A 57,671-nucleotide genomic window follows, 5' to 3' on the forward strand; every position below is an offset into this window, starting at 1 on the left:
CCGAAGCAATGCACCCATTGTATACATTTGAGCATGGCAAGCTCCCGCATTTCCGCCTGAGCGATTTATCTCCTCTAAAATAATGCCTGCTTCCTTCATCCCTAGACCAGCTCCGCCATATTCTTCAGGAATGAGCACTGACAGCCAGCCTTCCTCAGTCAAGGCTTTGACAAATGCTGTAGGATAGGCATCTCTCTCATCTGTATCTCTCCAATACTCTTCAGGAAAGCGCTCACATAACGTTCGCACACTTTTCCGTATCATTTCATGTTCAGTATTTTCCATTGTATGCGTATTATTTCCCATCTCGATTACCTCCAATTATTTGAAAATATTAATTTATTACTTCCCTTTCCATTGCGGCGGACGCTTTTCATTAAAAGCATAGATGCCCTCCAAACGATCTTCAGAATTTGCACATCTATAATAGGCCTCCAGTTCAAGTGCTAGCCCTGTTGCTAAATCTGTTTCTGCGCCTTTATTGACAGCTTTCTTTAAAGCCTTTAAAGATAAAGGCGCATTGGCAGCAATAGTTTCAGCCAGTTTAACGGTTTCTTCTGTGAGTGTTTCGCTTGAGAAAATATGATTGATGATTCCAAGCTGCATTCCTACTTCAGCGCCAATTCGTTTCCCTGTGAAAAGCATTTCCTTAGCCAAACCTAAAGGAATGATACGGGGGAGAAGCTGTGTTCCACCAATACCCGGAATAAGGCCTAATTTAGATTCTGGAAGTCCCATTCCTGCATGCGGAGCTGCAGTTCTAATATCGCAGCTTAGAGCAATTTCCATTCCGCCTCCTAATGCATACCCATTTACTGCTCCTATTACCGGATAGGGAAATTCTCGGATTTTCAAAGTTACTTGTTCAAAGCTATCATGCTGTTTTTTCCATTCTTTCTCTGACATGCCATTCCGTTCTTTAAGATCGGCACCTACGCAAAAACTCTTCTTGCCAGAACCTGTTATAATGAGAACCCTTACATTTTCGTCATATTTTAATTCATCCAATACTTCAATTATTTCCAATGCCATTTTTGTATTCATGGCATTCATTGAATTGGGCCGATTTAAAGTTATTTGCACAACCCCTTCCTGATCTGGATAACTTTCGAGTTTAATCGTTTCATAGGTTTGCACCTGCATCTAACTCATCCCTTCAAATAATTAATGTATATTTCAGTTCGGTACCGGAAACTTTCGGGAGCTTTTCCCTGCTTTTGCTACTTGCCCAGGCAAATCATGGCCAAGTATTTCTTTTAATTTATGAGAAGCAGCAATTAGAGCATCAAGGTCAATGGAGGTTTTTACTCCCATTTCCTCAAGCATGTGAACAACATCTTCTGTACATACATTACCTGTTGCACCAGGGGCAAAAGGACAGCCTCCAATTCCACCTATTGAAGAATCATAAATCCTGATTCCCGCCTCCATACCAGCAAGAACATTAGCCATACCCATACCTCTTGTATTGTGAAAATGGCAGCCAAATTCAAAATTTCTCCATTCATCTCCAACTGCTTTTGTTAAGTCATATATCTGTTTGGGATTGGCCATGCCAGTTGTATCTGCAAGTGTAATTCTGTTGATGTTATGTAAAAGGAGAGTATCTAATATCTTCATGATTTGATTCTGGGGGACTGTTCCTTCAAATGGACAGCCAAATGAAGTTGCAACCGTTACATTTAATCCAATATTATTTTCAGATGCAAATTGAGACAAAACCTTAAAGCTATTCAGGGATTCTTCGGTTGTCTGGCGGACATTCTGCTGATTATGCGTATTACTCGCTGAAAGTACATAATTAACAGTACGGACTCCATTTTCTTGGGCAATTTCTAGCCCTTTTAAATTCGGAACAAGGGCAACAAGCTCCATTTTTGCTTCATGCTCCTGAATTTGAGAATAGAAATCGGACGTGTTCGCCATTTGGGGCACCAACCTGGGATTGACAAATGAACCAAATTCAACCTCAGATACCTTTGCCTCATGCAATAAATTAAAAACATCAAGCTTCTCTTCTGGTGTCAGTACTTTCGATTCAAGCTGAAGACCATCCCGAAGACCGACTTCATTAATCGTTACTTCCTTTACTAGCTTCATAGCATTATTCCCCCATTGGTTTGTAGGAAAAATTCTTAGCTTTATATAAATAGGATACTGTATCCAATCTACAATTTCAATTATTATTATGAATATTCAAAAGATTTTTTATACCAATACATTTTTTAATAAAAAAAAGAGTCCTCTGACTCTTTTTAAATGATTTATTAATTAAAGAAACATCCATCCATACTTACATACAGTTTTTTAGAATTCTTAACTCTTTTTCAAAATAATAACCTATTCAAACACTTAACCTGCATTATGATTGGATTATCCCATACCTCTGACATTTTCTGGTCAATGTAGAAGCATCTACCCCGAGTTTCTTAGCTGCCTCTCTTAAACTTGCACTTTGCTTTAGCATATCCTCAATAATGTCCCTCTCTATGATTTGCATCTTCTCTTTTAATGTATATGTATCCTTGCTGACTTTATCTGCAGCTATGTTTGAAGGGAGATCCTTAACGGTAATCGAATGATCGTCTGTCATGATGAAAATTCGTTCAATCACGTTCTCGAGTTCGCGGATATTTCCTGGCCAATGGTAAGCTTCAAGTATTTTGAATACGTCTGGAGAAATCGTGTAGAGTGTCCCATATCTGGAGGATAATTTTTCAGTTGTTTTTAAAATTAATGGTATAATATCTTCTTTTCTTTCCCGTAATGGAGGAATGGTAATGGGAAGAACATTGATCCTGTAAAACAAATCCTCTCTGAAATCACCTTTTTCCATCATTTCTTTTAAAGGGCGGTTAGTGGCGCAAATAAGGCGGAAGCTTACCTTTTTAGATTTCGTGCTTCCAAGCCTTGTGACTTCAAAATCCTGAAGGACTCTTAATAATTTTACCTGCAGCTTTAATGGCAGTTCTCCGACTTCATCTAAAAACAAGCTTCCATTTTCAGCAATTTCAATTAGGCCAGGCTTTCCTTTTTCATTGGCGCCTGTAAAGGCCCCTTTTACATAGCCAAAAAGTTCTGATTCCAATAAATCCCCTGGGATAGCACCACAGTTGACTTTAATAAACGGACTTTCTTCACTATAGCTTGTCTCGTGTATAAGCCTGGCGAGAACTTCTTTACCTGTTCCTGATTCTCCCAGCAACAATACAGGGGAATCTGCTTTTGAGATTTTTGGAATAAAATTGATAATTGTCTTCATCTGTTGGCTATTTGCAACAATCTTTTCGCTTTTTACATGTTCTTTATATAGACTAAGTTCCCTTAGATAACGCGCTGATCTTTCCTCCGCAGCATTTAGCTGATTTTCCAGCTGACTTAATTCTGATAAATCTCTTGCAGTAATGACGATTCTGAATAGCTTTCTATCCTTAAAGACAGGTGTTCCGGTAACTAACACATTTTTTCCGCTTCTAAACTTCTGGATTAAGGAGACTACCTTTCTATCTTTCTTAACAATTACAGCTACCGCTTTTGATATCGTTCCGTTTTGCTCAAGTTCAGTGCTAGTCTTACCGATTAATTCATTTTCTGTAAGTCCAGTAATTCTTGTGTAAGCAGAATTAATCCTGACACACTTTAGGTCTGCATCACATATGTAGATCCCTTCCTGGCATGCATTGATAGCCGCTTCAAGTTCCAGACAATCCTCATAATGATTATGATGTTTAATCCGTTCCGTTTCAATTATCACTAAATAAAACCCCTTTCTGTTGCAAAACAGCAAGATGTGTTGCAATTTCACAACATTTTGGATAGATGATCAATGTTCAGATTTGTTCAAATAAAATTTATATTCAGAAAAATGCGCCGTCTTTATTATATCAAAGAGAAATCTTTGAGTCAGCGCTTATTTTTTGGCATGGTTTTTGCATTAATAAAAATGACAGCGCTTTCGGAGGGATGAAATGAAAATAATCTATAGCCTTAAAGTTATGGAGAAGACGGAAATACAAAAAGCTTCTCAAAATATAAAAGGCAGACAGCTAAAAATAGTAGACACATATTTTTTTCCGGTCCTTTTTTCAGTTTGGGAAGTTGTACATAAAAGTTTTTTTCGGAAAGAGGTAAAAAGCCGCTCCATTACCGCGGCAGATCTTACCAGAGGCAATACAGGACTTGCAGACTTATTTCCGGATTTTGCTGAGTATGATACGGCAGAATATACCATTATTGAGCCATCTCTATCACCTGTAAAGCAGGCAGCTGAATGCAGGGAATTCATAAGAAAATACTATATACACTATAAGAGAATTTGGACTCCTCCCGTTATTGAATTAGTTAAAGAAGAAGTTGTTCATCAGCCATACACAATATTAGTTGATCCTAACGCGAGTTCCGCGAGAAAAAAATACTACCTATTAGAGCATTCTTCCAATAATCTGGATCTTTTATCAAACTATCCTCACATTAAAGAAATTTGCTCAAATGTGCTGAAAGGAGGTGACGATCTATGATTCTGATTTGGTACCTTGGGCTAGTTTTAGCATCCTGGGCCATAATGGGATTTATTCTTTTTAAAACAGATGTAATTAATGAAGACTAAATTGGTAATTTTGGGGGTGTATGAATGGTTAATAGCACTACAGTGATGTATTCCTGGATTTTTATGGGTCTTTTTGTAATTGGGATGATTTATTTGGGCTGGGTTGGAATGAAAAGAACAAAGAATTCAGATGACTTCGCCACAGCACGCTCCTCCTATGGGTTCCTGACACTTGGCTTGGCCATTACAGCAACCATTGCAAGCGGATCAACATTTATGGGAATGCCGGGCTTAGCCTATAGCATGGGGGCTCCGAGCCTTTGGTACCCTATTTTATATCCTATCGCAACAGTGTTTGGAATGCTGCTAATTGCATCCTACGTGAAGAAATTTGGAGATAAATTTGGTACAAGGACCATTCCTGAATTTATGGGTGAACGCTTTAATAGTGATTTTTTAAGAATAGTATTAGCCCTTGTTTCCATTCTGCTTATTTTTTATGTAGTTTCCCAATTTGTTGCTGCTGCAACAATGTTCCAGACCATGATGGGACTTGATTATAACCTAGGACTATTTCTAACAGGCATTGTACTAGCTATCTATGTGTTTATGGGAGGTACACATTCAGATATTTTGACTGATGCTGTACAGGGATTTTTAATGCTTGTGATAGCCATTGTCGTAATAGTCACCTTCCTGACGGGAGGCGGAGTTGAAGGCGGTTTTTCTGGAATGATGGAACTCATAAAGGAAAGACGTCCTGAAGGATCTTTAGACGTATTATTCAAGGCAGGCGATATAACATATGGCAGTGCATGGCTCGTATTCCTGCTCTTTATCGCTCATATCCCGTTCAGCATCCTTCCGCACATCGGCAATAAATTCATGGCCATTAAATCAGGCAAAGAACTTAAAAGACTAGTAATGTTCTGCACAATTGTTGCAACTACTTTGCCGGCTATGACACTAGGAGGTTTGCTGGGTATTGCCCTAATTGACCCCAGTGCCAATATTGCAGCTGACCAGGTAATCCCAGTTCTGTTCAATGAACTGTTTCCGCCAATCATTGCCGGACTTTTTGCAGTAGCAGTGCTTTCAGCCATTATGTCCACATCTGATGGTCTGATAGTATCTCTAACCCAGATTCTGGCAAACGATATCTACCGAAAAACCATTGTGCCGAGGAAAGGAATTGCTCCTGAAAAAGCGGAGAAAGTCGAAATGATGATTAGCCGTTATGGCACATTTGTTGTATTAGGGGCAGCAATTTTGATGGCGTGGAATCCGCCTCAATCACTTTCCGTCTTCCTTTGGATTGGGATTGGAGGAATCGTTTCGGCAACAGCTGGGCCTTTATGTGTAGGTACTTTATGGAAAAGATCCACAAAGACAGCTGCCATTACATCGATGCTTGCGGGTTCCATATCTTACTGGGTTATCTACCTTCCAATCGGATTTGGCTTTACAAATCCGTTTGGTGCAGCAGGTATCTCCGTGTTAATTGGGATGGCAACTATGTATATAGTTACCTTAGCAACAGCAAAACCAACTGAGAAAGAAATTGAAAGAGTATTTGGAAGCAATGATATCTCAGCATAGATATTAAAAATAATAGGAGAGTGATTAAGAATGGCAGAAAAAACAGCCGTTAAAACAGGCAAGGTGGCCGTAATGACCGAACCTTTAAATCTCAAGTACCAGGAATACAGCATCCCTTCTCCTCAGCCAGGCTCACTTGTAGTTAAGGTTACCAGGACAAATGTGTGCGGATCAGAATTGCACATTTGGAGAGGCCATCATCCTAGTATTAAACGGGGAGTTCTGGGACATGAAATGATTGGAACCATTCATGAGCTTGGTGAAGGGGTAACAAAGGATTACGCTGGAAATCCAGTAAAAGTCGGAGATCGGATTGTTTCTACTTATTTCCTGACTTGCAGAAAATGCAGCCCTTGCCAGGAAGGCACATTCCATCTTTGTGAAAATGCCTATGAATTTTGGACAAAACAGCCGGAAATTGAACCGCATTTTCATGGATCATTTGCTACTCACTATTACATTCATGAAAATCAATACTTTTATAAAGTACCAGAAAATGTATCAGATGTTGCTGCAGCAAGTGCCAACTGTGCCCTTTCCCAGGTATACTTTGGCATTGAAGTGGCTGAGCTTCGATATAATCAGACCATTGTAATTCAGGGTGCTGGCGGATTAGGCTTATACGCTTCTGCAATCGCAAAAGAAAAAGGTGCAAAAGTGATTGTTATAGATAGCATTAAGAACAGACTTGAGCAAGCGAAAAAGTTTGGTGCAGATCATGTTATAGACATGAATGAGTATTCTACTCTTGAGTCCAGGGAGAATGCTATTCTCCAGCTTACTAACGGCAAGGGAGCAGACATAGGCATGGAGCTTGCCGGTGTGCCGGCAGCATTTGCTGAAGGTATACATTTAATTCGTCCAGGCGGAAAATATGTTACTATTGGGAACGTTTCCATTGGCAAATTTGTTGAATTTGATCCAGGCTTATTAACAAGAAAATCTATAAAAATACTGCCGATAGTTAGGTATAACCCATGGTACTTAAGAAAATCACTTGAATTCTTATCTGCGTCAATTGAAAAATACCCATTTGATCAAATGCTGGATGCTGAGTTTACGCTTGATCAAATACAGGAAGCTTTAGATAAATCCTCAGCGCGCGAAGTTACTCGGGCTTCTATTATAGTAGACTAACTGAAAGGGTTGATTATTTTGAGCACTAAAGTTGCAGATCTTAATAAGTTGTATATAAATGGTGAGTGGGTTCAGGCAGAATCAGGGCAAAGCTTTGATGTTATCAATCCGGCTACCGGAGAAATTGTCAGCCCAGTTCCAAAGGGCGGAGAAAAAGAAGCGAAACTTGCTGTTGATGCCGCTCATGAAGCATTAAAAAGCTGGTCCCGGACAACCTCTTATGAAAGAAGCTCCTTGCTTAAAAAGTGGCATGATCTTCTTATAGAGAATAAAGAAGAAGTTGCAAGAGTCTTAGTGGAAGAGCAAGGGAAACCTCTGTCCGAGGCCCTGGGAGAAGTGGGATATGCAGCCAGTTTCATTTCCTGGTATGCAGAAGAAGCAAAAAGAATTTACGGTGAGACAGTACCCGCTTCTTTTCATGATAAGAGAATCCTATTGATTAAACAGCCAGTTGGTGTTGTAGCAGCAATTACACCATGGAACTTTCCTGCAGCCATGATTACCAGAAAGGTTGCTCCTGCCCTGGCTGCTGGCTGTACAGCCGTTATCAAACCAGCAGAATTAACTCCCTTGACAGCCATAAAACTAGCTGAACTCGCAGAAAAGGCAGGCATCCCAAAAGGCGTTATCAATGTTATCACCGGGGATGCCCAACAAATCGGGCAAACTTGGCTTCAGGATGAGCGTGTCGCCAAGATTACATTTACCGGATCAACAGAAGTAGGCAAGCTTCTAATGCGTGGGGCTGCAGAAACTGTTAAGAAGGTTTCACTTGAACTTGGAGGTCATGCACCTGTCATCGTTTTTGGCGATGCAGATTTGGATAAAGCGGTCAGCGGAGTAATCGGATCAAAATTTAGAAACTGCGGGCAAACTTGTGTATGTGCAAATCGAATTTATGTCGAAAAATCAATTCTTCCTAAATTTACAGCTAAGCTTAAAGAGGATGTGGCGAAAATTAAAGTAGGTTTGGGCTATGAACCAGATGCGGATATTGGACCTTTAATTAATAAAGCAGCCTATACGAAAGTAAAGAAGCATATCGATGATGCAGTTGAAAAAGGTGCAGTTATCGAGCATGGCGGGAACAGGATTAAGGAATATAGCAATGGCTATTTCTTTGAACCTACCATCTTAAGCGGGGTTCATGAGGAGATGGTGATTATGCAGGAGGAAACCTTCGGCCCAGTTGCCCCGATCATTGAATTTACGAGTATAGAGGATGTAATTGAAAAGGCAAACAGTTCCCGTTATGGCCTTGCTGCCTATGCCTTTACTGAAAGCTTAAAGACAGCGATTACAGCATATGAGAAATTGGAATTTGGCATAGTCGGAATTAATGATGGGGTCCCTTCTACTGCACAGGCACCATTTGGAGGATTAAAGGAAAGCGGGCTGGGCCGAGAAGGCGGACACCATGGTCTTGATGAATTTTTAGAAGTAAAATATGTTTCTATAAAGCTATAAAAGAAGTCCCAAAGCTATGATGGCTTTGGGATTTCTTTTAGTGAATGCTATAAATGAGGTAAAATTGGAGTTTGATAGTTCGATAAGATTTCCATCCGGATCTCTATTTAGACTGAAGTTATGGTTCCAAAAGCCCCCGTTCTTTCAAATGGGCCTTTTTCTATTGCAATATTGCAACACTTTAAATGGTTTATCACAACATTAATACCAGTTTTTGTTTTATCAGCAATCTGCCTGCTGCATTTTACTGATCTGCCTGCTTCTTAAATTGCTCTTTTCCCACTTGATACCAGTCTGTTCCTTCGTTATCAATAATTACGACTGCCGGGAAGTTCTCTACAGTCAGTTTATAAATCGCTTCAGGTCCTAAATCCTCATAAGCAATTACTTCCATTGATTTAATAGATCTGGCGATCAATGCTCCAGAACCGCCAATTGCTGCAAAATAGACCGCTTTATTTTTCTTCATTGAATCGATTACTTCCTGGCTCCGATAGCCTTTTCCGATCATCCCTTTTAAGCCCCGATCCAGCAGTGAGGGTGTATATTTATCCATTCTTCCGCTTGTAGTCGGCCCGGCTGATCCAATAATCTGTCCTGGCTTCGCTGGGGTTGGTCCAACATAATAAATGGTTTGGCCTTTAATATTGAAGGGAAGGTCTTCCCCTTTTTGGAGGGCTTCTGACATTCTTTTATGAGCTGCATCTCTCGCCGTATAAATCGTTCCGCTGATCAAGACACGGTCACCAGCTTTTAAACTGGGCAATACTTGTTCATCTATTGGGCTGCTAACTTTATTAGCACACAAATGAATTCCTCCTACAATCTGACTTCTTTATGCCTGCTTGCATGGCAGTTTAGATTAACTGATACTGGCAAGGCAGCAATGTGGCAAGGCTCTATCTCAATTTTCACATCAAGTGCCGTTGTATTTCCTCCCATGCCTTGTGGCCCAATACCCAGTTTATTGATTTCTTCCATTAATTCGATTTCTAACTGGGCAAGCTCTGGGCGTTCACTTCGATGGCCAATTGGTCTGAACAGTGATTTCTTCGCCAAATAGGCACATCTTTCAAAATTGCCTCCAATTCCAACTCCCACAACAAGAGGAGGACAGGCATTTGGCCCAGCCATTGCAACCGTATCAAGGATATACTTCTTAATGCCTTCAAGACCATCTGATGGCTTGAGCATTTTTAGACTGCTCATGTTTTCACTGCCGCCGCCTTTTGCAGACATATGGATGACGATTTCATCCCCAGGTACAAGTTCAATGTGGATTATGGAAGGGGTGTTATAGCCCTTGCTTTTTTCCCGGGTAATAGGGTGATCCACGATTGAATGTCTCAAATACCCTTCTTCATAACCTTTCTTAACGCCTTCATTTATAGCATTATAAATGCTTCCTCCAGCAATATGGCAATCCTGTCCAACCTCAACGATAAATACTGATACTCCAGTGTCCTGGCACATTGGAACCCGCTCGCTTTTTGCAATATCAGCATTTAAGATTAGCTGTTCCAGTATGTCTTTGCCGGTTTCAGAAGATTCATTTTTTAATGCTGATTGAAAAGCTTCCACTACGTCCTGCCCTAAATCGAAATTTGCTTCCTGACACATTTTCGAAACTCGTTCAACAATTTCCTTATAAGTAATTGTTCTCATACGATCTTCTCCTTTTTCATCTTTAAGGCATCTCAACTTTGGAAGATAACGGAGTAAATAGCAGACTAGTTTTGTGTATTCTGTTTTTGCCCTGCCACTCCTTCTTTTCTTTTTTAACATCCTCAATTTTATGTGCTCCGCGGCTTTCTTTCCTTGCAGCGGCGGAGATTGCTGATGCCCATGCGGATCGTACTTTATCACGAATCTGGAGAGCCTGAATACTATTTTCATTCTCCAAATTTAACGAAATTAAATTTAATTCATCTGCAGCTTCCTTCAAAGAAAGGGAGGTTCTTTCAATCCCCACCTTCTGCCACATAACTTCTTTTACTTTTTTGATCATTTCAGATTCACCAATTATTGGAGAGTTATCTACTAATTCTTCTGTTCCTGAGGGCATAATGCCGGCAATGCTCTCCATCGATTTTTCCTGTACAGCCACCTTTCCCGCACGGTGTCCAAAAACCAGTGATTCAGTTAAAGATCCTCCGCCTAAACGATTCGCCCCATGAAGTCCGCCCGTCACTTCTCCGCAAGCGTATAGACCTGGAACATTCGTTCTTCCCCATTCATCTGTCTGGATTCCACCCATACAATAATGCTGTACAGGACTCATAGCCCATTCTCCCTCATGCCCTTTTTGGTACAGACGATACAGATATGGACTGTCAAGCTGAAAAATACTCCCCGTCTCCGCAGAAAAATCCAGCAGTACTTTATTTTCCTTAAACATCGCATAACTGAGTTTATCTCTTGTTTCAAGCTCTTTTTTAGGATACTTTTCCATAAACCGTTCCCCTCTATCGTTTACAAGAAAAGCTCCTTTCGCAAAAATTTTTGTCATGATATCAATATTTCCCGGTTGCTGCAAACGGTATGGATAAAATTGCACAAACTCCATATCAACAAGAATAGCGCCATGTCTCCATACCATGCCAATTCCTTCACCCGATACATCCCTTGAGTTATCCGAAGATTGATAGAGTCCTCCAAATCCCCCGGTTGCCAATATAACAGCCGGTGAATAAATAATATGAAACTCCTTATCTTTTTGGAACAGCGCACCTTTTACTTCATTATTATCTTTTATTAAATCAACAACTGCAGATTGTTCATGAAGATCCTATTTCTAATTGCATAATCACGCATTGGCTTTGTTATATTTTTTCCAAGTCCTGTTCCGGCATAAACTCTTCTTGATCGGGAATGGCCAGGAGAAATAACCACCTTTTTCCTTTCTGGATGAATTTCAAATTACCAATACGTCGTATTGATTATATTGAATTGCCCTCATCTCTTTAACCAGCCCCATAATGCAAATTTATTTGCATCTTTATTTAGTTCAGCAATGGCAGTAGTTAATGGGATTTCCTTAGGACAAACCTGAACACAGTTCTGGGAGTTTCCGCAGTTAGCTAACCCTTCCTCCCCAATCATTACTGATAATCTATCATTCTTCTGCTGTGCTCCAGTAGGGTGCATATTAAAATATTTAGTCTGCCCCAGTGCCTGCGGGCCAATAAATGGTGAACCGCTATTAACATTTGGGCATGCATCCAGGCAGCATCCGCAGGTCATACAGGTTGAATACTTATAAGCTTCTTGCTGAACATCTGAGGAAATTAGAGGACCAGCCCCCAATGCATAGGTTCCATCTATAGGGATCCAGCCTTTTATTTTCTTGAGAGCACTAAACATGCGGTCTCTGTTTACAACCAAATCCTTTTCTACAGGAAATGTTTCCATTGGCTCTAATTGGATTGGCTGTTCCAGCCGATCCACTAGGGTAGAGCATGCCTGGCGAACTTTTCCATTTATTCTCATACTGCACGCTCCGCATACTTCCTCCAGACAGTTATACTCCCAAGCTACTGATCTTACATTTTCTCCCTTCGCGTTAACCGGATTTTTCTGTATTTCCATTAAGGCAGATATTACATTCATATTCTTCCGGAAAGGTACGTTAAATTCCTCCCAATAAAAGGGAGAATCGGAAGAGTCTTTTCGCTTTATTTTAAGCTTGATATCTACTGCAGCACCCATCTTTTCACCTCCTTTTCCTTAAACTTTTGATGCCTCTTCTTTTTGTCCTGATGTTACAATGTCATATCTCCTTGGCCTTGGAGCAATATATTTAAGATCAACTGGTTCATAAGAAATGCTTGGACCAAACGGGGTATATGTAGCAATTGTAGTTTTTAGCCAATTTTCATCATCTCTATTAGGGAACTCAGGTTTATAGTGGGCCCCCCTGCTCTCATTCCGGTTAAGAGCGCCAAGAGTAATGACTCTGGCAAGCTCAAGCATATTTTTAAGCTGACGGACAAACGGAACGGTTCTGTTATGCCACCTTGATGTATCATCAATTCCAATGTTCCTGAAACGCGCCTGAAGTTCCTGAAGCTTCTCATCTGTTTTTTGAAGGCGGTCATTATATCTGACAACGGTCACATTATCCACCATCCTGTCACTCATCTCGACATGCAGCTGATATGGATTTTCATGCCCGTTCATTTTGCAGATTTTTTCAACTTCTTCTTCTTGCTTTCTCTGTTCATTTTCAAAAATGAATGGTGCAAGGTCTTCACAAGATTTTTCAAGGCTATTTATATAGCTGACAGCATTAGGGCCTGCCACAATCCCTCCATATATAGCTGAAACTAAGGAATTAGCTCCAAGGCGGTTTCCACCGTGAAATTGGTAATCACATTCTCCACATGCAAAAAGGCCAGGTATATTTGTCATCTGATCATAATCAACCCAGAGGCCGCCCATTGAGTAATGCATAGCAGGGAATATTTTCATCGGATCATCGCCTACAAATTTCTCGTAGATATCAAGAATTCCGCCAAGCTTTCTCTGCAGTAATTCTGCAGGCAGGTGGGAAAGATCAAGGTAAACCATATTTTCTCCGTTGATGCCAAGCTTGAGGTCAACGCACACATGGAAGATTTCCCTTGTTGCAATATCCCTTGGAACGAGATTTCCGTAAGCAGGATACTTCTCCTCGAGAAAATACCATGGTTTACCATCTTTGTAGACCCATACTCTTCCACCCTCACCGCGGGCTGACTCTGACATAAGCCGAAGTTTATCATCCCCAGGAATTGCAGTTGGATGAATCTGAATAAATTCGCCATTTGCATATCTGGCCCCTTGCTGGTATGCAATACTATGTGCACTTCCTGTATTGATGATCGAATTTGTACTTTTTCTAAAGATGTTGCCTATGCCGCCTGATGCTAAAATGACTGCATCTGATTTAAATGTCTGAATTGCCATCGATTTTAAATTCTGAGCAGAAATGCCTCTGCATCTTCCTTCATCATCTTTAATAAGCGATACTAATTCCCAGTATTCAAATTTTTCAACAAGACCCTCAGCTTCATATTTGCGAACCTGTTCATCCAGCGCATAAAGAATTTGCTGACCTGTTGTGGATCCAGCAAAAGCCGTCCTGGAATATTTGGCGCCTCCTAGCCTTCTAAAATCAATATGGCCTTCTTCTGTACGGTTAAATTGCACGCCCATTCTAGCCAATAAATAAATAATGTCCGGTGCAGCTTCACACATTGCTTTTACAGGAGGCTGGTTGGCTAAAAAGTCACCGCCATAAATCGTATCATCAAAGTGCTCCCATACAGAGTCCCCTTCTCCCTTTGTATTTACAGCCCCATTTATGCCACCTTGCGCACACACCGAATGGGAACGGCGAACCGGGACAAGAGAAAACAATTTCACTTTCTTTTTGGCTTCTGCTATTTTAATAGTGGCCATTAATCCTGCCAGGCCGCCGCCAATCACAATAATTTCCTGGTTTTTCATAATATCCCCTCTCCATTGAAAGCACTAAAATTTTTCATCCTGGGTGGCGTTTAACTAACAAATGAAATTAGACTTCCCAATCCCAAGACAGTTAAAATAATAAACAATCCAAAGCACAGATTCCTGACCGCTTTTTGGGATGAAGGACCAATTGTTAACCCCCAAGTTATGAGAGCAGTGGAAATTCCATTTGTAAAATGATAGGTTGTGCTTAATACACCAGCCATATAAAAAATCATCATAAAAGGGTTTGCCAGGTGTTCCCCAACCACCTGATGATTAACCTCATTTCCGCTGATTACAGGACTTATTCTAAGTGACCAGACATGATAGATAACAAAAATAAAAGTAATGACTCCTGTAACCCTTTGGAGCAGAAAACTTATGTTTCGCCTGTATTTATATACATGAGCATTCGGTTTGGAAATGAAAGATAGATAGATTCCGCAGATAGCATGAAATAATAGGGGAATGGCTATAAATCCAATTTCAAGCAAGAGCAAAAATGGGAGATTGAGCATAAATTGAATATGTTCGTCATATTTCTCGCTTCCGAGGATAGCCAAAGCATTTCCCATTAAGTGCTGTATTAAAAAAAGGCCTAGCGGGATTAGCCCCGCTAGTGAATGCAGTCTTGTAAGAACAAATCTTCTTGAAGTTGAAAGAGGCGCTACTGTATTTGTTTGCACGACTCTTCCCCCGCTTCCATCATTTCAGCTGCGCTAATTTCTTCTAATTGTAAAATTGCCTGAACCTTTTCTTTAGCGTTCCATACTTTGTCTATTGTCATAGTTATAAATTTTTGAATCAGTTCTTCCTTATCCGCAGGTTTTTCCGGATCACCCTTAGGATAATCTGTTCCTTCACTGAATGTTCTGCCATCCTTCATTGTAATGACTACCTTTGCCCCCCATTTTTCAGGATAAGCATTTTCGTAATAAGGATCGGCTTCAACACTGACTTTTTCCATCAGATTTCTTAACTCAGGTGATTGTAAAATTTCATTATTATAATCGATTAATGAGGCAGAACCCTTCATGGCAATTAGAGCCGCGCAAAACTGGCTGCTAAATTTAGAAGCATACACTGTATCAGGGTTTGGGTTATCTGTTATATTCAGGACAGTTTGATAGGTTTTAATTGAGATGCTCTGTATGTGCTGATGGGTGAGGGCGTTTTCCTTCATGATGTTTAATATACAATCCATCGCTGGATGTGTGTGGCGGCAGGAGGCATGGATTTTAAAACTATTTTCTATAATTTTAAATTCTTTGCCAAGATTCCTTGTAATTTTATCTGCATCATATTTCTCTGACATGGCATTAAAAAAGCCTCTTCTGCCTTCCAGAATTTTGGATGCGGAAGTGAAATCTTTTTTTGCCAGCAAGGCAGCAAGTGCGCCATTATAAGCTGCTTTTGCAGTATGCAGCTGTTTTGTGTTAGCTCCATCCTCAATAAACTCCCATAAACCGGCTGCTTGTGTGCCTGCATTTCCGAGAGCATACATAATTTGCTCGACATTTAAGTTAAGAAGCTTAGCTGTTGCTGCTGCAGAACCAAAAGTCCCGCAGGTTGCGGTGTTATGCCAGTAATAATAATGGGAAGGAGAAACAGCCTCTCCAATTCTGTAGCAAATTTCATAACCCACAGCTACGGCAGTAATTAGGTCTTTTCCGCTTAATCCATAGGCTTCAGCAACAGCTGCTGCTGCTGGAATGACCACCGTGCCTGCATGGATAATGGATGATTTATGAATATCATCCAGCTCTACAATATGGCTGGCAGCTGCGTTGACTAAGCAGGCATTGCCAATCGAAGACTTTCCCCCGGTAATAAGTGTTGCTTGTTCATTCCCGCCCCATTCTTGAGTCAATTCCAATATGGATAGAATCGGTTTTTCATCTTTTCCCGCAAGTGCTGAACCATACCAATCCAAAATACATAGTTTGGTATACTCAACAACTTCATGAGGCAAATCTTCAAATCTAATATTACTCGCATATTCAGCTAACATTCGGGTTAATGTCATTTTACTTCACCTACTTTTGCTCCTAATACCGCTTGTAAAACGCTAATGATATCATCATACTTCTCCACTACATGTGCACCTGAGTCTTTAAGCGCTTTCATCTTTAATGAAGGACGTCCTGTATTTCCGGAAATCATTGCACCGGCATGGCCAAAAACTGTCCCTTCCGGCATGGATTCTGTAAACTTGCCGGCAACAAAAGATATTAACGGCTTTGTAAAACCGCCCTCCTTTAATAATTGGGCAACGTCCTCTTCAAATGAGGTTCCAGGCTCTGAAAAAGTAACAACAGCTTCTGTTTCATCGTCTTTTTCAAACAGAACAAGAAGGTCTTTAATAGTGGTTCCGATCAAACTATCTCCGCCAATACCTATACTTGTTGTAACACCATACCCGGCCCTCTTAACCATCCAGGAGGTTTCAGCAGTCATCCCACCGCTTCTTGATATCACTCCGACATTTCCAGGAACGAAACAGCGTTCAGGCCGATCTCCACCTATGGATCCCATCTTTATGCGGTCCTTTGGATTGATCATGCCAACCGTATTAGGTCCGATAATCGTTACATTTTGTTTTCGCGCAGCGTATAGCAATTTTACTGCATCATGCTGAGGTATATTTTCTGTTGTAACAACAATCAGCTTAATTCCATTGGAAATTGCTTCGAGTACAGCATCCAATGCAAACGCAGGAGGCACAACAATAAGAGTTGCATTAATATCATGTTTTTTAACAGCTTCTGCAACCGTGTCATAAACTGGTACTCCTTGAACATGCTGTCCTCCTTTACCAGGTGTAATACCAGCAAAGATTTGAGTACCATAGGCAAGAGTATGGCTGACAATCATAGAAGCTTCCCTGCCTGTAATTCCTTGTACAGCTAATCGAGTTTTTTGATTGATTAGAATTGACATTTAGGATGCCCCTTTCATCTTTTTAACCATTTCTGCTGCTGCTTCTTCAATCGTCAAATCTTCCCCGAAATACGTAATACCTGCTTCAAGAAAAATTCTTTTTCCCTCTTCGTCATTAACTCCTGCTTCCCTCACAACAATCGGAAACGCTGCAGGGTCTACTCCTAATTCTTCAATGGCCTTTACAATTCCCCGGGCAAAGACATCGATTTGTGTATTATTGGTTATGTTGTGTGCCACAAACAGCCCCTTTACTCCTTCCTTGGAGAGAATTCCTTTTGTTAATCCCGTTACTTTTTCTACTGGCGGATTACCACCCGTTTCTGTGTAATTTGCAGGAGAGGCTCCTAAACTAATAAGGGCGTCAAAACTTAATAGGCTTCCACCCCCGCCTCCGCACATAAAGCCAATTTCACCGCCATCCATTTCCGTATAGCGTGCTGTTCCTCGATAATCTGCGTCATTAACTTTTACCATATCCTTCTCAAGCTGGGTTAAAGGCCTCCAGGACCGTTCACTGCCTGATTCTACCTTGCCTTCAAGTTCCGGGTGGCGGTATAGCGCTGAATCATCCACACCCATTACCGAAGCCGCTGCCATTACTTTTTCATCCCTTGTAAGTACCAATGGGTTAATTTCCAATATATAACAGTCATACCTAAGGAAGATATTATATAATTTGCAGAGGATTGCTGTAGCTTTTACTAAAGGCTTGCCCGTAACTCCGAGTCTGCTCCAAATTTCCTTTGACTGGTAGGGCTGAAGCTCGGCAAAAGGTTCAACATGATAAATTACTACTTTCTCAGGAGAATCTTTAACAAGATCTTCTACTTCAACTCCACCTTCTGTCGTAGCAATAACTACCGGAACCTGTTTTTGAGGGTCAATTGTAATAGAAACATACCATTCTTCATCAATATCAATCTTTTCCTCTATCAAGACCTTATCTACTGGAAAGTTTCTAACTGTCATACCTAAAATTTCATCTGCTTTGCTCCTTGCATCCTCTACATTGTCTGCAAACTTGATAGCCCCAGCTTTTCCTCTTTTTCCTACCGGAACCAAAGCTTTTAAAACACATGGGTTTAATAAATGATGTGCATTAATTTCTTCACTAACCGAAATAACTGCATGGCCAGGCACAGGGACACCATGTTCTTTAAGAATTGTTTTACTAACATTCTCCAGCATTCTGCCCATATTTACACTTCCCCTTTTGGATATTGGATCCGATTTATAAAGAAGGGAATTTACTTCCCTTCTTTCTTTAGGCTTTCAATTAATGATTCTCCTGTTCGGTAGATATGCTCCGATACAATATTAGCTGCTGTTTCTTTATCTTTTTTTACAACAGCTTCAAGTATTTTTCTATGTTCTGTATTTGAGGTTTCAATTTGTCCCGTTAGAAGGTGTGGTGTTTGCTGCGGAAGGCCATTCCACAATGTGCCAATAAATGAATTAAGACGTTCCCAATTACACCTTTTTACAAGCAAGCGGTGAAAATCAATGTTATACTGTACAAAAGTGTCTGCATCATCGGCCTTCTCCATTTCTTCTACAAGAGAAGAAAGCTGTGTGATATCATCGTCTGTTAAAAAATCAACACTTTGGTAAACAGCCATTTTCTCCAATTCAGATCTTAAAGCATAAATTTCTTCAATGTCCTTAATGCTTATTGATTTCACTACGGCACCTTTATGCGGCTCCAGCTTAATAAGTCCCTCTGATTCCAGTTTTCTAAATGCTTCTCGTACCGGCATCCTGCTAACGCCCATTTTTTCTGCCAGATCTGACTGCTTTAACCTTTCGCCTGGCTTGAAATCCCCTCTAATAATCGCTTCTCTTATTACATTACATACTTTTAAATGGAGTGTATCCCTATTCTCAATTCGCAAGTCCTGATTCATAGACATATTTCAAATACCTTTCCTTATCCTATTTTAGTTTCAGGATACAGGATCCAAATATTATTGTCTACACTTTTCTGACACTTGAGTTTATTTTACAAAAAGCCGATCCAATTCCACCATGTTACTGCCGTTAATATTGTAACGGCCATCATAATAATAGTCATATATATTCCCGGTATAAGAAACTCTTTTTGCTGGATTTGCCCAGTGCTATGGACAATAATATTTGGAGTGGCTTCAACTACAAGAATATACCCATGCAGACATGCAAGTGAAGCTGTTAGACATATTAATACCGGATCGGCACCTGCCTTGCTAGACAGCCCGATAAAGATAGGAATTAGAGTCACCACTGCTGTTGATACATTGGCAACAGCCAAATGCAGAATTTGCGTAATAAATAATATAGAAGCAACAGCAATAATTGGGGTTCGAAGCTGATCGATGATCCAGCCTGTACTTAATGCAGCCCCTACGAGTTCAGCTGCTCCCGAATGATTAAATGCATAGCCAAGCGATAATGTTACACCCATTATGAGAATAGTATCAAAATTGATTTTCACCATGTTAGCCCATTTTGAACAGCCCACACCTGGAAATGCCATTAATATAACACCTATCAGGGTAGGTATGCTTGGATGGAGTCCATGCAGCGGTTCGGTGAACCATAAACCTACAATCAGAATTAAAATTCCGATGCATTTTTTCTCATCTATATTGATAGTTCCTAACTCTTTCAGCTTCTTGTCCATTTCCTCTTTCAAATGATGAAATTCTTCATTTTCTTTTGGCAAGGGAAAGGACTTGATTAATACCAGCCAGGATAATGGAATTAAAAGCAGCCATATTGGTACCGTGTACATAAACCATTGTAAATAACTTATTTGAATCCCTAAAATCTGCTTTAATAATTCTACTGTCAAAATATTCCCGATTGCTGCCGTCATGACAATCGTTCCGCTTATTGTTCCGCCAAATGCAACACCAAGCAGTATCATTTTCCTTAGATTTCCATTTTCCTTAACACCTATATGATCGAGCGCCATTAAGGCAACAGGCAGTATTAGGGTAGCTCTTACAGCTACTGCAGGGATAAAAAAAGCCTGCACCTGAGGGATGAGCAAAATGCTCGCCAATAAACCTTTAGCTGTGCCGGCCCATCTTGCCAAAATCAAATATGCCAGCCTTTTCGCAAGAGGAGTATCATTAACTCCTCTTGCCAGCATCATTCCACCTATGATCAAAAAAATGGCTGGAGAAGAAAAACCACTGAAAATAACGTCCATTGTAACAATTTTAAATAACAGCATTAATACAAGCAGAAGCACAGCAGTCACGCCAAGCGGTAAAGGCTCAAATGTCCAGTAAAAAACACTTAACACTAAAAGAGCAAGCATCATTTTGGCAGATTCACTGCTTCCGGGCAGAAGGGTATAGATGGAAGCAGATAGAGCAGCACCGAGCAACAGGGTAAATGCTTTATATGAACCAATGGACAATGCTCTGGAGGACTTTGGCATTAAATTCACTTTAGCCTTAGTATTCGGAGAACCCAAATTACTCTCCTTCTTTCTTTAGCCTAAATATGGCTGGCTGATTCTACCGGTGTACACAGCTGAAAAAACCTTTCCAAATCCTCTATTTCTTCTAGACGGTATACCTGGTCAATAAGTAATTCTTTGGCTTCTTCACTAATGATACTTCCCGTTACATCCTTGAACTTTTCAATCAATTGCTGATCAGTCATCGGCATATCCATACTGCCAATAGCATGTTCAACAAAGTGGCTGAGTTCTCTGCCATCTTTCAATTTTACTGTTAATCTCACCTGGTCTTCTTTAATATTCTCATCTATTGTCAGCTGTATTTTTGTCCTTAAAGCCTTTACTTCCGGTTTATTAACGAAATCGTCTGTAAACTCATTCACGCCTGCTTTTAAATGAAGGAACCCTGCCGCAACGCAATGGAAAACACTAAATTTCCCTTCAAGTCCTGTGTTAAAATCAATTTTACCGGTCAGTTCTTTAACTAGAGGATGTCCTGTAATATAAATTTCTTCTACTTCTTCTGCTTTTAAGTTATGTGCTCTCTGAATGGCAATAATTCCATCAATGGCTGGATGGGTGACAATGCCGCTGGCAAATGGCTTATAGCTGTTTTTCTCAATCTCCCATTTATCTCCCCAGTTATCTGTCAGCAGTTCCATTTTAGCTTCTTCTGATAAAACATTGATAAATCCGCGCTCTGCTTCCAAAGCTTGTTTAGAACTTGTAAACCCTTCACCTGCAATGAATGCAGCAAGCATCCCATTCATCGATGCTTTTCCCGGATGATAGGGCTTTGTCATGGTTCCAAACATTTCCCTTAACCCGGTAGGATCAGTTGCGGCTATCCCAATAGCAAAGGAAGTTTTCTCCTCGTCAAGCCCTAAGAGCTTGCTCATTGCTGCAGCAGCTCCAATTCCCCCAACACTTCCAGTTATATGCCAGCCCCGCCAGTAGTGGGAAGGGTATACAGCCAGGGCAAGTCTAGCCTGAACCTCACAGCCTATAATAAAAGCCTCTAAAACCTCTTTCCCGGTTTTTTTCTTATACTCGCTGTATGATAAAACAGCGGGGAAAACAGGTGAAGATGGGTGAAGAACGGTTTCAAGCAGCGTGTCATCAAAGTCATAAATATGGGAAGACATGCCGTTTAGCAAAGCTGCGAAAAGCATATCTGCCTTTTCATTTCTTCCAAGAATAGAGGCCTGCGGGGTGCTCTCCATCAATTTTGAAACATTTAATACTTTGTCCATTGATTCATGATTGGCGGCTCCGATGGCTACACCTAACCAGTTTAAAAGACTTCTCTTTGCTTCATATACAGCATTTCCGCTGATTTGACCGAAATTTGTATTGTTGATTTTTCTTGCAATTTGGGTGGTGACCATTTTTATCTCTCCTCTTATAAAGCTGAAAAGTGTAAAAGCCCTTTCGCCTTTTTATATACAGGATAATCCACTAATTTATTTCTAACCGTAATGGACGCACTCCCCTTTAATTCAGCCGCTTCAAACGCTTCTACTATTTCTCTGGCTTCTTCCAAAACTTTTTCGTCCGGAGTAAAGACATTATGGATTACATTTAGCTGCTTTGGATGGATGGCCAGCTTGGATTTAAATCCGGAAACTCTTGCTCTTAAAGCCTCTCTGCTTAACCCTTCCTCATTAGAAAGGTCAGGATAAACTGCATCTACTGGACTGCCAATTCCAGCTGCTCTCGATGCATTGACAATTTGGGATCTGACATAATAAAGTTCTTCTCCGCCATCGGTCAATTCACAATCTATATCCAGGGAATAGTCAATAGAACCAAACACCAGCCTAGGAACCAGAGAATGAGAATTTGCAATTTCATAGGCAAAGTGAACGCCCGAAGCTGTTTCAATAAGGGGCAGCACTTCAAAACGATCCCCTTTTCTGCCCGCTCTTTCAAGGAGCTCAAGCACTGTTTGGCAGATAACTTTCATATTGGTGCCGCTTTCGGCCTTAGGGACGATGATCCCCTTGGCACCTGATTCCACGGCACACTCGATGTCACTTCTCCAATACACTGTAGTAAAGTCATTGATTCTAACATATACATCTTTTTCGGCAGGATGATTTAATAAGTAATTTTTTGCTCTTTCCCTTGCAATCTCTTTTTCATTTATGGCAACTGCATCTTCAAGATCAAAAATGACGCTGTCTGCTTCACTGGATAATGCTTTACCCATTATTTTTTCGGAAATAGCCGGTACAAATAAATAGGAACGCTTTGGTGACATTGCAACTCCTCCTAAATGGATATTGGATCCTATTATAATTCTGAAACAGCTTACTCAATTACTTGAGTAAGCGCATTCCCCGCTCTCATAATGTGATTTTCAACGAGCTGTCTTAGCATAATAGGATCCCTTAATTCTAGTGCTCTTAACATCTGTTTATGCTCGTCATTTGAAACGAACATCGTCTTTGGAATTAGGCTTGGAACATGAGCCGGATAACCTTCAATAAATTCCTTTGTCAGCAATTTTATTTTTTTCCAATTGCACCCCTTTTGCAGCAGTAAGTGAAATTGGTGATTATGGCTGATAAAGGAATCCATATCATGGTTTTCAATATCCTGATCCATTTTTTCAACCAATAAGTGCAACTCTGCCGTATCCTCATTAGTAAGAAAATTCATTGATTTTTGAACAGTGATGCCCTCCAGTAGTGCTCTCAGATAATATAATTCTTCTATATCTTCCCTTCTAAAACCAATTACCTGGGCTCCTTTATGAGGAAGAAAGGCTACTAGTCCTTCCCTCTCGAGACAGCGGAGAGCCTCTCTTACAGGCATCCTGCTCACGCCAAATCTTGAAGCTAGTTCATCTTGAATCAATCTTTCCCCCGGTTTATAAATCTGGTTAAAAATAGATTCTCTAATCATATCTGTAACTTTTTCCTGTAATGTATGAAATTCTTTGATCTGGTTCATTTAAAAACTCCTTAGACATTATATAAACTGCCAAGAATTATTTTGCTAAAAACAGTGAAATTTGCGGGAATATAACAATTAATATAAGGGCCACAACCATAAGGGCGAAGAAAGGCAGAACTCCCCTTACTACTTCCCCTACTTTTTCCCTTGTGATTCCGCTTACAACAAAAAGGTTTAATCCAACTGGAGGGGTAATCATTGCCAATTCCATATTAATCGTCATGATGATCGCAAAGTGAATAATATTAATATCAAACATCACTAGAACCGGCAGCAATATTGGCAAGGTGATTAAAATAATCGCCACAGCTTCCAGGAACATTCCCAGCACGAAGAACATTAGGTTAACACCAATCATAAAGATCCATTTGTTCGTGGTGCTTTCTTCAATCCATGCCGCAAAACTTTGTGGTACTTGCTCTGTTGTTAAGAACATTCCGAAGATCATGGCTGAAGCAATAACCAGGAATATCATTGAAGTAATATTGATGGATTCCTTAAGTACTTCCCTGAATTTAGGGAATGACATTTCTTTATAGATAAAAACTGAAACAATGATTCCATAGAAACATGAAACAAATGCTGCTTCAGTTGGGGTTACAATCCCAGAGTAAATTCCTCCAAGGATAATAACAGGAAGAAGAAAGCCCCAAATGGCCTTATAGGTTTTTTTCCAGCGAACATTCATTGGTTCCTTCGGCAATTTACCATAGTTATTCATCCTTGCGTTAACAATTGCTGAAACAAGTAAAATACCGCCCAGCAATAAACCTGGGAAAATTCCTGCAGCAAATAGTTTACCTACAGATTCCTCTGCAACTGACGCGTAGATGATTAATGGAATGGATGGTGGAATCAGGATCCCAAGCGTTCCTGCTGCTGCTACCAATCCCATAGCATAACGTTTGCTATAGCCTGCTTTAACCATGCCTGGAATCATAATGCTTCCGATAGCTGCTGCTGTAGCGGGGCTGGAACCAGAGATTGCAGCAAAAATCATGCATGCAAGGATTGTAACTACCGCAAGTCCCCCGCGAATATGACCCACCCATGATTTAAGAGCTTCAATCAAATGATATGATATGCCGCCCTTGGACATAATAATTCCTGCAAAAACAAATCCTGGAATTGCCATAAGTGTAGCAGAGTTTAAGGAGTTAAACATTTTTTGGATGACTGTATAAAGGGTAAAGTCAATCATTGAAAGAGCCACTATACTGGAAAGTCCCAAGCTGACCGCAATTGGCACTCTGATAAGGCATAGAATCGCAAAAACCAAAAACAATACTAAAACCGGGCTCATGCTCCTACTCCCTTCTGATCTGATTCTTTATTTAGCTCCTGCATCTCTTCATATAGATGTTCAAGTTCTCCAGTAATTTCACGTTTATCACCTGTAAATGCCCGATAAGTCTTCACAATAAAGTAGAGCCCCAGCAAGCTCATACCCACCGGAAGAACCAGATACGTGATCCAGATTGGAATACCAACATCGATGGTCGTAATCCCCTGTTCTTTTGAAAGCGTTATCAATTCTAAGGATGAAAAAGCTAGATAAAAGGAGAAGCTGGCCCCTATAATGTTACTGATACCTGCAACGATCCTTTTTAATCCATTCGGCAGCAAATCAAACAATAACTCTACCTGAATATGACGATTGTCCTTTAAAGCCATTCCAAACCCGATAAAAATGGACCAAACGAGCAGAAATTCAAAAATTTCAGTGACCCATGCCTGTGGTGCATTTAACACATATCTGGTAAAAACACCATATAAACTGACAATTACCCCTCCAATAAATAGCAATCCAGCTGCGCCTTCTTCGAAGTGATCAAGCCATTTAAAGAGCTTCATACAATCAACTCCTTTTTCAGATTGTATCCAATCCTTGCTAGGTTTCTTTTTCAATATACAAGAAATAAAAATAAAAATAAACAGAAAATTTTATTTTTTTATTATTTTTTGTGTATTCACAATATTCTAGTGATTTGTTATACTATTTTTATCATCCTGTATCAGCACCTCGTAATATTTGTTTTGTATCCAAAATCCAAAAAGGAGGTCGAAAAGTGGTATTAAAAGAAAGTATTTTGGCACAAAAGAAAAAATCCTCTTTAGTCAATGAGAATCTAAATAATGATGATCTTGACCAAAGAAGAAAAAAGGTTCCTTCTTTACATAAGGGGCTTAAAGGAGATGTCCTTTTATGAAAGAAAATATTGGCTTTGTTGGACTAGGGAAAATGGGTCTGCCAATGGCTATGAATCTCCTTAAGAACGGTTACCATGTTTTTGGGTCAGATGTGAATGAAAACGCATTAATCGAACTACAGGCATTGGGCGGAAATACCGGCAGTATGAAAGATTGGATTCATAAAGTACAGTATGTTGTGTTAATGCTCCCTTCCTCTGTCATCGTTAACAAGGTAGTGGAAGAAATCATTGATTCAAGATCTTCGGTTTCGCTTCAAGATCAGAATTCTCTCATTATAGTTGATATGAGCAGTTCTTATCCTGCGGATACAAAAGAAAATAGCAGAAAACTGGAACCCTATAATATAAGCTTTGTGGATGCTCCAGTAAGCGGCGGAGTAAAAAAAGCAGTTGATGGGACATTGACGATTATGGCTGGCGGATCTGCAGAGCAATTCGAAAAATGTAAGCGTTTGCTCCATGCCGTGGGCAGCAATATTTCTTTAGTTGGGCCATCAGGAAGCGGCCATTTAATAAAAGCAATTAATAATTACCTATCAGCCACCCATCTTTTAGCATCCTGTGAGGCTGTGCAATTGCTGGAGAACTTTGGTGTACAGCCTGATAAGGCAATTGATGTGATTAATCAAAGTACCGGCAGGAGCGGTTCTACAGAATATAAATTCCCAAGTTTCATTTTGACAGAAGCTTACAATTCGGGATTTTCGCTTGAATTGATCAAAAAAGACATTGGCATGGCAAGTCAGCTTTTTAAAGATGCTGGTGCTGCTACTTCACTGCCAGAGATCGTATATCAAAAATTTAGCGAAGCAAGCAATGCCTTAGACAAAGAAGCTGACCATACAGAGATAAATAAATTTGTTTCAAATTATTTATTAAAAAGGGGGATTATAAATGAAGATAATGAAGAAGTTGTTTCTGGCGGCTCTGGCACTGGTAATAATGTTCGCCCTGGCGGCGTGCGGCAATTCTGAGAAAACTGAAGGTTCAGGCGGCGGTGCTAAAAGCGACGGAGTACAAGAACTAACAATTAAAATTGCTCACGTTGTAGCTGAAAATACTCCAAAACATCAAGGTGCTCTCAAATTGAAAGAGGTCATTGAAAAAGAGTCAGACGGCAAGATTAAAGTACAAGTATACCCCAACAGCTCTTTATTTGGAGATAAGGATGAATATCAAAACCTTGTTGCAAATAATGTTCAATTCATTTTGCCTGATATGTCTAAGCTTGTAGGGAACGACCCTGGCTTCAATATTCCTGCAATGCCTTTCCTTTTTGAAAGCGATGAAGCTGCTAATGCATTCTGGGATGGTGAAAAAGGGCAGGAAATCTTTACACGCCTTGAAAAAGATGGAGTACTCGGGATGGCTATGTGGCCAAATGGCGCAAAGCACATGACTAATGATAAAAAGGCAATCAAAAAGCCGGAGGATTTAGATGGGATGAAAATCCGGACACAAGGCGGACAATTGCTTGAAGCAATCTATGCTGAATTAGGAGCTGGGTCTGCTTCTATTCCTTTTGGTGAATTATATACTGCCCTTCAGCAGGGAACTGTTGATGGACAGGAAAACACTTTCAGCAACATTGAATCCAAGAAATTTGATGAAGTGCAAAAGTATATGACCATTATGGGGCATACCCGTGTTGACTATGCTTTGCTGACTAATACAAAATTCTGGGAAGGCTTAAATGATGAAACAAAAGCTATTGTACAAAAAGGCGTTGACGAAGGAACAAAGCTGGCAAGAGAGTCTGCTAAAAAGCTTAATGACGATGCATTGGCAAAATTAAAAGAAAATGGGCAAGTTGAAATCAATGAGCTTTCTGATGCTGAAATCGAAGAATTCAAGAAGACTCTTGAACCAATTTACATTGAGTGGGCTGAGAAAATCGGCAAAGATATCATTGAGGACGCTGAAAGCAAATAAAACTGCTTTTTAATGTAAAATTCAAAGAGCAACCGCACTAATTAAGGAGCGGTTGTTTTTTAATTATTCAAAGATATGTCTATCAATTATGTACTATAAGTACAGTCTCCCTCGAAAAGAAAGAGCATGCAGAAATCCCATCAGCTGAACTTTCTTGTTCACTGATTAATATTGTTTTTTCACCCTATTGTTTGGAGCGAAAATCTATCGATCCCTGAAAATGATTTCGCTCGTGAGGTGCTCAATTGTGTGAAGCTTTTCCATTGCTCTGAGTGCGGGTTAATAGGTGAATATCAGGCCCAAAGCGACGGGGAACGCCGGACCGTTCCTCTATAGCTTGAAGCCTGGAGAGTAATTAACAGTAAATATAACAAACTATAAAAAAAAGAATCCCAGATTCAAATACTGGGATTCTTCTATTACAATAATAAGAGTTAAACTGAAACCGCCTGTTTAAGCCGTCTGCATATCTCGTCTCCAACCTCTTCTGTTGAAGAAGTTCCTCCAATATCAGGAGTCTTTATACCATCATTTGTAACGTCCTCTATTATATCGAGAAGCTTACTGCCCAATTCCTCTTCACCAAAGTGGTCCAGCATCATTTTGGCAGTCCAAATTTGTCCAATTGGGTTAGCAATTCCTTTTCCTACTATATCAGGTGCGGAGCCATGGACCGGCTCAAACATGGATGGATACTTTCCGTTAAGGTTGATATTAGCTGCAGGAGCAATTCCAATACTCCCCATAATTGCACCTCCAATATCGGTTAATATGTCCCCAAATAGGTTGCTGGCTACAATGACATCAAATATTTGTGGACGAGTTACAAAAAATGCAGCAAGTGCATCAATATGATATGAAGCAGTCTGTACATCCTGATACTCTTCCTTGACTTCGTTAAATACTTCATCCCAGAAAGGCATAGAATGAAAAATCCCATTAGACTTTGTAGCTGATGTCACATGGCCTCTTCTTTTCTTTGCTAATTCGAAGGCATAGTGCATCGCTCTTTCTGTTCCCTTTTTTGTAAAAATAGCATTCTGGATGGCCAGTTCATCATCACCTTTATGAATTCTCCCGCCTACCTCACTATACTCTCCCTCACTGTTTTCCCGGACTACAATTAAATCAAAATCTTTAGGGTTTACCAGCGGCGACTTTAACCCTTTAAAATACTTTGCAGGACGAATATTAATAGATTGTTCAAATTCCCTTCTAATCTTAATTAACAGACCCCATAAGGCAATGTGGTCTTGCACTAAAGCTGGATTACCGATGGCACCAAGAAAAATAGATTCAAAGTTTTTTAATATTTTTAATCCATCATCAGGCATCATCTTTCCGTGTTCCACATAATAATCACTGCTCCAAGGAAAAGATTGAAAATCAAATTTTATTCCACCGTGAACTTCTGCAACTGTTTCTAATACCTTTAAAGATACAGGTACTACTTCTTTTCCAATTCCATCCCCCGGTATTACTGCAACTTCAAATTTTTTCATCATCACACAGCTCCCTTATTTGTTTTTTGATTGAAATTTTCATATTTTGCAATCTCCTGTTGGTATAAATCGTCACCGTTTGAATCATAAGCTACAAGCAAAGGAAAATCCTGGACTTCTAATCTTCTTATCGCTTCTGGTCCTAAGTCTTCATATGCAACCACCTGGACAGCTTTCACTCTCCTGCTTAGAATGGTTGACAATCCACCAATGGCAGCAAAAGAAACTGCGCCATGTTTCTTGCAGGCATCCTTCACCATATCTCTCCTTGGCCCTTTGCCAATCGTTCCAACAACGCCATACTCGTACATTGCGGGTGCGTATGGATCCATCCTAAATGCAGTAGTCGGTGCCACCGGTCCTATTACCTGACCAGGCTTTGGAGGACATGGACCTGCATAAAAGATGACTTCCCCCTTTAGTTCCACTGGCAAAGGCTTATTGTTTTCAAGCAGCTCTACCATTCTTTTATGTGCAGCGTCTCTGGCCATGAAAATCGTTCCTGTCAGCAGTACAGTATCGCCAATTTTTAATTTTTTTATATCTTCCTTGGTTATTGGTGTTTGCAGCCTGTATTCCGGCAATCGAATCCCTCCCAGCTTTCATTCAAATAACGATAGTTAAATAACGATAGTTTTCTTTCTTGCAGCATGGCACTGAATATTAACTGCCACAGGCAAGGCTGTAATATGGCATGCGAATGTTTCGATAGGCACCCATAATGCTGTGCTCGTCCCGCCAAGTCCCTGAGGTCCAATCCCTGTATCATTAATGGCTTCCAGTAATTCCTTTTCAAGCTCTGCAATATGAGGGTCAGGGTGGTGGACACCAATTTCTCTTAATACAGCATGTTTCGCAAGAGATGTTACTTTATCAAAACTGCCGCCAATCCCCACACCTACCACAACGGGCGGGCATGCCTTCCCTCCAGCATCTTTGATTGTCTGAAGGACAAAATTCTTAACACCTTCGACACCTTCTCCTGGAAGCAGAAATTTCATGGCGCTCATATTCTCACTGCCGCCGCCCTTTGGCAGGACAGTAATCTTAATTTGATCCCCCGGCACAATTTCCGTATGTACGACTGCTGGGGTATTATCTCCTGTGTTTACACGAAGCAAAGGATCTCCTACAACAGATTTGCGTAAATATCCTTCTTTGTATCCAGTCCGAACCCCCTCTTGAATGCAATCTAAATAATTTCCGCCTATAATATGCACATCTTGCCCGATTTCAACAAAAACAACAGCCATTCCTGTATCATGACAATATGGCATATGGTTAGTTTTAGCTTCTTCTGCATTCTCCATCAGCTGCTGAAGAATGGACTTGCCAATAGGTGAAGCCTCTGTTTTTTCAGCTCGTTTAAACCCTGCTAAAACATCATCGGGCAAATAGTAGCATGCTTCCCAGCAAAGCTTAGCAACACTTTCAGTTAAAATCTCAGCATCTACAATCCTCATTTAATCTCCTCTTTTCCCTCAATAAGATGTATCAGGTTTTTTAAATCCTCCTTGGTATGTTCCATTAAACATTGTGCTGCTTTTTCTGGGTTTCTTTCACTGATCGCTTTAAAGATTTCCTTGTGTCCTTTTAAGATGATTGCTCCTCTCTCTTCACCCTCAATATTTAAAAGCCTGTAATAATAAATTAATGACTGAAGTTCATCCACTAGTTTTTTTAACCTTTTATTATCACTTATTAAAATGATTTTCTCATGAAACTTTGTGTTCCATTTTACGATTTCTTCCTTGCCATTTTTTTCGATTGCCGCTTCTGTTCCAGCTATAATACTTCCCAGTTCTGCTATTTCCGCCACTGTTGCCCGCTCTGCTGCCAGAGCCACAGCAGCCGATTCCAGTGCAATCCTGCAGCCATAGATATCTTTAACATCTTTCAACGTTGGCTTGTATACGGTGATTTGAGATTTTTCATTCATACTCAGAAGGCCTTCGTTAATTAAAGTACGGATGGCTTCTCTAACAGGGCTGCGGCTGATAGAGAATTGCTTGGCAAGCTGTGCTTCAAATAATCGGTCACCTGGTTTATATTCTCCTTGCCAAATTCGCTCTTTAATTTCATGCTGAATTTGCAGATAAAACGGAAGTGCCTTTTCAAGAGGTTTCTGGGTCACAACTGCACTCCTTCCACTATCCTGTCGGCTGTCGACACCTTAAATTTTATAATAGTTATAATTATCCGAAAATTGAATAATGAAATAATGAAACACCATTCCTTTAGACTTATTAGAATGGTGTTTCATAACTGGAAGTAATGATAAGTCAGACTATTATTCTTCTATTCCCATTTCCTTAAAAATTTCTTGGGCAGTTTTAAAGCTATCCAATGATGCAGGTACACCGCAATAAATGGCAGTCTGTAAAAAGATTTCCTGAATTTCTTCCTTTGTCACTCCATTATTTATTGCACCGCGCAGATGAAGCTTTAATTCATGCGGTCGGTTTAATGCAGTAAGCATAGCTAAATTAATCATACTTCTCGTCTTTTTAGGAAGTCCTTCTCTTGTCCAAATTTCTCCCCAGCAATATTCCGTAACTAATTCCTGAAGAGGCTTGGTAAAACTGGTAGCGTTTTTAATGGAATTATCAACATATTCAGGCCCTAAAACTTCACGCCTTACTTGTAATCCGTCATCAAATTTTACACTCATTTTAAATCCCCCTCCTTATGTTTTAAAAAAAATGTTCCCAATGCGATTGCCACTGCCTGCCCTTTTTCATCCAGAATTTTGCACTCAGAAACAACAGTACTTCGGCCAAGATGAACTATTTCAGGTTTGGCATACAACTTTTTTCCTTTGCCAGGCTTGATATAATTCATTTTCAATTCCAAGGTGTAGACTTGGGAATCTAGTGGTATCTGGTTCATTATGTGGAATCCTATAGATACATCTGCCAATGTATAGAGAGCTCCCCCTTGGGCAACATCATATGTATTGGCATTCTGCATGCCCAATTCCATGCTCATTTCTCCATTTTCTTCAAAACCAATCCCTAAAAGCCTCCCTGTATAATGCAGTTCCTTTTTTGACCCTTTAAGTGCCGTTATAACGTGGAAGACCTGATTTAATTCTTCGCTTGAAAAATTCTCAATTTTTTTTAAAATATCATTGGCAGCTGTCATATTTATATTCCCAAACCTCCTTTTTTAAGATAAATTCAGCTATCTAATATTAGGATACTGGATCCAACAAGAAACGTCTACACTTTTCTGAATTTTTTAAATTTAAAAATAGTAAAGATGTTTCATTGTTATATATCTTAATTCAAACTCAATCCCTACTTGACTAATCGGATAAATATGAATTAAAATAAAACTAACAAAAGGGAGGGTTCATTACATGCCATTAAACAGAGAAACATTAATCAGCAAATTATTATCTCTATCTAAATTCAAGCATAATCATAGCTTGTTTAATTTAAGTGATCGAAAGCTGGAAGCTCTGTATCTGGATCATATTCTTTTTTCACCTCACCCTCACAGCGGACATCAATCAATCAAATTAGTTGGAAAAAATAGATAATAAGAAAGCCTGCTAGTGCTCAGAATGCATTGCAGGCTTTTTCATTTATAACTATAAAAAAAGAGGGAATCTTATGATTCCCCCTCTGCTAACTAACTGTTTGCCAATTTAGGCGCCATATTCTCCTGCTTTGGCTCTTCAACGGAGTCTTCCATTGGTGTTGCACGTTTAATGAAGAAGGCCAGAACCAGTGCAGCTGCAGCGATAAAGGTTGCGACGAAGAAAGCATCGTTGATTCCCTCAAGCATGGCTTTCATTAAAACTTGCTGCTGCATTTCCGCCACAGCGGCTTCGGTCATCTGGCCGCCATTAGCCATAGCCCCGCCTTTCATCGCTTCTTTCGCTATTTCCGCAGCATGTGTTTCCGTTCTTGTTGACATTACTGTTACCAATAAGGCTGTACCAATGGCTCCTGCCACCTGGTTCAGCGTGTTGTTCATTGCTGTTCCATGAGGATAAAGTCTTCTTGGCAGCTGGTTCAAGCCATTCGTAGAAACTGGCATCATGACCATAGACATCCCGAACATTCTGATTGAGTTCAGAATAATCAGCTGTGTATAAGTTGTTTCCAGAGTCAGCCTGCTGAATACATAAGTAGTTCCCACTGTAATGGCTAACCCAATGATCGCCAGTATCCGACCGCCGATTTTATCGAACAGCTTTCCGGTTAATGGCGACATCACGGCCATAACAATGGCACCTGGAAGCATCATCAATCCTGCATCCAGCGGTGAAATTCCCCTTAATGTCTGAACATAAATCGGAATCAGAATCATCCCGGAGAACAGCGCCATATTTACCGTCATGCTGATGGCTGATGACAAGGCAAACATCGGGTACTTATATACGCCAAAGTTGAGCATTGGACGATCAGATTTCGATTGTTTTAGGATAAACCATACTAAACTGATGACACCTACAGCAATTGTCAAATACACATGAGGGCTATCCCAGCCTTTGTTCCCTGCAGAACTGAATCCATAAAGTATTCCGCCAAACCCTACACTTGATAGAATTAGGGAAAACAGATCCAGACGAATATTCACCTTTTCCTTTTTGTCTTTCAGCATGACGGCGCCAAGCACTAGTATGACACCGGCAATCGGTGAAAGGAAGTGGAATAGCATTCTCCAATCATAATGTTCAATAATCCAACCGGAAAGAGTTGGCCCAATAGCAGGGGCAAACATTAAGATCAGGCCAAATACACCCATGGCTGCTCCGCGTTTTTCCACCGGGAAACTGATCAGCATAACATTCATTAATAAAGGCATCATGATAGCCGATCCTGATGCCTGCAGCATTCTGCCTGCCAGCAACACCGGGAATGCATGAGCAACACCCGCTACAAGAGTACCAATTGTAAATAGCCCCATTGCCACAATAAATAACCTGCGGACTGTATATTTTTCAATTAAAAAGGCAGTAGCCGGGATCAAAATACCATTTACCAGCATAAAGCCAGTAGTCAGCCACTGCACGGTTGCCGCTTCAATTTCTAAATCTGCCATAATAGATGGCAAGGCAATATTTAATAATGTATTATTCAAAAAGGCGATAAATGCCCCAATCATCAAAACAGCCAGAATCCCATAGGGCGGTCGGTCTGTTTTATTATTTATTGCTTGTTCCATTACATTTCCTCCTGTACTATCAGTTCATTCTTTTATACTTGCGTTACACACAAACCATATAATATACCATGAGTACAATTTTTGCAACAAAAAAATCCTTGTTAAATAGAGGGTTTGTGAAAAATCTTAGAATGATGTACTATTAATTTATACACACAGTTCAAATAAAATGACAGGTGATAATAAATGAATGACAGGAAACTGCAAGTAATAAAAAAAGCACATCAATTATTCCTGGATAAAGGTTTTCAAGCTACCTCCATTCAGGATATTTTAGAATACAGCGGGATCTCTAAAGGAACCTTCTATAATTATTTTTCCTCAAAAAATGAACTGCTTATGTCCATTTTTAAAACATTGCATAAAAAAATGGAAGATGAACGGAATAAGCTCCTTATTGGCCAGGACCCAAGCAGCTTAGAAGTATTCACACAGCAGATAGAATTACAAATGAATATGAATCGGACGAATAAATTGGTTGCCCTTTTTGAAGAAGTACTTGTTTCAAATGACCCTGAACTCAAGCAGTTCATTAAGGAAGGCCAGCTGAGAATGGTGGATTGGATTTTCAACCGGTTTATAGAAATTTTTGGTGAAGACAAGAAACCCTATTTGCTGGACTGCGCCGTGATGTTCCTTGGAATCCTCCATCATAACGTAAAATACTATACAAAATTCTTTGAGTTCTCTTCAAGCATTAATCCTGTGGTCCGTTATAGTGTAGAAAGAATCAGGAAGGTGGTAGAAGAGGTCAGTTCTGCCGATGAATACCTGCTGAAGCCTGAACTGATTGAAAACAGATTTAAGCAGACAGATCATAGAAATGTGCATATTCTCTGCAAATCCATTTTGACTTTAAAAAAGTCCATAAAGCAGGAAGGTCAGAACAATTGCATGGATCTACTGGACTTTATTCAGGAAGAAATGGTCCATTCGAAAAAGCCAAGAAAATTTCTCGTTGATAGCGCACTGAATACTTTGCGCAGCTGCATTTCCTTTTTGGATGCTAATGAGTTTGACAACCTAGAAATTCTTGTTTCTGCCTGTTTTAAACAGCCTGAAGAAGAACCCGTTTAATTAACAAGGCCTTCCTCCTTTTATAGGGAGGCTTTTTTCAGCTATTCCCCGTCTATTCATTCATAATCCTTCCAAAAACGGTAACACTAACACATAATGCCGAAACAAACTGGTGATTTGTGTATGAAAAAAGAGTTAAAAAAGAAGAAAAGTATATCCGAGATTGAATTTGACGAGCTGGAAAGGTCCTTTTCACGATCTCATGATTTTCAAAAAGTAAAATATAGCAATAGACAAACAGGCCTCTGCTTTTCTTTTATTTATTTCAAAACACTGACTGACCAAAAAATGATCACCAAGAATTTGCTCCCTCAGCTTCTTCAGGGTGAGTTCAACAAGATCGATGATTTGAAAAAGCTTTTGCCATCGGCAAGCATACAAATTTGTGAGGATCTTTCAAAAGCAGAACATTTGCTTTTGAATGGATATGTGATGGTAACAGTAGAAGCCGAAAAACAAAAAGCAGCTTTTATGGCTGCTAAATGTTCATATGTAAGAGAGCTGACGCATCCGGAAGTCGAGCAAACCGTTATTGGACCGAAAGAAGCCTTTGTCGAGTCTTTAGGCAATAATTTGAATTTAATCCGCAAACGGCTGCCCATCTCTGAACTGATCATTGAGGAATATATAATCGGAAGCATATCCAGAACAGTGGTGGCCGTTCTCTATATTGAGGGAATCACGAATACAGATTATGTCAGCATGGTTAAAGAAAGAATCGAAAATATCGATTTTGATGAAATCACTGACAGTTCTTATATTGGACAGCTCATTTCAGATAATAAGAACTCTCCTTTCCCTCAGCTTCTGGATACAGAAAGACCGGACAGGGCTGCCGCTGTCCTTGCTGAAGGAAAAATCGTGATCGCCATAGATGGGTCACCGCATGTGCTGATTACCCCTACAACGTTTTCAGAATTCTTCAGTTCCTTTGAAGATTATTTTTTAAATTGGACTATCGCTTCTTTTGCAAGAATATTGCGGGCCTTTTCTGTTATTTTTTCCATACAGATCACGTCCATTTATGTTGCAACGCTTACTTATCACATGGAGCTCATCCCCACGGATTTGTTAGGTACACTTGTGACTTCAAGACAGCATATTCCTCTGCCGCCTTTCTATGAAGCTTTAATGCTTGAACTGGTAATTGAGCTCTTAAGAGAAGCTGGAGCCAGATTGCCCACCAAAATCGGACAGACAATCGGTATCGTAGGAGGGATTGTCATTGGGACTGCTTCTGTGCAGGCAGGGCTGACAAGTAATGTCCTGTTAATCATTATTGCATTGGCAGCTCTTGCCTCTTTTACAACACCTGTTTACAAAATGAATAATACGATTCGATTTCTAAGATTTCCGTTTTTATTTTTTGCCAATTTATGGGGTTTTGTAGGTGTTTTATTCTGTTCCTGCATCTTGTTGACACATATGATCAGGCTTACCTCTCTCGGAAGGCCGTTTTTGGAGCCGTTTTACCCGCCAAGATACCGGGATTTGAAAGATTCATTTCTCAGATTTCCGTTTCAGCCTTTAAGGCCGTTGTATTTAAGAACGCAAAATCCGCATCGGTTTCAGCCCCAGCCAAAATCAAAAGTTAAGAGAGACATTGATGAATAACAGCCTGGCTCCATGCGCCAGGCTGTTATTCTGTTTTCTTTGATTTGTCTTCCCAAGGTTCAAAGGAAAATGGAATCCCGATCATTTTCGCCGTCATCTCATCATAGGACACAAGATCTTTCTTGGACAATTCTTTTAAAGTCTTTTTCCCCATGGCTCGCAAAGCCATTTTGATTTCCTCCGTGCTCGCGGTTAAAAACTTTTCTGCAGATTTTGTCCCATCTTCGATTTTAAAGGTATCCTTAAATTTACCTTCGTTCCAGACAGCTTGTGTTGGCGGTTCAAAAGGCAGTGAATTCAAAGTTTGCTTATGGGAGACAGTAAACAGCATAACAGATCCAAGGTAGACAGCATCCGCACCAAGCGCGAGGACTTTTAAAAAGTGACCTGGTGTGAAGAGGCCGCCTGATACAATTAAGCTGATTTCCCCCTTCTTTTTGCGTTTTTCAAGGTGATTGGATGCTCGGATGAGAGCATGTAAAGTTGGAATTCCAAAATCGTCTGCCAATAAAGGCGGCGCACCGACAGATGCTCCCTGTCCCCCATCAACTGCTATAAAATCAACGCCCATTTCGATTAAATGGTCAATGTCTTCTTCTATTTTTCCTCCTGCCCCTATTTTTGCACCAATTGGAACACCTCCGGTTATACTGCGGAGTTCATCCACCAGTTCCTTTAAATCCTTCAATGTCTGTTTTTCAAAAAAGTGTTCCATTATATGGGCAGTTTCATTTTCCTTCAGCCCCATTACTTCCCTTGCACGGCCGGTTAAATTTTCAGGAGATATGTTTCCTCCCATCCCCATTACAGCTCCCTGCCCCAGCTTAATTTCAATCATGTCGGCACGTTTGATGGTTTTTTCTTCCTTCCCCCACTCGGTTTTGGAGAACTGAAGGATATACTTTCCTGCACTTTCAAGCTCTTCGGGAAGGATTCCTCCTTCACCGGAATTGATGGCGGTACCTGTATTCTTGGCAGCTGTTGCCAGCGCAATTTTCACTTGCTCACTCAATGCGATTCCATAGGCCATTCCGCTGATCATCAGGGGGATTTTGATTTTCATTGGTTTTTTCGCTTTTGGCCCGATTGTCACCTTCACATCAACATCTTCATCCCCGTCAATAGCAAAGGGCGAAGTCTGTGCAGGAATAAAAGTAATTTCATCAAAATGAGGCCATTTTTTCGAAGAGCCAAATGGGCGGTGCAGGACATCACCCGTTTCTGCACGCAGGTTATTTTCCAGTGCATTTTGAATGCCCATATGCTTGAAACCAGGGATCAGCTCTATGAGATTTTCCTGGTAGCTGTCTGTCATAATTATCTTCCCTGCCTGCTTAACGAGCCGCTTCATGATCCAGCGCCAGCCGACCAGCATTAAAATAAAAAAGATAAATAATATAAAAATCATAGCTAGAGTTGCAATCAATAATATATTTGTCATACGTTTTCTCCAAAGATCTTTTAGCATCCATTATTTCCATTGACAGGAAATTTAATCTATGACATCTCGGTTTTTGGAATAAACTTGAAGCAGGAAGTAAATTCTATTAAAAATATAATAAAATGAGGTGAAGTGATGGACAAACGTGAGCATATTCAGCCGGATAGTATGGATGAACAGAATCAAGTTAAAGGAAGTCTTCTTGAATCTATGATGGAGCCTATGGACCAGCTTTCCAAGATTCCTCCTGAAAATACAGACCGGAGAACCAGTGATGAAGAGATTAATTAACCAATATAGAAAGCCGGCATGATTGGATGCCGGCTTTCATTTATGATAAGGAGTATCTTGTTAGCAGTAGTTAGGCGTTTTTACTTCATTGTTATACTGTTTATGAAAATTTGAGTAGCTGCAGGGGATACGGGCGGGATCAGACAGGTCCAGTCACCGGTCAGTTCCCTGGCCCTTTTCGTTTTCTTCAAATTTTTTGAATTGCTGTGCTGCAGTTATGATGGTCTACTATGCTGACACCTTCTTTTTTAAATGAATGCAATACAGCTGTATTCAATTCCACCATTGCCCGATCCTTCAAAGCGAAGATGTGACCTGGTATCCAGCCCCATTAATGAGGCAATCTGCGGGAACACATCATAACGAAAATCGTCTGCCGGGCTTTTTGATTAACTTCCATTTTTAAAACGGGGTTTCTTTATCGTCGTAATTCATTTTAATTAACTCTATCCTTCGAGTAAAGGTTCCGTATTGAGGTGCTTTTCAAAAAACTGCACCGAAATGACAGCCTTTTGACAATGCATATGTCATATAAAAAATTAAAACTCCTCCCAAAATGGCGAGTTTTCTTTGTTATAAAATTACCCTTACTTATTGAACTAAACACAAGTTAGTTTAAGTACAAGACTTCAAAAATTTTTTTTAATATTAGTAAGAGGCTGTTAGTCACTTTAACAGCCTCTTGATCTGTAAAAATCTATCTTATATTTTCACTTTAATAAATTTACGTTTTCCTACCTGTACAATTAAACCGTCAGTGACATTAATGGTTACTTGCGGATTGTCCACTTGTTTCCCGTTAACTTTTACGCCTCTGTTTTCAATCATCCTTCTTGCTTCGCTCTTAGATGATAACATTTCCAAACCAACCAGCAGCTCAACAATTGATGTCTCCTTATTTCCTTTCCACTCTATTACAGGAATATCATCTGGCATTGAGCCTTTCTGGAAGACAGAAATAAAATTATGTTCTGCCTGCTCTGCAGCATCAATGCCGTGGTACATTCTAACAATTGTCTTAGCAAGCAGCATTTTAGCATCCCTGGGGTGAAGTTTCCCTGTTTCTAACTGTTTCTGAGTGGTCTGAATTTGTTCAGGTGAAAAATCTGTTATTAACTCAAAGTATTTTGTCATTAACTTATCAGGAATGGACATTGCTTTCCCGTACATTTCCTGCGGGCTCTCATCAATACCAATGTAGTTTTTCTTTGATTTAGACATCTTCTCGACACCATCAAGTCCTTCCAGTAATGGCATCAGCAATGCAACTTGCTTTTCCTTTCCAAACTTTTCTTGGAAGTGTCTTCCCATCAGGATATTAAAATGCTGATCAGTTCCACCAAGCTCAATATCAGATTCCAGTACAACAGAATCGAATCCCTGCATCAAGGGGTAGAAAAATTCGTGTAGAGAAATTGGTTTCCCTAATGCGATGCGTTCTTCAAAATCATCCCTTTCTAATATCCTTGCCACGGTGATCTTGCCAGCCAATTGAATTACATCCTCAAACTTTAGCTCAGACAACCATTTAGAGTTGTAATGCAATTCGACTTTCTCCATATTAATAACCTTTGCAAATTGCTCGAAGTATGTTTTGGCATTGTGTTTCACTTCTTGATCTGTCAATTGTTTTCTAGCAACCGATTTGCCTGTCGGATCTCCAATTTTTCCTGTAAAGTCCCCAATAATTAGTTGGATGATATGTCCGTTCTCTTGAAACTGCCTCATTTTGTTAAGAACCACTGTATGTCCAAGATGAACATCTGGAGCTGAAGGATCTAAACCAAGTTTTATTTTTAATGGTTTGTTTTGCAGAACTGACTTGGCAACTTTTGCTTCTAAATCTTCAAGAGGAATAATGTCCTGTACCCCTTGTGTGTATATGCTCATTTGTCTTTTTACTTCATTCAACTGTTCAGTATTTAGTTGATTCATAACCTGGTTCATTTGTTATTCCTCCCAAATATTAATTAAAAATAAAAAACCACGCCCCCAAAAAAGGGACGTGGTTTTGCACGCGGTACCACCCTTGTTGAAGGAATTAATCCTTCCACTCAATGAATAACGGCTCGCCGTTCTTTGCTAAAACAATCTGGCAAAGAAAGCTCCAGGAATGTAATTCACTGTTATCTGTGTATGGATTTGCACCAACCATCGACTCTCTGGGTACAGGGAGATAGCAACTACTGGGTTTCCCATCAACGCTTTTTAATATTTAGTTGTTTTCAAAAGTTATTATCCATTATTACTTTTCTTAGGGCTCTGGATAAATTTTTCTGTTCATCGACGGATAAACCTAAAACTATCTGGACCTCGCCACTATGGAACTTTGGATAAAGGTCCTCCATTACATGTTTTCCCTTATTAGTTAGAGAAACGTAAGTAATTCTTCTATCCCTGTTATCCGTCTTCCTAAAACATAACTCTTTCTTTTCAAGAGTTTTGGTTATATTACTAATTGTGGCTTTTGAGACTCCAGCTGACTCAGCTAATTTTTTTGTTTCAATTGATTCCCAAATCCACAAATCGTAAAGCATTGAAAACGCTGTCCATGATAAGCCGTATTGCGATAAGACTTCTTGTTCCATCTTATTTCTTAATCCTTGTGCGACGCGATAAATATTGGTGACGACTGAAATCGCATCTAGATTTAGGGAACTAATTGGAATTTTAGTTAAGCGATTAATTGTATCTACTTCTTCAGGGAGCAACTCTCCATCCTCATTAAACGAATGAATAATATCCCTCCTAAATTTCTGAATCGTTAGCTATGATACGATACTAACAAAAAAAGAAAGTGAGTGCAACACCAAGTTTTGGTTATTAAACTAACAAAGCGTTAATCCTTTCAGGATCAACGCTAATAATAACGTCATATCTTAGATTTATCTGTTCTGTGAAACTTGATAATTATTCTTTCCGTTCTGTTTTGCTTGATACATAGCTCCATCAGCATATTTCAGCAAATTCCTGACATCCATATTGAAATCATCGCAAAAAGCAATTCCGATACTAGGAGTTATTGAGATAACAACATCCTGTACCGATACTTTATTAGATAGAGTGTCAATGATCCGTTCGGCAACATGTTTTGCATTGTCGATTGTCGTTTCCGGAAGTAAAATCGTGAACTCATCACCCGCAAGCCTGGCTACAGAATCCTTACTTCCCATACAAGCTGTAAGCCTGCTGGCGACTTCTTTTAACAAAAAGTCTCCTAAGTCATGACCAAAGGTATCATTTATTTGCTTAAACCCATCTAAATCAAGATACAGTACTGCGACTAGCCCTTTATTGAAATTAGCTGATTCAATTGCATGATTAAGTCGTTCTTCAAATAATCTCCGATTTGGCAATTGGGTTAGAAAGTCATAATGAGCCATTTGTTTCAATATTCTTTCTGAGTTTTTACGATCGGTTATATCTTGTATTTGAGAAATAAGGAATAATGGCTTGTTCCCTTCCCGCACTATGGATACAGATAATAACACCCATACAATCTTCCCGCTTTTATGGACATACCTTTTTTCCATCTCAAAAGAGTCTCTTTTTCCTTCCACTAATTCTTGTGTGTAAGATAAATCTGTATCTAAGTCCTTTGGATAGGTTAAGGCTTGAAAGTTCGTGGTAAGGAGCTCATCCTCTGTATAACCAGTAATTTTAGTTAAAGCATGATTTACCTTAATCCATTTTCCCTCTAATGAGACTATCGACATCCCAATCGGAGCAAAAAAAAAGGCCTGATTAAATAAATCTATATTTTTAAACATATTTATATCCTTTTTATAGAAAGTTGAAATGCATTCCCAATTTTTTATTTTATCTCATACTAAACTGGCAAGCAATAAATTTCACCTTTCTTGGTTAGCTTAACAGACAGAAATGGAGTAAAGGAGAACAGAGCAGCAAAAAAAGCATGAGTATTACACACCATTATATAAACCTGCCCCGTTTGTTCAATGAGAGTAAGATATTGCAGGCAGCCCAAGTGACATTGAAATTGACAGCTGTCTTTGCACTGCATTTTGATGGTACAATACTTATTGTCCATTATAAATTATAAGGTCAATTGCTATCTCAAAAACGATAAAATAAGCAAAAAACCTTATAGGAAAATGACGTGTGCTGATTCACACGTCATTTTTTATGTCCTTTATCAGTAAAGCACCCGAAAACGGACCCTTTATCCTTAGAGTGGAGGCTTCTTTTTCGTCGTTATTCATTCAAATTCTATTGTCTCCAGGTCTATTTTCTTTTACTGCCGATTTTCTGCCAAGTATCTGTCAAATCAGCCGCTGGGCTTACTTCCTTCATGCTCAGCTTCAATTATCCAGGATATAATGGTCGTACTGTCCCGGACATCCCTATCTTTTATTAACTTCAATAGCTCACGGACCCCACCCTCATTCCCGAACATGCTAAAGAGATTAAATATTTCTTTTGGTTCAGCAAAGTTGGTGTGGGGACATTCTGTCAAGCCATCTGTTGTTAGAAAAATATGATTCCTGCCTCTTCTGAGCTCCTTTGTACCCGAGCTATAACAGGGAACCGGCAAATCAAACGTATTGACATTACCCACCCATTCATAAAAACTTCGGTGGTTTTGCTGATATTCGTTAAATGCAGCCAGTTCGGGGTGGAATAAATGCAGAATACAATCCCCGATTGATAGCCACCAAAGAAATGAGCCTTTTCTGATCACACATAGGAAAGCTGTTTCACCTTTAATCTTTTTGCATTCCGCCTTGAAATCCTGGCTTTTAAATTGTTTAAGCAGTAATCCGCCAACCTGTTCAAACACCTCTCCAGGCGGCAGCACTAATAAAGCAATGATTTCCGTTTTCAGTGATTTGACCGTTTGAATAACTAACTCAGCGCTTTCAGCTGTAGTATGGGCATCAAGTAAAACAGTAAACTCCCAATCTTCGTTATTACCTATCCATAAAAGGCAGCCGTCTTCATTTTTATTTTGCCCAGCATTCCTGTTTCCGCCGAAACGCCCTAATACCATTCTTCCGATATGCTGAATGCTTATTTCATCCAGGTAAGGCTCCTCACTGCCAACCCAGGAGTATTCTAATATATTCATCGAAATGGCCCCCTCCATGATTTAACATAATAATATTGTTTAGAAAAAATTTGTCAACAAAAAAAAGAACCTCAATGGTTCTCTAATTAATTAACTCATAAATTCTCGCTTCATGCGGTTGCAATACTTCTTCATTTTCCACCCTATCACTCTTATAAATAAAAAGAACAGCTTCCGGCTTGTAAATCCATCAAAGGTAAATGTCTGTTTATCATTAAGCAATAGATCCTTATAATCTCCGTAAACCATTACCTCGTTTTGTTTTCTTCGTGCAATCAGCTTTTTACAGAAATAAAAAAACGGAGCCTTTATCTAATAAACTGCTGCTTTTATTCATCATTATATATATAAGGGATACCTCGTTTCATCATTTCTTCATTAAAAAAAGGACCTAAACAGGCCCTATCTTTATATCATCAAACGATACACTCTTGCTTCATAAGGCTTGAGTGGCAGGTTTTCAATTTCTTCATTTTCATTTGCATTCAGGTTGGAAATCAGCAGTTCCTTAGATGAATACCGGACATGGTCTGGCAGTTTAAAGTCAGGAGTTTCTTCACTGAAGTTGCAGATCACAAGCAGCTGTTCATTACCAAGAGTTCTTGTATAGGCGAAGATCTGCTCATTTTCCTCCATGATTAAATCGAATGTGCCATAAACAATTACTTCATTTTGCTTTCTAAGCTGAATGAGCTTTTTATAAAAATGGAAGATGGAATCTTCATCTTTTAACACTGCTTCTGCGTTAATCCACTCATAATTAGGATTAACATTGATCCAAGGGGTTCCGTCGGTAAAGCCTGAATTCGGACTGGCATCCCACTGAACAGGCGTTCTCGCATTATCCCGGCCTCTCTTATGAATGCCTTTAAAGATTTCATCATGTGTTAAAAAATCCGGTGTAAGATCACGGTATGCATTTAACGTTTCGATATCACGGTAATCATTGATATCAGTAAACTTGACGTTTGTCATGCCAATTTCCTCACCTTGGTAAATATATGGTGTCCCCTGCATCATATGCAGGCATGCCGCAATCATCTTACCAGAAATAACGCGGTATTCCTCTGAGTCATTTCCCCACCGGGAAATGGCGCGAGGCTGGTCATGGTTGCTCCAGTATAAGCTGTTCCAGCCATCTTCCTCCAGACCCTTTTGCCACTTGCTGAAAATCTCTTTCAGTTCAGTCAGTTTCCAAGGACGCGGATCCCATTTGCCGTATTGACCGTCGCCAAGCCCGACATGTTCAAAATGGAATACCATATTCAATTCATTACTGTCCTTGCCTGTATAGAGCTTGCCTTCTTCAACTGTTACACCGGGCATCTCGCCAACCGTAATGGTATCATAAGGGCTAAGGGCTTCTTTGTTCATTTCCTGCAGAAATTCATGAATTCTTGGTCCATTCATATAATACTTGCTGCCGTCCCCATAATTGTGTCCTTCACGAATCTCCCCCTGTGGATAGCTGGTATCTTTTGAAATGAAATTGACGACATCCATGCGGAATCCATCAATCCCTTTGTCCAGCCAGAAGCGCATCATTTCATACACTTCATTTCTTAATACAGGATTTTCCCAATTCAGGTCAGGCTGCTTCTTACTGAAAAGGTGCAGGTAATATTCGCCTGTTTGTTCATCATATTCCCATACACTTCCGCCAAACGCAGCTCCCCAATTCGTAGGAGGTTCGCCGTTGTCTGTTTTCTTCCAGATATAATAATCTCTGTAGGAACTATCTTTGGATTTTCGTGATTCCCGGAACCACTGGTGTTCATCGCTTGAGTGGTTGACAACGAGATCCATCATAATTTTGATGCCGTACTCATGGGCTTTGACCAGCATTCTGTCAAAGTCTTCCATAGTTCCGAACTCATCCATGATATTGCGGTAATCTGAGATGTCATAGCCATTATCATCATTAGGCGATTGGTAAACGGGGGATAGCCAGATCACATCGATCCCCAGTTCGCTTAAGTAAGGAATTTTTCCAGTAATTCCGTTGATATCTCCAATCCCATCCCCATTAGAATCGTTAAAGCTTCTTGGGTAAATTTGATAAATGACACATTCTTTCCACCATGTTTTGTTCACTTTTATACAACTCCAATCTAAGAATTTTATAGAACCTTTCATTACACCGCTTATAACCCATTTCTAGGCAAAGTGTACACAATAATCATTTGTGCAAGTGCCATTAGCAGGAGGCAAATGTTAGATTATGGTCTGTGCTGAATTGGCCATGGAAAATATACTGATCGAGCGGCAGAATGAAGTCATTCCATGCACCAAGACTTGTGATGATGGCAAAAGTAGCATTCATTGGCACAAACAGCGGGAAAATGACTTCCCAGAAAACACCCCATGTAGTTGCACCGTCCATAATGGCCGCTTCTTCCAATTCCACAGCAACAGCACGTATATAGCCAATACATTAAAGGAAAGGTGAATACGATATACAAAATGATTAATCCAGCCTGCATACCCCAGGCACTGGTCTGCTTGGCAAGCGGCAGCATGATGATTGGGAAAGGAATGAATATGGCAATTAAAAAAAATAGAAGTATAGAAACTGATTTTTGTGTTTTCAGCTCAATGACGTAAACGTTTACGTCATTGAACTGAGAAAAAGAGAGTTATTCTTTCCTCTCTTTCACACTCATTCTTTCAATGATTTTATGCGGCATAATCCGGCTTTCCGGAGTTTCGCCAGTTTCCATTATAGTAAAAAGCATTTCTGCAGCAGCCTCTCCCATTTTTGCGAGAGGCTGTCCCACTGTTGTCAACGGCGGAATGGACATCTCAGCAAGGTTCAAATTATCGTACCCTATAACAGATATCTCCTCCGGGACCTTAATTCCCAATTGATAAGCTGCTGATAAGGTCCCTATAGCCATTTCATCACTTGCTGCAAAAATCGCTGTAACATCCGGGAACTGTCCGATAAGCTTTTTCAAGCCCTCCACCCCATCAGGGAAGTTAAATCCCCTGCTGAACACAATATTATCGGGACTCAGTGATATGCCATGATCTGAGAGAGCTTTTTTAAAGCCTTCAATCCTGGGAATCCCCGCGATAATATCATCCTTTTTTCCGCTTATCATTCCAATGTTGGTATGCCCTTTGTCGATTAAATGCTTGGCTGCAGCATATGCTGCATGATAATCGTTGACCTTTACAAAAGGCACGGGGTACGCATAGGACTCGGTCGAAAGCAAAATCATCGGCACCTTGGCTTTCGTTACAAATTGATAATACTCATCCTTCAATATTTCACTTGCAAAAATAATACCGTCTACCCTTTTTTCGATAAGCAGCTGGAGATATTTCATCGTTTTTTCGCCATTTGATTCTGTATGGCAGACGATCACACTTGAACCGTTGTCATTTGCAGCCTTTTCAATGCCATCCAGCAGATCGGTAACGAGAGAACTGGATAGCTTCGGGAAAAGCACACCAATCGTATGTGTTCTTTTGTTAATTAATCCTCTTGCCACTGCGTTTGGCTGGTATCCCAATTCTTCAATCACTTTTAGAACCCTGAATTTTGTTTTTTCCGAATAGCCTCCCTGGGCATTCAAAATCCTGGAAACTGTTGCAATGGAGACATTCGCTATTTTGGCAACATCTTTGATGGTATTAGTCATATCCCACCTGCTTAAAATTGCTGTATTATTTTAGTTACGAAAACGTTTACGTTGCAATATTATCATCTTGTGTAAGCCTTTTCAATACTTTTTATGACTATTTTGAAATTAGTATATCCATGAAATTAATAAAAAGGAGCCTAAAGAGCCCCTTTTAAGAAAATATTCTGCGCTTTACCAGCTTATTTGTTTTTATAAATTAGTCATTAAATGCCTTTTTCATTATTATAAAAATGGGCTAATTCAATAACCGCACTCCCGATCCTCTCGACTTCCGGAAAAATGACTCTTGCAATTCCTTCTTCATGTAAAGCTTGTGCAGTTACTTTTCCAACCGATAAAGCCACAACCTGTTCTGATAAACAACTTTTTAATTGCGCATCTGCCTTCTTTTTCCGGGCGAAGGTGAATAAATTCCTTACTTGAGGTGTGCTGGTGAAAAATACTGAATCAAGCTTTCCGTCAAGGAGTTCGGACAGCAGTTGATTCATTACTTTTTCCTCAGGAGGAATATGGGTATATGGCAGAATTTCTTCAAAGTCCGCATGGTTTTCTTCCAGCCACTGTTTAAGGCGTGGTGCCGGATCCCCGTGAAGCTGCAGGGCTACTTTCCGGCCTGTTAGGGAATGAGCTGAGAGCTCCCGGATTAAGCCTGCAGTACTTCCGTCATCATCCCGCACTGAAGGTGTGATATCAAGTTTTTTCAAAGAATTAACGGTTTTATATCCCCTTGCTGCAATATTTGCTTTTTGCAGGCTGTTGATAAGGGAGTCACCCTCATTCATATCAAGAGCAGTTTGATATATGGTTTCGACTCCGATTCCGGTAGTAAAAATAATCCATTCAAAGCTTTCCTTTATTATCAGTCTTACGTGATCATGAAGTTTACCGTCTTTGAGCAGTGTTGTCCCCTGGGCTGGCCTGCTGAGGGCAATTCCTCCCTGATTCTCCACCAATTTGCCGATTTCTTCTATTTTCCGGGAACCTAAAAGTGCAATCCTTTTGCCCGCAAGCTTTTTCATCTTACTCCCCCTAGTTATGTATCTTTTTATTTTTAATTATAAAGGTTGAATGGTTATTTATCACATAATAATAGGGCTTGAACCAGATTTAACTAATGCATAATGGTATTCCACACTGAATCAAATGTAAACACACTTATTTTTGTTTATTTGATTATACCTGCTTTATAAAAATATTGAGTTTGGGATGTGACTTATTTATATTCGTATAGAGGGATTATATTTCGCTTTATCCTGCAACAAAAAAACTGCCTGCAGGATCTCCCGCAGGCAGTTTTTGAATTATTTATCAGCTGGTTCTTCTTCAGCCGATTCATCAGTTACTTCGTTCTTCTTGTTAACCCCATTACTTTCTGCTTTATAATCGTACTTTGAACGATCAACCGGTTCGAAGTTTTCAGGTGTGTAGAAGCGGAGAAGATCTCCGTTCACGACTTTATCAGATAGCGCCAATTTCTGCTCGGCACTTTCCTGAAGTTTTTTCGCCTCTTCAAAACGGCTTTCATCCAGCAGTTCACCAGTTGTAGAGTCATAAAACTTTCCGTCAACAGATGAGATGGTTGGACTCATGAAATCTCCGTTACGGAAAGGAACAAGATCATCATGCTGTTCTGATAATAAGTCTGTACCGAATTGCAGATACTGTTTAGTATCAATTCCAAGCAAATGCATCAATGTTGGCATCAGATCAATCTGACCGCCAAATTCATGGTTTACTCCGCCTTCCATGCCAGGTACGCGGATGAATAGAGGCACACGCTGCAGACCGGCACTATCGAACGCTGAAATTTCCTTGCCAAGCACTTGTTCCATTGCTTTATTATGGTTCTTGGAAATACCATAATGGTCACCATACATGACAATCACTGAGTTCTCATAAAGGCCGGAAGCTTTAAGCTGCTCAAAGAACTGTTTAAGTGCTTCATCAGCATAACGGGCTGTCTGGAAGTAATTATCGACTGATTTGTCCCCGGTAGTATGAGGCTCAATTGTCGCCAGTTCCTGATCCATATGATAAGGATAGTGATGGGACACAGTAATGAATTTAGAGTAGAACGGCTGTTTAAGCGACTTAAGGTACGGCATGGATTGTTCAAAGAACGGCTTATCCATTAGACCATAGTCAGCCATATTTTCTGGTTTTAAATCATAGTATCCTGCATCGAAAAAGTTGTCATAGCCAAAGGATTTGTAAATTTCGTTACGGTTCCAGAAACTTCCGGAGTTGCCGTGGAAAACTGCAGAAGTATATCCTTTATCCTTAAGAATTGCTGGTGCTGCATTGTACGTATTCATACCCTTTGTTGTAAAGGCAGAACCCTGCGGCAATCCATATAGGGAGTTTTCAAGGATAAACTCAGCATCTGCTGTTTTCCCTTGTGCAGTCTGATGGAAGAAGTTATCAAAATACGTTGTATTTTCTTCTTCAATCAGTGAGTTCAAGAATGGTGTTACTTCTTCACCGTGCAGTTCATAGTTCATTAAGAATGTCTGAATGGATTCCAGGTGAAGGTAGATCACATTCATCCCTTCCGCTTTTCCGAAGTACTTCGGGTTCGGTTCAGCATAATTCGATTTTGTAAAGTTAATAACTTCGGTTGTATCACTGCTATCCGCCATAACTCTTTGCGCGGATGCCTTCGTGCTTTGTACTGCATCATAAATCGTATAATTGTACATGCCTAAATACTTAACAATGTAATTACGGTCAAAACCTCTTGTCAAAAGTTCAGGGCGGTCTGTTTCAGCCAATCCCAGGTTTGCAAAGGAAATGGCCAGAGAAGCATAAATTAATGCTGCTGATCTGCGGCGCGTCAAGTCCTTTGTTTCCACTTTTACGACTTTAAATACAAGCAAGCCGGCAAGCACGATGAAATCAAGGAAGAAAAGGATATCAGTCGGCTGTAATAATGAACTGATGCTTCCGCTGACGTCACCAAAGTTCTGTGTCTGCGTCAAAGTCGGCAATGTAATAAAATCATTAAAGAAACGATAGTACACTGCGTTCGCAAACAGCAGGAAGGAAAGCAAGAAATACATTACCATCAAGGCGATATATTTTCTTTTGCCTTTAAAAAAGAATGCAAATCCTAAAAAAAGCAATGAAGACCCCAGCGGGTTAATGAATAAAAGGAACTGCTGCAAGGCACTTTCAATGCCTAAGTTAAATTGTGTCATTTGAGTAATATACGTTTTCATCCAGAGCAGAAATACTGCTAAAAAGAAAAAGCCAATATATTTATTTAATATATCCTGACTTTTATGAAGTAAAGTATTCAAATTCATACACCTGCCTTCTAGCACATTATTCTAACATACTTCGCTAGTAATTTAAAAATCTTATGTTGGCAATCAGCCCAATAATTATTAGTTTGCGTGATAAATATTAATAATCTATGAACATGCAAAAAAGCACTGCACAAGAATATAACTATACTCGCATTTAATAAAATGTCAAGCATGTCCAGATAAAATGCTCTTTAATGACTATTAAACAGAGTAAGTGCCCAGTACACAGCCTAAGCTGGGTGTTGCCCATTAATAAATGCTGCACGTATATATAGACGAATGAAAAGCAATTTGGTTTCACTTTTTATGTAAAAACTTATAAATCTTTAATTTTCAAGGAAGAAGAAAAATCAGACAACAGCCAATATATATGAAGAATGTAGACGAATTATACATAAAGGCGGAAATTCACATGGACCAAAAACACCAAATTAACAAGTATATGGACATTCTAGCTGCAGGCAATTATTTTAATGGATGTGACCTTGCCGCCCATAAGTGAAAAGTCATTCTGATTGAAGGATATGGACTATCAAGCTATCAATATGCCACTAAAAACAATCCTATTACAAATTCCGCATTGGCTCTTTTACAAAGTCTTTTACGGCAGCAGCTGTTCTTCTGCTTCACCAGCAAACGAAGTTGAATTTGTTCGATATTTATATTAAAGACTTTCCTTCTGAAAAGGGTATGACCTTTCATCACTTATTTAGCCATTCATCAGACGCAGCCGATTTTTACTTTTCTCCTGAATACTGGGAAAAATTTATGCGTCTGCCCTCCAGCCTGGTTAGGACATGCAATACAGCAATTAAGAATTTTTACTTCTAACTGCTTTAATGGAAAACGTTTCAGATTTACCCTATGTATAATTCCTCCTGGAGAATATTTTTAAACCTTTTCAATAAAAAAATGCAGGAATTGATAAAGGCCGTTGGATTGTAAAGGACTTCCTTCCGAGCATTCGGTCTGGGAACAGGTCATTCACCTAAAGTATGCCGAAATGAGCATTCCTCAGGGAGCATATGAATGTACAGAACTGCAGAGGATTTAATAAATGGACAGAAGCTTTGCGGAATGGTGTACTGCCAAACAAATGCATAGACCTCCTGGAGGCTATGGGTATGGCTGTTTTATTAACGGCGAACAAAGGATAGCGAGACACTCTGGGGATATTAATGGATTTACAAATGAACTTTTGAAGAACTTTAAAGAGGATCTGACCATAGTCATCTTGAGTACTATGAATATCACACCAGCAGACAAAATCTGTGAGGATCTATCCTGCATCATTTAAAAAGAAAAGGTGTGAATGCCACAAAGGTTAGCATCCTCAAGCGAGCCTGTTCCCGCGAGAATGCAGACAGGAGAGTACCGAGCGCAAGAATTATATGCTGAGGTCCATTGGGGGAAAAATAAACTATTTGTGACTAAGCCAAAGAAATATGGTGCGTTATATATATGTAATAAAACCCATTACCATTGCAGATGAAAAAATATTTTTCAAATCGGATATTATGAAGTTTTCATTTTCGAATTGAAAGGTTAATGCCTCGAGTTAGTGGATATAGATGGGCAAAAGCAGACGCTGAAAAAACTAACCGCACTTCTTGGCTGAGTGCGGTTTTAGTTTACCATAATATTTTTATGTTTTGTTTTACCATACTGATTTAAATTCTCCGGATTTTCCTGTGTTACTTGCTGTAAGAATCTCAATATTTTTTGTTACCTTTGTTGTATAAGTGAAATCCCCATAACAGTATGGATAGCGGAAATTATTCTTGTCGCCTCCGCAATTATAAATTTCCGGATTTTGTTCGGCCTGTTTGAGTGAGAATTCTTTTGCGATTTCTTCACTGTGTTTTCCACCCTGATCAGCAACAAAGTCAATATATCCGATTCCCATATTGTAGGCCTGGATAACGGCAGGGAAGTCTACATTTTTTTGACTGCCATAATTTAATGCTTTCTGAAAGTGTTTAACACCCTGCTTAATGCTTTGTTCCGGATCCTGAATGGAATTCGGGGGCAATCCTGCTGATTCCGAAGCCTGCATCGGATCACCGCCCTTTCCTTTGCTTTCCTGCTGCATGATCGCGGCCAATACGAGAGTATATTCTTCAAGGTTAACTTCCTTCAATTCCTTCTGAAGGATCGGGGTATAATTCTGAACGTCCCTTGACACAGTATTAGGCAGTAAGGAAACAGCTGTTTCCTTAATATTAAGCTGCTTGAATTGGTCAAATAGGACAAAAATCAGAACCAAAAAAAATAACAGGAATGCTACATTCGATCTGCGTTTTGTACGCTTTTTGCTTTTTTTACGTTTCATTGCTGCTCTCCCGGTTTCTCTATTAATATTTCAGGTTATTATTATAGCAGAAAATACTGATATTTTAATAGGAATAGGTCCTTTAAGAAGTCCGGAAGAAGGTTATCGGAAAAGTTCGGTTTTTCTCGTTGGATTTTATCTGCCTGTATTTTGGTTTATCCCAGCATTTTAAATATATTGGTCAGTTTTTTTATACTGGCTTTCTGCTATACATACCAAATGAATGCTAATAACCGAGCATTCCTGTCTCCGCTGATTACTTTTTCCTCTTCACAATAATGCCTGCGTCTTCCTCCAGAGGTTTTATTACTGCCGACATATCCTGTTCGCTATGACCTTGCTCAGCGGCTGTCTGGAATGCTTTTTCAGCCAGTTGCCCGGTAAACTGGTTTAGGCCGGCCTCCTGTAAAAGCTGGTTGGCAAGCCGGACATCTTTATGGACATATTTCACTGCCCCTCCTGGTGTGAAGTGGCGATTGAATACGTATTGTTCCATATGCCTGCGCAGAATTCTGCTGTCACCATAGCTTGTCTTCAGCACTTTCAAGAGCTGTTCGGAATCCAGACCATAAGCAGATCCGGCTACCATAGCCTCTGATGCAGCCAGAGAGTGAACAGCAACAAGATACTGATTAATCAGTTTGGCAATGCTGCCTGAGCCCGAAGGTCCCAGATATTCTATGGTGTCACCGAGCACCTCCAGTACCTGCTTAACTTTATGAAATGCCACTTCCTCGCCGCCTGCCATGATTGTTAATGTCCCGCTTTCTGCTCCTTCAGGACCGCCGCTAACCGGACAGTCAAGATAACTGATCTTTTTTGCATCTGTCATCTCAAAGATTGTTTTACTCGTGTCGGCCCCTACCGATGTAAAGTCAATGCATATCGTTCCGGGCCGGGCAGTATGTATGATCCCCTCTTTACCTGTATAGACGTTCAGCACATCGTCCGGCATAGAAAGACATGTACACACGACTTGACATTGGCTGACCAGGCTGCTGATCGTTTCCGAATAAAAGGCACCCAGCTCAATAAGGGGCTGTGCTTTTTCAATTGTCCGATTATGAACCATGAGGTGAAAACCATTGCCCAGGAGGCGCTTGGCCATCCTCGATCCCATTACTCCTGTACCAATAAATCCAACCTTCATGATATCACCCCTTTCAGCCAAGCAAAACTCTCTTCACTTCTGCCTTGCGGATTATATTCAAGACCAATTAAACCTCGATAGTGTTTACTCAAATATTGAAGAATATCGGTATAATTCATTTCACCTGTCCCTGGCTCCTGTCTGCCCGGATGGTCAGCAATTTGCACATGCGAAACCAGCTCAGCGTATTTTTGATACATGGAAAGAGAATGGCCATGAATTTTTTCGATATGGTAAAAGTCGAATTGAAGCCTCACATTCGGCAAAGCGACACGACGGATTATGTCTGCTGCCTGCTGGATATCATTTAAGAAATAGCCAGGCATATCGAATGGATTGATAGGCTCAATTAATAGGGTTATCTCATGCTTAGACATTGCAGTGCCCGCAAAAAGGAGATTTTCTATAAAAACTTCCAGATTATTATCTGGGTGTATCCCCGCCATACAATGTATCATTTTAACTCCAAGGCCATTAGCATAACGGATCCCCTTTTCAACTGATCTTTTAAATTCTTCTATGCGCTCTGGGTCTGCTGCCAGGCCACGGTCCCCTTTTTCCCATTGACCTGGCGGCAGGTTAATTAAGTCCATCGATAACTGGTTTTGCTTAAGCTCTTTTTTGATTTCTTCTATTGTATATGTATATGGAAACTGGCACTCCACATAAACAAAACCAGCTTCACGGGCTTTTTTGAACCGCTCCAAAAAAGGAACCTCTGTAAAAACGGTTGAAAGATTAACAGAATATCTATTCATGGCAGCCTCCCTTAAAAAGGATTTTTTACTTTCAAATTAAACTGCAGAAGTTTTTTGCAGTTCATAGCCATTTACAAAGTACTGCATCGTTTCTTGCTCATTGTCATTCAGTTCACGATTGACATAGGATTTATAGGCATTCTTCATTTCTTCCATCTGTCCTTCGAATTCTTCTGTTAGACGTGCTGCCATCCTGAGCATGGCCGCTTCCTCCTGGTACTCTGCCTTTGAGATGGCCGTCCCGTGGGACAAGATATATGTATCTGCATCAAACTGATCCAATGCATCCATTAGCTGAAGCACGCGGCTTGCCGTGTAATTCCATTTACTTGCGTAAAGATTCGCGTAAATCGCATCACCCAGAAATAATATTTTTTCTTCTTTTATATATACCACCACCGAATCTGGAGAATGGTCACCGCCGACTTGCTGCAGTTGGCAAGTCACACCGCCAAGATCTATTTCTAGTTTTTTCTCGAACGTGATATCTGGAAGTTTAATCTTAATTCTTCGATCATTACCATACTCTTTCTTAATGGCGCTCGCGCAAAATTCTATTTCGACTCCACTTTCCACACGCTCATCCAATGCATCATCTGTCCATAGAAAAGGGATTAGTTTTTCTATTTCAGCTTTGGTGAGTCTGGAAGCAATAGATGGAATATCAAGTGCAGACAGGCCGAAAATATGATCCCAGTGCCAATGAGTCAGCACCACCATCCTTGGTGAAGGTATACCCTGTTTCTCCAGTTCGCTTAAAAATAATTGGGCATGAGCTTTTGAATTGCCTGAATCAATCATCAAAGTCATTCGATCCCCGACCACTGCCCCTAAAATAGGACGGTCAGTTTCTGAAACAGGAGTTTGATACCAAAACCTGTGCCTAAGTTTTACTAAAGTTTGCATAAAATCCTCCCTGCGATCTTTTGTACATTAATTCGTTAAAAGTGAAGAGAATCCTTTTTCTCTATTATATAGAAAAAAACTGCTCAATACCTGAGCAGCCCATTTTATCATTAAGATTCGCCTTTATAAACAAAGTAATCAAAATCGGCAAATTGATTTTGGCCGGAAGTGTCCTGACATTGCATGCCGACGAATGCACCTGTAAAAAACCCGCCGCCCTTTATGTAATCATCCGATAATTTATGGGATTGGAAAGGAACTGCAAGTTCTATCCAGTTCTCACCATCGAATGAATAAGAATAATTATACTCATGGTTATGGACATTTACACGAAGGTAAACATATTTCACGTCTGCCGGAATTTCAATTTCATTCCCTTTTAACGGCTGTGAGAATGTAAGATTATCGCATGACACCAATTCAAGGATTCGTCCTTTATCTTCATTCCAACTGACCTGGCATGACGTCCAGTTTTCAGTATTATAATAATTGACGAGTCCGGCAGATTGCTGGAAGGTTTTGGGTTCAAACGCCACCTTTGTTTCAGCAGTAAAGGAAAAATGCTGCCATCTCCTAGCTATGAAGGCCTGTGTAAATTTAGATGTTAAGCTTTCTTTCCCATATAATCGAATATGGCCTGGGTTTTCCTTCAATGATACAATATGGTCCCCAAGCGGAATCCTTAAATTCTGGAAATGCAGGTTTAGGGTTTCACTATCAAAATCGTCTTTTTCCGGAAAATCTCTTCCCCACTTTGCTTCCTTAATCTTTGGCCCTTCTATTTCAAGGGAAGGCTCGTTCCCGCAAGTCACATAAGGCCAGTCATCCTTCCATTCCAGCCTTTGTATGGCAGTCTCCCTTCCAAGAGGACAATAACCGCGCGGGTCAAGTAAGGGATGTCCCTCTCTTGTTAAGGGGCGTCCTGTTAGATGGACAAGAAACCATTCATCTGTATGGGTTTGTACCATTGAGGCGTGTCCGGCCTTCTGCAGTGGGTTCCTCGGTGACCCAAAAGATGAAATGAGCGGATTTTCAGGGTGTACTTCATATGGCCCCCTAATATTCTTTGATCTCGCAATAGTGGCCTGATGATCATATTTAGTCCCGCCTTCAGCAGTCAGCAAATAATAATAACCATTGATTTTATACAAATGCGGAGCTTCTGTCAGTTTGATATCGGTCCCCTTGAAAATGACCTCCGCTTTCCCTGTCAGCTTTTGCTTCTGTACATCATATTCCTGCAAAGCAATTCCGTAAAAATTGTGATGGCCGGCACGGTGATCCCACACCATATTGACCAAATATTTTTTTCCGTCCTCATCATGAAACATAGAAGGGTCAAATCCTGAACTATTTAAATACACAGGATCAGACCATTCCCCTTCAACGTTTTCACATACTGAAAGATAATTATGGCAATCCTTCCACTGGCCATCCACCACTTTTACATCCGTATAAATAAGCCAGAACTGGCCATCATGATAGGATAAAGCAGGTGCCCAAACCCCGCCTGAATCCGGATTTCCTGTCATATTAAGCTGGCTTATCCGGTTTAATGGCCTTGCAGCCAGACGCCAATTTTTCAGATCCTTAGAATGATAGATTCCAACACCGGGAAACCACTCAAAAGTGG

At 40.0% G+C, this 57,671-nt stretch carries 55 protein-coding genes, 2 pseudogenes and 1 other annotated feature (2 of these 58 only partly in view); of the genes and pseudogenes, 13 read left to right on the plus strand and 44 right to left on the minus strand.

All coding sequences use genetic code 11. The features are described 5' to 3' along the window. The 4 genes from DFO72_RS07440 to DFO72_RS07455 all read right to left on the minus strand — a co-directional run. On the minus strand, positions 1-306 hold the start of the coding sequence (locus DFO72_RS07440; RefSeq protein ID WP_113883934.1) for an acyl-CoA dehydrogenase family protein. The gene continues 867 nt to the left of window position 1, outside the view; 306 of the gene's 1,173 nt are visible here — the first part of the coding sequence; its start codon is at positions 304-306; its stop codon lies off the left edge, out of view. 36 nt (positions 307-342) lie between these two features. Next, positions 343-1,143 (minus strand): enoyl-CoA hydratase/isomerase family protein, encoded by an 801-nt coding sequence (locus DFO72_RS07445; protein WP_113883935.1) that lies wholly within the window; start codon positions 1,141-1,143, stop codon positions 343-345. 33 nt (positions 1,144-1,176) lie between these two features. Then, a complete protein-coding gene (locus DFO72_RS07450) occupies positions 1,177-2,100 on the minus strand; it encodes a hydroxymethylglutaryl-CoA lyase (RefSeq protein ID WP_113883936.1) in 924 nt (307 codons plus the stop codon). A gap of 262 nt (positions 2,101-2,362) precedes the next feature. Continuing rightward, the gene (locus tag DFO72_RS07455; RefSeq protein WP_134177225.1) at positions 2,363-3,754 is read right to left on the minus strand and encodes a sigma-54 interaction domain-containing protein; all 1,392 of its coding nucleotides are present in this window, start codon (positions 3,752-3,754) and stop codon (positions 2,363-2,365) included. A gap of 214 nt (positions 3,755-3,968) precedes the next feature. On the opposite strand from DFO72_RS07455, the gene DFO72_RS07460 reads away from it, so the two are divergent. The 4 genes from DFO72_RS07460 (at position 3,969) to DFO72_RS07475 (ending at position 8,749) form a co-directional block, all read left to right on the plus strand. Further along, entirely contained in the window at positions 3,969-4,517 is a 549-nt protein-coding gene (locus tag DFO72_RS07460; RefSeq protein ID WP_113883938.1) for a hypothetical protein, read from the plus strand. Positions 4,518-4,630: 113 nt separating this feature from the next. Beyond that, positions 4,631-6,145: a sodium:solute symporter family protein gene (locus tag DFO72_RS07465; protein ID WP_113883939.1), complete on the plus strand. Its 1,515-nt coding sequence runs from the start codon at positions 4,631-4,633 to the stop codon at positions 6,143-6,145. 30 nt (positions 6,146-6,175) lie between these two features. Then, on the plus strand, positions 6,176-7,282 hold the full coding sequence (locus DFO72_RS07470) for a zinc-binding dehydrogenase (protein WP_181782360.1): 1,107 nt from the start codon (positions 6,176-6,178) through the stop codon (positions 7,280-7,282). An 18-nt stretch (positions 7,283-7,300) separates the two neighbouring features. Beyond that, the gene (locus tag DFO72_RS07475; protein WP_279587081.1) at positions 7,301-8,749 is read left to right on the plus strand and encodes an NAD-dependent succinate-semialdehyde dehydrogenase; all 1,449 of its coding nucleotides are present in this window, start codon (positions 7,301-7,303) and stop codon (positions 8,747-8,749) included. 244 nt (positions 8,750-8,993) lie between these two features. On the opposite strand, the gene DFO72_RS07480 is transcribed toward DFO72_RS07475, so the two are convergent. The 17 genes and pseudogenes from DFO72_RS07480 to DFO72_RS07555 all read right to left on the minus strand — a co-directional run bounded on the left by DFO72_RS07480 (position 8,994) and on the right by DFO72_RS07555 (position 25,451). Then, positions 8,994-9,557 carry a Fe-S-containing hydro-lyase gene (locus tag DFO72_RS07480; RefSeq protein ID WP_113883940.1) on the minus strand — a complete coding sequence of 188 codons (564 nt, stop codon included), beginning with the start codon at positions 9,555-9,557 and terminating at the stop codon, positions 8,994-8,996. An 11-nt stretch (positions 9,558-9,568) separates the two neighbouring features. After that, positions 9,569-10,414, minus strand: a complete 846-nt coding sequence (locus DFO72_RS07485; protein WP_113883941.1) for a fumarate hydratase — start codon at positions 10,412-10,414, stop codon at positions 9,569-9,571. A gap of 22 nt (positions 10,415-10,436) precedes the next feature. Then, positions 10,437-10,835: a hypothetical protein gene (locus DFO72_RS30370; RefSeq protein WP_347876531.1), complete on the minus strand. Its 399-nt coding sequence runs from the start codon at positions 10,833-10,835 to the stop codon at positions 10,437-10,439. A gap of 69 nt (positions 10,836-10,904) precedes the next feature. Further along, positions 10,905-11,525 (minus strand): annotated as a pseudogene (locus tag DFO72_RS30560) (FAD-binding protein); the annotation flags it as partial. Positions 11,526-11,704: 179 nt separating this feature from the next. Continuing rightward, positions 11,705-12,457, minus strand: a complete 753-nt coding sequence (gene sdhB, locus DFO72_RS07495; protein ID WP_113883943.1) for a succinate dehydrogenase iron-sulfur subunit — start codon at positions 12,455-12,457, stop codon at positions 11,705-11,707. An 18-nt stretch (positions 12,458-12,475) separates the two neighbouring features. Further along, positions 12,476-14,239, minus strand: a complete 1,764-nt coding sequence (sdhA, locus tag DFO72_RS07500; protein ID WP_113883944.1) for a succinate dehydrogenase flavoprotein subunit — start codon at positions 14,237-14,239, stop codon at positions 12,476-12,478. 50 nt (positions 14,240-14,289) lie between these two features. Continuing rightward, the gene (locus DFO72_RS07505) at positions 14,290-14,928 is read right to left on the minus strand and encodes a succinate dehydrogenase (RefSeq protein WP_113883945.1); all 639 of its coding nucleotides are present in this window, start codon (positions 14,926-14,928) and stop codon (positions 14,290-14,292) included. Next, a complete protein-coding gene (locus DFO72_RS07510) occupies positions 14,910-16,268 on the minus strand; it encodes an MmgE/PrpD family protein (protein ID WP_113883946.1) in 1,359 nt (452 codons plus the stop codon). Before DFO72_RS07510 ends, DFO72_RS07505 begins: the two co-directional genes overlap by 19 nt. Continuing rightward, complete coding sequence (locus DFO72_RS07515) at positions 16,265-17,182, minus strand: succinate--CoA ligase subunit alpha (protein WP_113883947.1); 918 nt, start codon at positions 17,180-17,182, stop codon at positions 16,265-16,267. The genes DFO72_RS07510 and DFO72_RS07515 overlap by 4 nt, the downstream gene beginning before the upstream one ends. Further along, the gene (locus tag DFO72_RS07520) at positions 17,183-18,382 is read right to left on the minus strand and encodes an ATP-grasp domain-containing protein (protein ID WP_113883948.1); all 1,200 of its coding nucleotides are present in this window, start codon (positions 18,380-18,382) and stop codon (positions 17,183-17,185) included. A gap of 50 nt (positions 18,383-18,432) precedes the next feature. Then, positions 18,433-19,095 (minus strand): GntR family transcriptional regulator, encoded by a 663-nt coding sequence (locus tag DFO72_RS07525; protein WP_113883949.1) that lies wholly within the window; start codon positions 19,093-19,095, stop codon positions 18,433-18,435. A gap of 89 nt (positions 19,096-19,184) precedes the next feature. Further along, a complete protein-coding gene (locus DFO72_RS07530) occupies positions 19,185-20,648 on the minus strand; it encodes an SLC13 family permease (RefSeq protein ID WP_113883950.1) in 1,464 nt (487 codons plus the stop codon). 23 nt (positions 20,649-20,671) lie between these two features. Further along, complete coding sequence (locus DFO72_RS07535; protein ID WP_113883951.1) at positions 20,672-22,024, minus strand: MmgE/PrpD family protein; 1,353 nt, start codon at positions 22,022-22,024, stop codon at positions 20,672-20,674. A 14-nt stretch (positions 22,025-22,038) separates the two neighbouring features. Beyond that, entirely contained in the window at positions 22,039-22,899 is an 861-nt protein-coding gene (locus DFO72_RS07540) for an HpcH/HpaI aldolase/citrate lyase family protein (RefSeq protein WP_113883952.1), read from the minus strand. Between the two features lie 50 nt (positions 22,900-22,949). Beyond that, positions 22,950-23,594: a GntR family transcriptional regulator gene (locus DFO72_RS07545; RefSeq protein WP_113883953.1), complete on the minus strand. Its 645-nt coding sequence runs from the start codon at positions 23,592-23,594 to the stop codon at positions 22,950-22,952. Positions 23,595-23,631: 37 nt separating this feature from the next. Next, positions 23,632-24,900 (minus strand): TRAP transporter large permease, encoded by a 1,269-nt coding sequence (locus DFO72_RS07550; protein ID WP_113883954.1) that lies wholly within the window; start codon positions 24,898-24,900, stop codon positions 23,632-23,634. Continuing rightward, complete coding sequence (locus DFO72_RS07555; RefSeq protein ID WP_113883955.1) at positions 24,897-25,451, minus strand: TRAP transporter small permease; 555 nt, start codon at positions 25,449-25,451, stop codon at positions 24,897-24,899. The genes DFO72_RS07550 and DFO72_RS07555 overlap by 4 nt, the downstream gene beginning before the upstream one ends. 215 nt (positions 25,452-25,666) lie before the next feature. On the opposite strand from DFO72_RS07555, the gene DFO72_RS29360 reads away from it, so the two are divergent. The 3 genes from DFO72_RS29360 to DFO72_RS07565 are packed head-to-tail and all read left to right on the plus strand — an operon-like array spanning position 25,667 to position 27,742. Continuing rightward, positions 25,667-25,807 (plus strand): hypothetical protein, encoded by a 141-nt coding sequence (locus DFO72_RS29360; RefSeq protein WP_166672436.1) that lies wholly within the window; start codon positions 25,667-25,669, stop codon positions 25,805-25,807. Then, the gene (locus DFO72_RS07560) at positions 25,804-26,784 is read left to right on the plus strand and encodes an NAD(P)-dependent oxidoreductase (protein WP_113883956.1); all 981 of its coding nucleotides are present in this window, start codon (positions 25,804-25,806) and stop codon (positions 26,782-26,784) included. Before DFO72_RS29360 ends, DFO72_RS07560 begins: the two co-directional genes overlap by 4 nt. Further along, complete coding sequence (locus DFO72_RS07565) at positions 26,705-27,742, plus strand: DctP family TRAP transporter solute-binding subunit (RefSeq protein ID WP_113883957.1); 1,038 nt, start codon at positions 26,705-26,707, stop codon at positions 27,740-27,742. The genes DFO72_RS07560 and DFO72_RS07565 overlap by 80 nt, the downstream gene beginning before the upstream one ends. A 434-nt stretch (positions 27,743-28,176) precedes the next feature. Here the strand turns inward: DFO72_RS07565 and DFO72_RS07570 are convergent, their stop codons facing one another. From DFO72_RS07570 to DFO72_RS07595, 6 genes are all read right to left on the minus strand, one after another. Beyond that, positions 28,177-29,244 (minus strand): tartrate dehydrogenase, encoded by a 1,068-nt coding sequence (locus DFO72_RS07570; protein ID WP_113884097.1) that lies wholly within the window; start codon positions 29,242-29,244, stop codon positions 28,177-28,179. Between the two features lie 2 nt (positions 29,245-29,246). Beyond that, positions 29,247-29,828, minus strand: a complete 582-nt coding sequence (locus DFO72_RS07575; protein WP_113883958.1) for a FumA C-terminus/TtdB family hydratase beta subunit — start codon at positions 29,826-29,828, stop codon at positions 29,247-29,249. Positions 29,829-29,864: 36 nt separating this feature from the next. Continuing rightward, the gene (locus DFO72_RS07580) at positions 29,865-30,707 is read right to left on the minus strand and encodes a fumarate hydratase (protein ID WP_113883959.1); all 843 of its coding nucleotides are present in this window, start codon (positions 30,705-30,707) and stop codon (positions 29,865-29,867) included. Continuing rightward, positions 30,704-31,378 (minus strand): GntR family transcriptional regulator, encoded by a 675-nt coding sequence (locus tag DFO72_RS07585; RefSeq protein WP_113883960.1) that lies wholly within the window; start codon positions 31,376-31,378, stop codon positions 30,704-30,706. Before DFO72_RS07585 ends, DFO72_RS07580 begins: the two co-directional genes overlap by 4 nt. Before the next feature lie 156 nt (positions 31,379-31,534). Then, a complete protein-coding gene (gene pcaC, locus DFO72_RS07590; protein WP_113883961.1) occupies positions 31,535-31,915 on the minus strand; it encodes a 4-carboxymuconolactone decarboxylase in 381 nt (126 codons plus the stop codon). Further along, complete coding sequence (locus DFO72_RS07595) at positions 31,912-32,388, minus strand: PaaI family thioesterase (protein WP_113883962.1); 477 nt, start codon at positions 32,386-32,388, stop codon at positions 31,912-31,914. Before DFO72_RS07595 ends, pcaC begins: the two co-directional genes overlap by 4 nt. 217 nt (positions 32,389-32,605) lie before the next feature. Between DFO72_RS07595 and DFO72_RS07600 the strand changes: the two genes are divergently transcribed. Beyond that, a complete protein-coding gene (locus tag DFO72_RS07600) occupies positions 32,606-32,788 on the plus strand; it encodes a hypothetical protein (protein ID WP_113883963.1) in 183 nt (60 codons plus the stop codon). A gap of 92 nt (positions 32,789-32,880) precedes the next feature. Here the strand turns inward: DFO72_RS07600 and DFO72_RS07605 are convergent, their stop codons facing one another. Further along, a complete protein-coding gene (locus tag DFO72_RS07605; RefSeq protein WP_113883964.1) occupies positions 32,881-34,422 on the minus strand; it encodes a DHA2 family efflux MFS transporter permease subunit in 1,542 nt (513 codons plus the stop codon). 186 nt (positions 34,423-34,608) lie between these two features. Between DFO72_RS07605 and DFO72_RS07610 the strand changes: the two genes are divergently transcribed. Next, positions 34,609-35,499, plus strand: a complete 891-nt coding sequence (locus DFO72_RS07610; RefSeq protein ID WP_113883965.1) for a TetR/AcrR family transcriptional regulator — start codon at positions 34,609-34,611, stop codon at positions 35,497-35,499. 123 nt (positions 35,500-35,622) lie between these two features. After that, positions 35,623-37,113, plus strand: a complete 1,491-nt coding sequence (locus tag DFO72_RS07615; protein ID WP_113883966.1) for a spore germination protein — start codon at positions 35,623-35,625, stop codon at positions 37,111-37,113. A 25-nt stretch (positions 37,114-37,138) separates the two neighbouring features. Here the strand turns inward: DFO72_RS07615 and DFO72_RS07620 are convergent, their stop codons facing one another. Then, positions 37,139-38,554 (minus strand): FMN-binding glutamate synthase family protein, encoded by a 1,416-nt coding sequence (locus tag DFO72_RS07620; protein WP_113883967.1) that lies wholly within the window; start codon positions 38,552-38,554, stop codon positions 37,139-37,141. Positions 38,555-38,689: 135 nt separating this feature from the next. Here DFO72_RS07620 and DFO72_RS29365 point away from each other — a divergent pair, with 135 nt between their 5' ends. After that, a complete protein-coding gene (locus DFO72_RS29365; protein WP_166672437.1) occupies positions 38,690-38,845 on the plus strand; it encodes a hypothetical protein in 156 nt (51 codons plus the stop codon). A gap of 60 nt (positions 38,846-38,905) precedes the next feature. Here DFO72_RS29365 and DFO72_RS07625 read toward each other — a convergent pair. From DFO72_RS07625 to DFO72_RS07670, 10 genes and pseudogenes are all read right to left on the minus strand, one after another. Further along, positions 38,906-39,222 (minus strand): annotated as a pseudogene (locus DFO72_RS07625) (nitric oxide synthase oxygenase); the annotation flags it as partial. 325 nt (positions 39,223-39,547) lie between these two features. Then, positions 39,548-40,792: a tyrosine--tRNA ligase gene (gene tyrS / locus DFO72_RS07630; RefSeq protein ID WP_113883968.1), complete on the minus strand. Its 1,245-nt coding sequence runs from the start codon at positions 40,790-40,792 to the stop codon at positions 39,548-39,550. 49 nt (positions 40,793-40,841) lie between these two features. Continuing rightward, positions 40,842-41,056: a binding site (T-box leader), on the minus strand. A gap of 14 nt (positions 41,057-41,070) precedes the next feature. Further along, the gene (locus tag DFO72_RS07635; protein WP_113883969.1) at positions 41,071-41,583 is read right to left on the minus strand and encodes a MarR family transcriptional regulator; all 513 of its coding nucleotides are present in this window, start codon (positions 41,581-41,583) and stop codon (positions 41,071-41,073) included. 147 nt (positions 41,584-41,730) lie between these two features. Further along, positions 41,731-42,615: a sensor domain-containing protein gene (locus DFO72_RS07640; protein WP_113883970.1), complete on the minus strand. Its 885-nt coding sequence runs from the start codon at positions 42,613-42,615 to the stop codon at positions 41,731-41,733. 518 nt (positions 42,616-43,133) lie between these two features. Beyond that, positions 43,134-43,934 (minus strand): protein phosphatase 2C domain-containing protein, encoded by an 801-nt coding sequence (locus DFO72_RS07645; RefSeq protein WP_113883971.1) that lies wholly within the window; start codon positions 43,932-43,934, stop codon positions 43,134-43,136. 408 nt (positions 43,935-44,342) lie between these two features. Beyond that, positions 44,343-46,028 carry a glycoside hydrolase family 13 protein gene (locus DFO72_RS07650; RefSeq protein WP_113883972.1) on the minus strand — a complete coding sequence of 562 codons (1,686 nt, stop codon included), beginning with the start codon at positions 46,026-46,028 and terminating at the stop codon, positions 44,343-44,345. A gap of 103 nt (positions 46,029-46,131) precedes the next feature. Further along, positions 46,132-46,341 carry an ABC transporter permease subunit gene (locus DFO72_RS29865; RefSeq protein ID WP_243856088.1) on the minus strand — a complete coding sequence of 70 codons (210 nt, stop codon included), beginning with the start codon at positions 46,339-46,341 and terminating at the stop codon, positions 46,132-46,134. A gap of 229 nt (positions 46,342-46,570) precedes the next feature. Further along, positions 46,571-47,581: a LacI family DNA-binding transcriptional regulator gene (locus tag DFO72_RS07660; protein ID WP_113883973.1), complete on the minus strand. Its 1,011-nt coding sequence runs from the start codon at positions 47,579-47,581 to the stop codon at positions 46,571-46,573. 206 nt (positions 47,582-47,787) lie between these two features. Next, positions 47,788-48,603 carry a uroporphyrinogen-III synthase gene (locus DFO72_RS07665; protein ID WP_113883974.1) on the minus strand — a complete coding sequence of 272 codons (816 nt, stop codon included), beginning with the start codon at positions 48,601-48,603 and terminating at the stop codon, positions 47,788-47,790. Between the two features lie 282 nt (positions 48,604-48,885). Further along, on the minus strand, positions 48,886-50,889 hold the full coding sequence (locus DFO72_RS07670; protein ID WP_113883975.1) for an LTA synthase family protein: 2,004 nt from the start codon (positions 50,887-50,889) through the stop codon (positions 48,886-48,888). A 582-nt stretch (positions 50,890-51,471) separates the two neighbouring features. Here DFO72_RS07670 and DFO72_RS30650 point away from each other — a divergent pair. Together DFO72_RS30650 and DFO72_RS07680 are read left to right on the plus strand one after the other, a co-directional pair. Further along, a complete protein-coding gene (locus tag DFO72_RS30650) occupies positions 51,472-51,723 on the plus strand; it encodes a serine hydrolase (protein ID WP_113883976.1) in 252 nt (83 codons plus the stop codon). Positions 51,724-51,949: 226 nt separating this feature from the next. Further along, on the plus strand, positions 51,950-52,189 hold the full coding sequence (locus DFO72_RS07680; RefSeq protein WP_113883977.1) for a hypothetical protein: 240 nt from the start codon (positions 51,950-51,952) through the stop codon (positions 52,187-52,189). 360 nt (positions 52,190-52,549) lie between these two features. On the opposite strand, the gene DFO72_RS07690 is transcribed toward DFO72_RS07680, so the two are convergent. The 5 genes from DFO72_RS07690 to DFO72_RS07710 form a co-directional block, all read right to left on the minus strand. Beyond that, positions 52,550-53,224 carry a lysozyme family protein gene (locus DFO72_RS07690; protein WP_113883978.1) on the minus strand — a complete coding sequence of 225 codons (675 nt, stop codon included), beginning with the start codon at positions 53,222-53,224 and terminating at the stop codon, positions 52,550-52,552. Positions 53,225-53,480: 256 nt separating this feature from the next. After that, entirely contained in the window at positions 53,481-54,374 is an 894-nt protein-coding gene (locus DFO72_RS07695; protein WP_113883980.1) for an NAD(P)-dependent oxidoreductase, read from the minus strand. Then, positions 54,371-55,132, minus strand: a complete 762-nt coding sequence (locus DFO72_RS07700) for a hydroxypyruvate isomerase family protein (RefSeq protein ID WP_113883981.1) — start codon at positions 55,130-55,132, stop codon at positions 54,371-54,373. Before DFO72_RS07700 ends, DFO72_RS07695 begins: the two co-directional genes overlap by 4 nt. A gap of 36 nt (positions 55,133-55,168) precedes the next feature. Continuing rightward, the gene (locus tag DFO72_RS07705; RefSeq protein ID WP_113883982.1) at positions 55,169-56,038 is read right to left on the minus strand and encodes an MBL fold metallo-hydrolase; all 870 of its coding nucleotides are present in this window, start codon (positions 56,036-56,038) and stop codon (positions 55,169-55,171) included. 110 nt (positions 56,039-56,148) lie between these two features. Further along, on the minus strand, positions 56,149-57,671 hold the 3' portion of the coding sequence (locus DFO72_RS07710) for a glycoside hydrolase family 43 protein (protein ID WP_113883983.1). The gene runs 88 nt beyond the window's last position; only the last 1,523 of its 1,611 coding nucleotides appear in the window; its start codon lies off the right edge, out of view; the stop codon is at positions 56,149-56,151.

The organism is Cytobacillus oceanisediminis (genome assembly GCF_004366035.1).
Taxonomy (GTDB): domain Bacteria; phylum Bacillota; class Bacilli; order Bacillales; family Cytobacillaceae; genus Cytobacillus; species Cytobacillus oceanisediminis_C.

What these genes read in the sequence shown, in the direction of transcription:
- DFO72_RS07445 (WP_113883935.1), bottom strand. Translation starts at nt 1,143, where the DNA reads ATGCAGGTGCAAACCTATGAAACGATTAAACTCGAAAGTTATCCAGAT.
- DFO72_RS07450 (WP_113883936.1), bottom strand. Translation starts at nt 2,100, where the DNA reads ATGAAGCTAGTAAAGGAAGTAACGATTAATGAAGTCGGTCTTCGGGAT.
- DFO72_RS07460 (WP_113883938.1), top strand. Translation starts at nt 3,969, where the DNA reads ATGAAAATAATCTATAGCCTTAAAGTTATGGAGAAGACGGAAATACAA.
- DFO72_RS07465 (WP_113883939.1), top strand. Translation starts at nt 4,631, where the DNA reads ATGGTTAATAGCACTACAGTGATGTATTCCTGGATTTTTATGGGTCTT.
- DFO72_RS07470 (WP_181782360.1), top strand. Translation starts at nt 6,176, where the DNA reads ATGGCAGAAAAAACAGCCGTTAAAACAGGCAAGGTGGCCGTAATGACC.
- DFO72_RS07485 (WP_113883941.1), bottom strand. Translation starts at nt 10,414, where the DNA reads ATGAGAACAATTACTTATAAGGAAATTGTTGAACGAGTTTCGAAAATG.
- DFO72_RS30370 (WP_347876531.1), bottom strand. Translation starts at nt 10,835, where the DNA reads ATGGAGAGCATTGCCGGCATTATGCCCTCAGGAACAGAAGAATTAGTA.
- sdhB (WP_113883943.1), bottom strand. Translation starts at nt 12,457, where the DNA reads ATGGGTGCTGCAGTAGATATCAAGCTTAAAATAAAGCGAAAAGACTCT.
- sdhA (WP_113883944.1), bottom strand. Translation starts at nt 14,239, where the DNA reads ATGAAAAACCAGGAAATTATTGTGATTGGCGGCGGCCTGGCAGGATTA.
- DFO72_RS07510 (WP_113883946.1), bottom strand. Translation starts at nt 16,268, where the DNA reads ATGACATTAACCCGAATGTTAGCTGAATATGCGAGTAATATTAGATTT.
- DFO72_RS07515 (WP_113883947.1), bottom strand. Translation starts at nt 17,182, where the DNA reads ATGTCAATTCTAATCAATCAAAAAACTCGATTAGCTGTACAAGGAATT.
- DFO72_RS07520 (WP_113883948.1), bottom strand. Translation starts at nt 18,382, where the DNA reads ATGGGCAGAATGCTGGAGAATGTTAGTAAAACAATTCTTAAAGAACAT.
- DFO72_RS07525 (WP_113883949.1), bottom strand. Translation starts at nt 19,095, where the DNA reads ATGTCTATGAATCAGGACTTGCGAATTGAGAATAGGGATACACTCCAT.
- DFO72_RS07535 (WP_113883951.1), bottom strand. Translation starts at nt 22,024, where the DNA reads ATGGTCACCACCCAAATTGCAAGAAAAATCAACAATACAAATTTCGGT.
- DFO72_RS07540 (WP_113883952.1), bottom strand. Translation starts at nt 22,899, where the DNA reads ATGTCACCAAAGCGTTCCTATTTATTTGTACCGGCTATTTCCGAAAAA.
- DFO72_RS07545 (WP_113883953.1), bottom strand. Translation starts at nt 23,594, where the DNA reads ATGAACCAGATCAAAGAATTTCATACATTACAGGAAAAAGTTACAGAT.
- DFO72_RS07550 (WP_113883954.1), bottom strand. Translation starts at nt 24,900, where the DNA reads ATGAGCCCGGTTTTAGTATTGTTTTTGGTTTTTGCGATTCTATGCCTT.
- DFO72_RS07555 (WP_113883955.1), bottom strand. Translation starts at nt 25,451, where the DNA reads ATGAAGCTCTTTAAATGGCTTGATCACTTCGAAGAAGGCGCAGCTGGA.
- DFO72_RS07560 (WP_113883956.1), top strand. Translation starts at nt 25,804, where the DNA reads ATGAAAGAAAATATTGGCTTTGTTGGACTAGGGAAAATGGGTCTGCCA.
- DFO72_RS07565 (WP_113883957.1), top strand. Translation starts at nt 26,705, where the DNA reads ATGAAGATAATGAAGAAGTTGTTTCTGGCGGCTCTGGCACTGGTAATA.
- DFO72_RS07570 (WP_113884097.1), bottom strand. Translation starts at nt 29,244, where the DNA reads ATGAAAAAATTTGAAGTTGCAGTAATACCGGGGGATGGAATTGGAAAA.
- DFO72_RS07580 (WP_113883959.1), bottom strand. Translation starts at nt 30,707, where the DNA reads ATGAGGATTGTAGATGCTGAGATTTTAACTGAAAGTGTTGCTAAGCTT.
- pcaC (WP_113883961.1), bottom strand. Translation starts at nt 31,915, where the DNA reads ATGAGTGTAAAATTTGATGACGGATTACAAGTAAGGCGTGAAGTTTTA.
- DFO72_RS07595 (WP_113883962.1), bottom strand. Translation starts at nt 32,388, where the DNA reads ATGACAGCTGCCAATGATATTTTAAAAAAAATTGAGAATTTTTCAAGC.
- DFO72_RS07600 (WP_113883963.1), top strand. Translation starts at nt 32,606, where the DNA reads ATGCCATTAAACAGAGAAACATTAATCAGCAAATTATTATCTCTATCT.
- DFO72_RS07605 (WP_113883964.1), bottom strand. Translation starts at nt 34,422, where the DNA reads ATGGAACAAGCAATAAATAATAAAACAGACCGACCGCCCTATGGGATT.
- DFO72_RS07610 (WP_113883965.1), top strand. Translation starts at nt 34,609, where the DNA reads ATGAATGACAGGAAACTGCAAGTAATAAAAAAAGCACATCAATTATTC.
- DFO72_RS07615 (WP_113883966.1), top strand. Translation starts at nt 35,623, where the DNA reads ATGAAAAAAGAGTTAAAAAAGAAGAAAAGTATATCCGAGATTGAATTT.
- DFO72_RS07620 (WP_113883967.1), bottom strand. Translation starts at nt 38,554, where the DNA reads ATGACAAATATATTATTGATTGCAACTCTAGCTATGATTTTTATATTA.
- DFO72_RS29365 (WP_166672437.1), top strand. Translation starts at nt 38,690, where the DNA reads ATGGACAAACGTGAGCATATTCAGCCGGATAGTATGGATGAACAGAAT.
- tyrS (WP_113883968.1), bottom strand. Translation starts at nt 40,792, where the DNA reads ATGAACCAGGTTATGAATCAACTAAATACTGAACAGTTGAATGAAGTA.
- DFO72_RS07640 (WP_113883970.1), bottom strand. Translation starts at nt 42,615, where the DNA reads ATGTTTAAAAATATAGATTTATTTAATCAGGCCTTTTTTTTTGCTCCG.
- DFO72_RS07645 (WP_113883971.1), bottom strand. Translation starts at nt 43,934, where the DNA reads ATGAATATATTAGAATACTCCTGGGTTGGCAGTGAGGAGCCTTACCTG.
- DFO72_RS07660 (WP_113883973.1), bottom strand. Translation starts at nt 47,581, where the DNA reads ATGACTAATACCATCAAAGATGTTGCCAAAATAGCGAATGTCTCCATT.
- DFO72_RS07665 (WP_113883974.1), bottom strand. Translation starts at nt 48,603, where the DNA reads ATGAAAAAGCTTGCGGGCAAAAGGATTGCACTTTTAGGTTCCCGGAAA.
- DFO72_RS07670 (WP_113883975.1), bottom strand. Translation starts at nt 50,889, where the DNA reads ATGAATTTGAATACTTTACTTCATAAAAGTCAGGATATATTAAATAAA.
- DFO72_RS07680 (WP_113883977.1), top strand. Translation starts at nt 51,950, where the DNA reads ATGGACAGAAGCTTTGCGGAATGGTGTACTGCCAAACAAATGCATAGA.
- DFO72_RS07690 (WP_113883978.1), bottom strand. Translation starts at nt 53,224, where the DNA reads ATGAAACGTAAAAAAAGCAAAAAGCGTACAAAACGCAGATCGAATGTA.
- DFO72_RS07695 (WP_113883980.1), bottom strand. Translation starts at nt 54,374, where the DNA reads ATGAAGGTTGGATTTATTGGTACAGGAGTAATGGGATCGAGGATGGCC.
- DFO72_RS07700 (WP_113883981.1), bottom strand. Translation starts at nt 55,132, where the DNA reads ATGAATAGATATTCTGTTAATCTTTCAACCGTTTTTACAGAGGTTCCT.
- DFO72_RS07705 (WP_113883982.1), bottom strand. Translation starts at nt 56,038, where the DNA reads ATGCAAACTTTAGTAAAACTTAGGCACAGGTTTTGGTATCAAACTCCT.